Annotated in this window: 60 protein-coding genes (1 of these 60 running past the window's edge); 7 read left to right on the top strand and 53 right to left on the bottom strand. The window is 70.8% G+C overall.

Annotation, left to right across the window (positions count from 1 at the left end):
- Window positions 1-199: 199 nt before the first annotated feature.
- The 15 genes from SYYSPA8_RS37705 to SYYSPA8_RS37635 form a co-directional block, all read right to left on the bottom strand.
- Entirely contained in the window at window positions 200-760 is a 561-nt protein-coding gene (locus SYYSPA8_RS37705; RefSeq protein WP_323451942.1) for a hypothetical protein, read from the bottom strand.
- Complete coding sequence (locus SYYSPA8_RS37700) at window positions 757-1,623, bottom strand: LPD29 domain-containing protein (RefSeq protein WP_323452009.1); 867 nt, start codon at window positions 1,621-1,623, stop codon at window positions 757-759. The genes SYYSPA8_RS37705 and SYYSPA8_RS37700 overlap by 4 nt, the downstream gene beginning before the upstream one ends.
- 81 nt (window positions 1,624-1,704) lie before the next feature.
- On the bottom strand, window positions 1,705-2,067 hold the full coding sequence (locus SYYSPA8_RS37695; protein ID WP_323451941.1) for a hypothetical protein: 363 nt from the start codon (window positions 2,065-2,067) through the stop codon (window positions 1,705-1,707).
- Window positions 2,068-2,101: 34 nt separating this feature from the next.
- Complete coding sequence (locus tag SYYSPA8_RS37690; RefSeq protein ID WP_323451940.1) at window positions 2,102-2,293, bottom strand: hypothetical protein; 192 nt, start codon at window positions 2,291-2,293, stop codon at window positions 2,102-2,104.
- The gene (locus SYYSPA8_RS37685; RefSeq protein WP_323451939.1) at window positions 2,290-2,913 is read right to left on the bottom strand and encodes a hypothetical protein; all 624 of its coding nucleotides are present in this window, start codon (window positions 2,911-2,913) and stop codon (window positions 2,290-2,292) included. Before SYYSPA8_RS37685 ends, SYYSPA8_RS37690 begins: the two co-directional genes overlap by 4 nt.
- Before the next feature lie 92 nt (window positions 2,914-3,005).
- Complete coding sequence (locus SYYSPA8_RS37680; protein ID WP_323451938.1) at window positions 3,006-3,443, bottom strand: hypothetical protein; 438 nt, start codon at window positions 3,441-3,443, stop codon at window positions 3,006-3,008.
- A 143-nt stretch (window positions 3,444-3,586) separates the two neighbouring features.
- A complete protein-coding gene (locus SYYSPA8_RS37675; RefSeq protein WP_323451937.1) occupies window positions 3,587-4,015 on the bottom strand; it encodes a hypothetical protein in 429 nt (142 codons plus the stop codon).
- Window positions 4,016-4,117: 102 nt separating this feature from the next.
- Window positions 4,118-4,528 (bottom strand): hypothetical protein, encoded by a 411-nt coding sequence (locus SYYSPA8_RS37670; RefSeq protein ID WP_323451936.1) that lies wholly within the window; start codon window positions 4,526-4,528, stop codon window positions 4,118-4,120.
- 165 nt (window positions 4,529-4,693) lie between these two features.
- Window positions 4,694-4,939 (bottom strand): hypothetical protein, encoded by a 246-nt coding sequence (locus tag SYYSPA8_RS37665; RefSeq protein WP_323451935.1) that lies wholly within the window; start codon window positions 4,937-4,939, stop codon window positions 4,694-4,696.
- A gap of 82 nt (window positions 4,940-5,021) precedes the next feature.
- Entirely contained in the window at window positions 5,022-6,479 is a 1,458-nt protein-coding gene (locus SYYSPA8_RS37660) for a hypothetical protein (protein WP_323451934.1), read from the bottom strand.
- A 606-nt stretch (window positions 6,480-7,085) separates the two neighbouring features.
- Complete coding sequence (locus SYYSPA8_RS37655) at window positions 7,086-8,126, bottom strand: hypothetical protein (protein ID WP_323451933.1); 1,041 nt, start codon at window positions 8,124-8,126, stop codon at window positions 7,086-7,088.
- Complete coding sequence (locus SYYSPA8_RS37650) at window positions 8,123-9,214, bottom strand: hypothetical protein (RefSeq protein WP_323451932.1); 1,092 nt, start codon at window positions 9,212-9,214, stop codon at window positions 8,123-8,125. The genes SYYSPA8_RS37655 and SYYSPA8_RS37650 overlap by 4 nt, the downstream gene beginning before the upstream one ends.
- 138 nt (window positions 9,215-9,352) lie before the next feature.
- On the bottom strand, window positions 9,353-9,922 hold the full coding sequence (locus SYYSPA8_RS37645) for a hypothetical protein (RefSeq protein WP_323451931.1): 570 nt from the start codon (window positions 9,920-9,922) through the stop codon (window positions 9,353-9,355).
- 93 nt (window positions 9,923-10,015) lie between these two features.
- Window positions 10,016-10,399 carry a hypothetical protein gene (locus SYYSPA8_RS37640; RefSeq protein WP_323451930.1) on the bottom strand — a complete coding sequence of 128 codons (384 nt, stop codon included), beginning with the start codon at window positions 10,397-10,399 and terminating at the stop codon, window positions 10,016-10,018.
- Between the two features lie 88 nt (window positions 10,400-10,487).
- Window positions 10,488-10,724 (bottom strand): hypothetical protein, encoded by a 237-nt coding sequence (locus tag SYYSPA8_RS37635; protein ID WP_323451929.1) that lies wholly within the window; start codon window positions 10,722-10,724, stop codon window positions 10,488-10,490.
- A gap of 302 nt (window positions 10,725-11,026) precedes the next feature.
- On the opposite strand from SYYSPA8_RS37635, the gene SYYSPA8_RS37630 reads away from it, so the two are divergent.
- Window positions 11,027-11,470 (top strand): hypothetical protein, encoded by a 444-nt coding sequence (locus SYYSPA8_RS37630; protein WP_323451928.1) that lies wholly within the window; start codon window positions 11,027-11,029, stop codon window positions 11,468-11,470.
- Window positions 11,471-11,541: 71 nt separating this feature from the next.
- Here the strand turns inward: SYYSPA8_RS37630 and SYYSPA8_RS37625 are convergent, their stop codons facing one another.
- The 15 genes from SYYSPA8_RS37625 to SYYSPA8_RS37555 form a co-directional block, all read right to left on the bottom strand.
- The gene (locus SYYSPA8_RS37625; RefSeq protein ID WP_323451927.1) at window positions 11,542-11,856 is read right to left on the bottom strand and encodes a hypothetical protein; all 315 of its coding nucleotides are present in this window, start codon (window positions 11,854-11,856) and stop codon (window positions 11,542-11,544) included.
- A 23-nt stretch (window positions 11,857-11,879) separates the two neighbouring features.
- Window positions 11,880-12,299 carry a hypothetical protein gene (locus SYYSPA8_RS37620; RefSeq protein ID WP_323451926.1) on the bottom strand — a complete coding sequence of 140 codons (420 nt, stop codon included), beginning with the start codon at window positions 12,297-12,299 and terminating at the stop codon, window positions 11,880-11,882.
- 16 nt (window positions 12,300-12,315) lie between these two features.
- The gene (locus tag SYYSPA8_RS37615; RefSeq protein WP_323451925.1) at window positions 12,316-12,609 is read right to left on the bottom strand and encodes a hypothetical protein; all 294 of its coding nucleotides are present in this window, start codon (window positions 12,607-12,609) and stop codon (window positions 12,316-12,318) included.
- The gene (locus SYYSPA8_RS37610) at window positions 12,606-12,917 is read right to left on the bottom strand and encodes a hypothetical protein (RefSeq protein WP_323451924.1); all 312 of its coding nucleotides are present in this window, start codon (window positions 12,915-12,917) and stop codon (window positions 12,606-12,608) included. Before SYYSPA8_RS37610 ends, SYYSPA8_RS37615 begins: the two co-directional genes overlap by 4 nt.
- A gap of 132 nt (window positions 12,918-13,049) precedes the next feature.
- Entirely contained in the window at window positions 13,050-14,126 is a 1,077-nt protein-coding gene (locus tag SYYSPA8_RS37605; RefSeq protein ID WP_323451923.1) for a hypothetical protein, read from the bottom strand.
- 127 nt (window positions 14,127-14,253) lie between these two features.
- Complete coding sequence (locus tag SYYSPA8_RS37600) at window positions 14,254-14,964, bottom strand: hypothetical protein (RefSeq protein WP_323451922.1); 711 nt, start codon at window positions 14,962-14,964, stop codon at window positions 14,254-14,256.
- A gap of 138 nt (window positions 14,965-15,102) precedes the next feature.
- Window positions 15,103-16,134, bottom strand: coding sequence for an MvdC/MvdD family ATP grasp protein (locus tag SYYSPA8_RS37595; protein WP_323451921.1), 1,032 nt, complete (start codon window positions 16,132-16,134; stop codon window positions 15,103-15,105).
- Window positions 16,128-16,406 carry a hypothetical protein gene (locus SYYSPA8_RS37590; protein ID WP_323451920.1) on the bottom strand — a complete coding sequence of 93 codons (279 nt, stop codon included), beginning with the start codon at window positions 16,404-16,406 and terminating at the stop codon, window positions 16,128-16,130. Before SYYSPA8_RS37590 ends, SYYSPA8_RS37595 begins: the two co-directional genes overlap by 7 nt.
- Window positions 16,406-16,663: a hypothetical protein gene (locus SYYSPA8_RS37585; protein WP_323451919.1), complete on the bottom strand. Its 258-nt coding sequence runs from the start codon at window positions 16,661-16,663 to the stop codon at window positions 16,406-16,408. The genes SYYSPA8_RS37590 and SYYSPA8_RS37585 overlap by 1 nt, the downstream gene beginning before the upstream one ends.
- Window positions 16,660-17,664: a CPBP family intramembrane glutamic endopeptidase gene (locus tag SYYSPA8_RS37580; RefSeq protein ID WP_323451918.1), complete on the bottom strand. Its 1,005-nt coding sequence runs from the start codon at window positions 17,662-17,664 to the stop codon at window positions 16,660-16,662. The genes SYYSPA8_RS37585 and SYYSPA8_RS37580 overlap by 4 nt, the downstream gene beginning before the upstream one ends.
- Window positions 17,665-17,732: 68 nt before the next feature.
- Window positions 17,733-18,608 carry a Scr1 family TA system antitoxin-like transcriptional regulator gene (locus SYYSPA8_RS37575; protein WP_323451917.1) on the bottom strand — a complete coding sequence of 292 codons (876 nt, stop codon included), beginning with the start codon at window positions 18,606-18,608 and terminating at the stop codon, window positions 17,733-17,735.
- On the bottom strand, window positions 18,608-19,267 hold the full coding sequence (locus SYYSPA8_RS37570) for a hypothetical protein (protein ID WP_323451916.1): 660 nt from the start codon (window positions 19,265-19,267) through the stop codon (window positions 18,608-18,610). The genes SYYSPA8_RS37575 and SYYSPA8_RS37570 overlap by 1 nt, the downstream gene beginning before the upstream one ends.
- Window positions 19,268-19,482: 215 nt before the next feature.
- Window positions 19,483-19,722: a hypothetical protein gene (locus SYYSPA8_RS37565; RefSeq protein ID WP_323451915.1), complete on the bottom strand. Its 240-nt coding sequence runs from the start codon at window positions 19,720-19,722 to the stop codon at window positions 19,483-19,485.
- Window positions 19,723-19,730: 8 nt separating this feature from the next.
- Window positions 19,731-20,165 carry a hypothetical protein gene (locus SYYSPA8_RS37560; RefSeq protein ID WP_323451914.1) on the bottom strand — a complete coding sequence of 145 codons (435 nt, stop codon included), beginning with the start codon at window positions 20,163-20,165 and terminating at the stop codon, window positions 19,731-19,733.
- A complete protein-coding gene (locus SYYSPA8_RS37555) occupies window positions 20,162-20,638 on the bottom strand; it encodes an ATP-binding protein (RefSeq protein ID WP_323451913.1) in 477 nt (158 codons plus the stop codon). Before SYYSPA8_RS37555 ends, SYYSPA8_RS37560 begins: the two co-directional genes overlap by 4 nt.
- Before the next feature lie 210 nt (window positions 20,639-20,848).
- Here SYYSPA8_RS37555 and SYYSPA8_RS37550 point away from each other — a divergent pair, with 210 nt between their 5' ends.
- Entirely contained in the window at window positions 20,849-22,042 is a 1,194-nt protein-coding gene (locus SYYSPA8_RS37550; RefSeq protein WP_323451912.1) for a helix-turn-helix domain-containing protein, read from the top strand.
- 521 nt (window positions 22,043-22,563) lie between these two features.
- Window positions 22,564-23,829, top strand: coding sequence for a helix-turn-helix domain-containing protein (locus tag SYYSPA8_RS37545; RefSeq protein ID WP_323451911.1), 1,266 nt, complete (start codon window positions 22,564-22,566; stop codon window positions 23,827-23,829).
- Window positions 23,830-23,891: 62 nt separating this feature from the next.
- Here SYYSPA8_RS37545 and SYYSPA8_RS37540 read toward each other — a convergent pair whose 3' ends face one another.
- Window positions 23,892-24,407: a hypothetical protein gene (locus SYYSPA8_RS37540; protein ID WP_323451910.1), complete on the bottom strand. Its 516-nt coding sequence runs from the start codon at window positions 24,405-24,407 to the stop codon at window positions 23,892-23,894.
- A 6-nt stretch (window positions 24,408-24,413) separates the two neighbouring features.
- Window positions 24,414-24,818, bottom strand: a complete 405-nt coding sequence (locus SYYSPA8_RS37535) for a zinc metalloprotease (RefSeq protein WP_323451909.1) — start codon at window positions 24,816-24,818, stop codon at window positions 24,414-24,416.
- A gap of 478 nt (window positions 24,819-25,296) precedes the next feature.
- Between SYYSPA8_RS37535 and SYYSPA8_RS37530 the strand changes: the two genes are divergently transcribed.
- A complete protein-coding gene (locus tag SYYSPA8_RS37530) occupies window positions 25,297-25,740 on the top strand; it encodes a hypothetical protein (RefSeq protein WP_323451908.1) in 444 nt (147 codons plus the stop codon).
- Between the two features lie 64 nt (window positions 25,741-25,804).
- Here SYYSPA8_RS37530 and SYYSPA8_RS37525 read toward each other — a convergent pair whose 3' ends face one another.
- The 6 genes from SYYSPA8_RS37525 to SYYSPA8_RS37500 all read right to left on the bottom strand — a co-directional run bounded on the left by SYYSPA8_RS37525 (window position 25,805) and on the right by SYYSPA8_RS37500 (window position 28,809).
- A complete protein-coding gene (locus SYYSPA8_RS37525) occupies window positions 25,805-26,050 on the bottom strand; it encodes a hypothetical protein (protein WP_323451907.1) in 246 nt (81 codons plus the stop codon).
- Entirely contained in the window at window positions 26,047-26,292 is a 246-nt protein-coding gene (locus tag SYYSPA8_RS37520; RefSeq protein WP_323451906.1) for a hypothetical protein, read from the bottom strand. Before SYYSPA8_RS37520 ends, SYYSPA8_RS37525 begins: the two co-directional genes overlap by 4 nt.
- A 167-nt stretch (window positions 26,293-26,459) precedes the next feature.
- On the bottom strand, window positions 26,460-26,870 hold the full coding sequence (locus tag SYYSPA8_RS37515; protein ID WP_323451905.1) for a hypothetical protein: 411 nt from the start codon (window positions 26,868-26,870) through the stop codon (window positions 26,460-26,462).
- On the bottom strand, window positions 26,863-27,321 hold the full coding sequence (locus SYYSPA8_RS37510; protein WP_323451904.1) for a hypothetical protein: 459 nt from the start codon (window positions 27,319-27,321) through the stop codon (window positions 26,863-26,865). Before SYYSPA8_RS37510 ends, SYYSPA8_RS37515 begins: the two co-directional genes overlap by 8 nt.
- 397 nt (window positions 27,322-27,718) lie before the next feature.
- The gene (locus tag SYYSPA8_RS37505; protein WP_323452008.1) at window positions 27,719-27,937 is read right to left on the bottom strand and encodes a DUF397 domain-containing protein; all 219 of its coding nucleotides are present in this window, start codon (window positions 27,935-27,937) and stop codon (window positions 27,719-27,721) included.
- A 5-nt stretch (window positions 27,938-27,942) separates the two neighbouring features.
- The gene (locus SYYSPA8_RS37500; RefSeq protein ID WP_323451903.1) at window positions 27,943-28,809 is read right to left on the bottom strand and encodes a helix-turn-helix domain-containing protein; all 867 of its coding nucleotides are present in this window, start codon (window positions 28,807-28,809) and stop codon (window positions 27,943-27,945) included.
- A gap of 455 nt (window positions 28,810-29,264) precedes the next feature.
- Between SYYSPA8_RS37500 and SYYSPA8_RS37495 the strand changes: the two genes are divergently transcribed.
- The 3 genes from SYYSPA8_RS37495 to SYYSPA8_RS37485 all read left to right on the top strand — a co-directional run bounded on the left by SYYSPA8_RS37495 (window position 29,265) and on the right by SYYSPA8_RS37485 (window position 31,439).
- Window positions 29,265-29,693 (top strand): hypothetical protein, encoded by a 429-nt coding sequence (locus SYYSPA8_RS37495; protein ID WP_323451902.1) that lies wholly within the window; start codon window positions 29,265-29,267, stop codon window positions 29,691-29,693.
- A 74-nt stretch (window positions 29,694-29,767) separates the two neighbouring features.
- Complete coding sequence (locus SYYSPA8_RS37490) at window positions 29,768-30,520, top strand: class I SAM-dependent DNA methyltransferase (protein WP_323451901.1); 753 nt, start codon at window positions 29,768-29,770, stop codon at window positions 30,518-30,520.
- A gap of 22 nt (window positions 30,521-30,542) precedes the next feature.
- On the top strand, window positions 30,543-31,439 hold the full coding sequence (locus SYYSPA8_RS37485; RefSeq protein WP_323451900.1) for a protein kinase domain-containing protein: 897 nt from the start codon (window positions 30,543-30,545) through the stop codon (window positions 31,437-31,439).
- A 167-nt stretch (window positions 31,440-31,606) separates the two neighbouring features.
- Here SYYSPA8_RS37485 and SYYSPA8_RS37480 read toward each other — a convergent pair whose 3' ends face one another.
- The 15 genes from SYYSPA8_RS37480 to SYYSPA8_RS37410 form a co-directional block, all read right to left on the bottom strand.
- Window positions 31,607-32,098 (bottom strand): hypothetical protein, encoded by a 492-nt coding sequence (locus tag SYYSPA8_RS37480; protein WP_323451899.1) that lies wholly within the window; start codon window positions 32,096-32,098, stop codon window positions 31,607-31,609.
- A gap of 255 nt (window positions 32,099-32,353) precedes the next feature.
- Window positions 32,354-34,027, bottom strand: a complete 1,674-nt coding sequence (locus SYYSPA8_RS37475; protein ID WP_323451898.1) for a fibronectin type III domain-containing protein — start codon at window positions 34,025-34,027, stop codon at window positions 32,354-32,356.
- A 3-nt stretch (window positions 34,028-34,030) separates the two neighbouring features.
- Entirely contained in the window at window positions 34,031-35,839 is a 1,809-nt protein-coding gene (locus tag SYYSPA8_RS37470) for a hypothetical protein (protein WP_323451897.1), read from the bottom strand.
- A 2-nt stretch (window positions 35,840-35,841) separates the two neighbouring features.
- Window positions 35,842-37,632 carry a PI-PLC domain-containing protein gene (locus SYYSPA8_RS37465; protein ID WP_323451896.1) on the bottom strand — a complete coding sequence of 597 codons (1,791 nt, stop codon included), beginning with the start codon at window positions 37,630-37,632 and terminating at the stop codon, window positions 35,842-35,844.
- A 1-nt stretch (window position 37,633) separates the two neighbouring features.
- On the bottom strand, window positions 37,634-39,472 hold the full coding sequence (locus tag SYYSPA8_RS37460) for a hypothetical protein (RefSeq protein WP_323451895.1): 1,839 nt from the start codon (window positions 39,470-39,472) through the stop codon (window positions 37,634-37,636).
- 1 nt (window position 39,473) lies between these two features.
- Entirely contained in the window at window positions 39,474-40,784 is a 1,311-nt protein-coding gene (locus SYYSPA8_RS37455; protein WP_323451894.1) for a hypothetical protein, read from the bottom strand.
- Window positions 40,784-41,011: a hypothetical protein gene (locus SYYSPA8_RS37450; protein ID WP_323451893.1), complete on the bottom strand. Its 228-nt coding sequence runs from the start codon at window positions 41,009-41,011 to the stop codon at window positions 40,784-40,786. The genes SYYSPA8_RS37455 and SYYSPA8_RS37450 overlap by 1 nt, the downstream gene beginning before the upstream one ends.
- A 1-nt stretch (window position 41,012) precedes the next feature.
- Complete coding sequence (locus SYYSPA8_RS37445) at window positions 41,013-42,431, bottom strand: hypothetical protein (RefSeq protein WP_323451892.1); 1,419 nt, start codon at window positions 42,429-42,431, stop codon at window positions 41,013-41,015.
- Window positions 42,428-45,712: a phage tail protein gene (locus SYYSPA8_RS37440; RefSeq protein ID WP_323451891.1), complete on the bottom strand. Its 3,285-nt coding sequence runs from the start codon at window positions 45,710-45,712 to the stop codon at window positions 42,428-42,430. Before SYYSPA8_RS37440 ends, SYYSPA8_RS37445 begins: the two co-directional genes overlap by 4 nt.
- A 69-nt stretch (window positions 45,713-45,781) precedes the next feature.
- A complete protein-coding gene (locus SYYSPA8_RS37435) occupies window positions 45,782-46,357 on the bottom strand; it encodes a hypothetical protein (RefSeq protein ID WP_323451890.1) in 576 nt (191 codons plus the stop codon).
- Window positions 46,354-46,800 (bottom strand): hypothetical protein, encoded by a 447-nt coding sequence (locus SYYSPA8_RS37430; protein ID WP_323451889.1) that lies wholly within the window; start codon window positions 46,798-46,800, stop codon window positions 46,354-46,356. Before SYYSPA8_RS37430 ends, SYYSPA8_RS37435 begins: the two co-directional genes overlap by 4 nt.
- Before the next feature lie 132 nt (window positions 46,801-46,932).
- A complete protein-coding gene (locus tag SYYSPA8_RS37425) occupies window positions 46,933-47,352 on the bottom strand; it encodes an HK97 gp10 family phage protein (protein WP_323451888.1) in 420 nt (139 codons plus the stop codon).
- A gap of 37 nt (window positions 47,353-47,389) precedes the next feature.
- Window positions 47,390-47,929, bottom strand: coding sequence for a hypothetical protein (locus tag SYYSPA8_RS37420; RefSeq protein ID WP_323451887.1), 540 nt, complete (start codon window positions 47,927-47,929; stop codon window positions 47,390-47,392).
- Between the two features lie 186 nt (window positions 47,930-48,115).
- Window positions 48,116-48,760, bottom strand: a complete 645-nt coding sequence (locus SYYSPA8_RS37415) for a hypothetical protein (RefSeq protein ID WP_323451886.1) — start codon at window positions 48,758-48,760, stop codon at window positions 48,116-48,118.
- Window positions 48,761-48,765: 5 nt separating this feature from the next.
- Window positions 48,766-49,196: the 3' portion of a hypothetical protein gene (locus tag SYYSPA8_RS37410; protein ID WP_323451885.1), read on the bottom strand. 400 nt of this gene lie beyond the right edge of the window; the window shows 431 of its 831 coding nt (coding positions 401-831); its start codon lies beyond the right edge, outside the window; its stop codon occupies window positions 48,766-48,768.

Genomic DNA, 49,196 nt, shown 5'->3' with positions numbered 1-49,196 from the left:
GATGTTCTTTTTCTCCTATTTCCGTTCGCTTCGCGTCCCACTGGCGGTGGGGATGGCTACTTCGGATGCGGGCAATTCTGCCAGGCCCCTTTCGGGGCATATGGGAGCGGGGCCGCCGGATGCGTCCAGCCCACCCGTACGGCGCCCTGCTGGGATGCCCGGCCGACTTACCTTCGGCCGGGCCCGCACTGTTGTCAGGTCAGATGAACGGCGGCCCGTCGACGGGCTGGTCGAGCGCCTGCCGCACGTTCCTCAGCGCCGACCCGAGCAGCACGGCGTGCAGGCCCGTGGGCGCCGCCGAGTCCCCGGCCAGCTTCTCCGCCCTCTCGGCGTGGACGAGGTCGTCCAGGGCGTAGCCGAGGTTCCTGCCGAAGGGATGGCGGGGGTCCCTCAGCCGGTTGACGGCGACCCGTGCGAGGACCCGCAGGGCCCCAGTGTCGGTCAGCCGGCCACCGCAGGACTTGTGCCGCCGATTGCGCCGCATATGGGAGTTGAACATGTTGCCCTCCCAGCCGCAGCGCCGGCACAAAACCTTCCAGTGGGTGTCGCTGCCCGGGTAGCCGCTCAAGGGCTCCCACTCCTGCTGGTGCAGGATCACGAAGTACTTCGCCGCGTTGTCCTGGTTCGTCTTCCCGTCCCGCAGGACGTTAAGGTCGACGTGGGATTCGCCCGGCTTGTCCAGGGCCGGCCACAGGGACAGATCCGCCCGCAGCTCCTCCTGGATGTCGCTGACGCTCATGCGGTCGATGGGCCGGGTCACTTCGGCTCCTTACCGAGCGCCGCGCGCAGGACCGGGGTCTCGGCGCGGGCCAGGCGCCCGATCATCTGGAGGGTCAGCTTCGAGGAGGCGCCTGCGGTCGACGGGTCGGCGTGGGTGTGAGCGACGGCGTTCATCAGGACGGTCAACTCCGCGAGGAGAGCGCCCGTGACGAGGGTGCCCGTGCGGCTGATGATCCGCAGCACGTCCTGATCCTGCTCGGGGAGTTCCCACAGGTCGTCCGGGGTGCTGCGAATGTCGCCGGCGAGCGTGTTGAGGAAGCCGAGGACGGTTTCCTTGCGGCCGGCGCCCTCGCCTGCGACAGGCGGCCGTTCAGGGACGGCGTGCAGGCGAGGCTTCTCGCGCGCGGGATCGATGTCCCCGGCCTGTTCCGGCTCGCCGGGGACGGGTTCCTCGGGGGCTGTCATCGCCGCGCCCTGGCCCAGGGTCGGCAGGATGACGTTGTCGATGAGCCACTTCTTCTGACCCCAGTCGGTGCCCTTGGGGACGGTGACGCCTTCGTGGTCCCACGCCTCGTACCAGCCGTGGGCCTCGTTGGACGGGTAGATCTTCTTCTCCGGGGTGGAGGCGGCCGCGGTGGTCCAGATCGCCTCGGCCGCGTCCTGGACCTCCGGGGAGAACGACCGGGAGGTCTGGATGCCGCCGTAGCGGAGGGTGCGGGTGCCGTACGGGGCGGCGAACCGCCGGACCTCTTCTTCGGTGGGGCCGTCGGTCCAGGTGACCGTCAGATTTCCGTAGTCACTGCCGCGGTTGCAGCTGGTCACGGAGAATGTCACTCCGTGGTACCGGGGTCTGAGTGCTGCGCGCATGCGTGCCGCGCGGGCCTTGGGGCGGTCGTTGTCCATCATGGTTCCGTTCCTTGTCTCGTGGATGGGGGTCCGTACCGCCCCGGCGCGCGGGCGGTACGGACCAGCGAGGTCTTGTGGTCAGCGGGCGCAGGCCGTGCACACGCGCTGGTGCGGGATCCCGAAGCGGACGATGTCCAGCTCGACGGGGGCCTCGGTGTCGCAGATCAGGCACGGCAGCCGGTAGGTGCGCGGCATCTGGACCGGGACGAGCGGGGTCCCCGCGAGCAGCAGCGCCGGGGTGCTGCCAGGGGCGGTGAACTCGATCCGCCGGAACTCGGTGATCTCCTCGCCGGTGACCGGGTGCCGGTGCGCCCGGGTCGACGCGATCTTGTACCGGGCGCCTTCGGCGAAGGGAAGCTCGAAGGTGTCGCCGTCCTGGAACGCCGAGGCCGGCATGAGGGCCGGCAGGCTGTCGGCGAGCAGAGCTGAGGTGGTGTGCACGAGGGTGCTCTCTTTCGTTCAGGGGGTGGGTTGGTCAGACGCCGCACAGGCGGCCAGTGGCGGGGTGGCAGCTGTGGCTCCGGCAGTCGCCGCAGAGGCGGGCTCCGGGCCTGCGGTGCCCGCAGATGTGGTCCACGGGCACCATGCGGCCGGTGTCCTCGTCCAGGACGGCGTCCCGGACGTAGCCGTGGTCGCAGGTGTCGCAGCAGCAGGGGCAGCCGGTCACCGCACGAAGGAGTTCGCGACGGTGTCGTGGAGGCCGTACACCGTCGCCACGCCCCGGAGCGGGTTGGCGAGCGGGCTGTGGGCGACGCCGAGGAAGGCGCCGATCCACCTCGGTTCCCGGGGGAGCGCCAGGTCGAAGCCGGTGGGCTTCCCGCCGCAGCGGACGCTCTTGACGGCTCCGGTGTCGGGGTCGATGCGCAGCTCCAGGAGGTAGCCGCCGAGGGTGAGCCAGTCGAGGAGGTAGGTCACCTGGCTGCCGAGGAGCTGGGGGAAACCCTCTTCCAGGAGGACCCCGACCCTTTCCCGGGTGAGGAGTCGGGTGCTGGCCTGGTTGTTGAGGAAGGTGGTCGCGGTGTCCGCGGTGGGCAGCCCGGAGGGGGTCAGGTCGCCGTTGGTGTCCGGGAGGTCGGCGGCGATGTCCAGGGCCTTGAGGCCGTACTCGCGGGCGATCAGCCGTCCGCGCTCGGCCGCTTCGGGCGACATGGAACCGCCGGTGTAGGGGTGGTGGTCGCGCTGGAAGTCGGCGGTCATCCGGGCTGCCGCGCGGGTGAGCGACTGAAGCGACCCGGGGGTCCATGTGTAGATCCGGGTCCGGAGGGCGTTCATGAACTCGTCGGTCATCAGGGGGCCTTTCGGTCGTGGTGGCCCGGTCGGGCCTCCTGCCCCCTGTAGGCCCGACCCAGGTGGCGGGGCGGGCCGTGCTTGGTGGGGTGCTACGCGGTGGGCTTCTTGGTGTTCTCGCGGATCAGGGCGAACATGTCCGCGCAGACCTCCAGCTCGCGGATCACGCGGCGCTGCATCTCGCGGCGGCGGCGCTCGCTCTCGTTGAAGAGGGCGCTCGTGGAGGGCGGGGCCTCGCCGGCGAGCAGGTCGGTGCTGAAGGCGATCTTCCGGGCGTTGACGGCCCGCTCGTAGATGTCGTCCGCGCCGGGGTCCCTCTTGCTGAGGAGGGTGATGGTGTCCTGGACGGTCTGCCAGGCGCCCGCGCAGGCGACGGCGTCGATGTGGTCCTGGTAGAGCGCGTGGGTCATCAGGCCGGTCTCGTTGAGTGCGTGGGTCATGGCCTTCACGGTTCCGTCGCGCCAGGCGGCGGATTTGGCGATGTAGAGGTCGACAGCCAGTTCGGCGTTCTTAATGTGGTTGGTGGTCATGTGTTGTGTCCTTAGGAGTTGTTGGCGTTTCGTTCTGAATTCAGTCTAGCTTTCAAAGTCCTTAAAATCTATTTTGAACTTTCATTTTGACCGTGGAGCGGATCACACGCCGCCCCACGGCCGGTGCACAGCCGGCGGGAGGGCTACGCTGAACGGGCGGCCCTGATCCCGGCGAACAGTTCCTCGACGCCTTCCAGCTCGCGGATCACGCGGCATCGGATGTCCCGGGCGCGGCGCTCCTTCTCGTTGTGCAGGACGCTCACACACAGGGCGCCCTGGCCGCCCGTGACCAAGTCGCTGATGAAGGCGGCCTTCCGGGCCCTGATGGCGCGCTCGTAGATGTCGTCCGCGCCGGGAAAGTCCTGACCGAGGAGGGTGATGGCCCGCTGGACCTGCTCCCAGGCACTCGCGTAGGCGCGCGAGTCGAGGTGGTCCTCGTAGCGCGCGGTGTCGATCTCGCCGGTCTCGGAGAGTTCAGCGGCCATCGCCCGCTCGTTGTCCAGGCGCCACCGGCGGGCCTGGGTGATGTAGATGTCGACGGCGCGCTCGGCGGTCTTGATGTCGATGGCCATGCGTTCCCCCTGTGGCGGCTGTTGGTGTTTCGTTCTGGGTTCAGTCTAGCTTTTAAATACCTTGAAAACTTACTCAAACGTTCATTTTGGCCGTGGGGCGGATCACTCGAAACCCTCCCGTCGGCGGGCGAGGCCGACACCGATCAGGGGCGCTTCGTACGCGGCGGGGTCGAGGGGGATGTGGTACACCATCACCCGCGACGCCGGCCACCGGCCAACCCTCACCACGTCGCCCGCGAGCGCCGCGAGCACGCGCGCCGCGCCGATGACCGCCTCCTGGTCGGAGCCGCCCCGGCTGCCAATGGGGTGCACCCTGGTGCGGTAGGCGACCTGTTCCCAGGTCAGGTCGGGATCGTCCTGTGCGTACACGACCACCTCTCGCTCCCCGGCGGACCGGTCGATGATCAGGTCCGCCTGGGACCAGGGGCCGCGACTGACGAGCGCCAGCAGTCCCATCAGGTCGTCGTATGCCTGCCGGGGGTGGGTGTGCCTGCGCCTTCGGCGGTTGACCATGACGTCGCCTTTCCAAGGGGATTGTCCGTCTTTGCTCTTTCACTCTACCTTTCGAACCCCTTGAAATCTAGTTTGAACGTTCATTATTCGGGGGGTTGGATGCGCCGGATGGGCGGCCTGCCGGAAGACAGTTTGTCTTCCGGCAGGCCGCCTCGGGGCCGACACTCAGTCCTCGGGGAAAGGGGTCTCCAGGTCGACGGTGCGGCCCGTGGCGGCGAGGAGTCCCCGCACGAACGCGTCGACTTCGCTGCTGGCCAGGACGTGTTCCTTGCCGCGCACGATGACCGTGAACTGACGCCCGCCCTCGGCGGGCGCCGACCGGACGAACGTCAGCAGCCCGGCGTTCTCCAGCGCGTGCAGCGCGTTCATCCGCCGGCGGTTGGCGGCCGGGCCCCGTTCCTTACCTGTCACGGCGAAACCTCCTGTTCATGGCCGCCCAGTCTAGGCAGGCAGGGCCGCCCGGGGCCGGGCGAGCCCACCGGACGGAGGCCGCCTACCGGGCCGGGACCGCTTCTGCGGCGCGGCGCTTCTCGTTGCCGCGCGTGATCCACTCCCGCATCGAGGCCACGGAGGACCGCATGTGCTCGTTGGCACCGCTGGGGTCGCCTTCCAGCAGGGAGGCGTGGAAATCGCTGACGGAGGCGTAGGCCGGGGCCCCCGGGTTGGATGCGCTTTCCTCCTGGTGCCAGCTCTCGCGCGGGAGATCCCAGGGCGCTGCTCCCTCCACGTGTTCGGGTTCACCGTTCCACCCGGTTCCCTCCGGCTCCGGGGCGGAAGCCGGGGCCGGTCCGGCGGGCTGTGTCCCGCCCGCTGAGACGACGGCAGGCCCCTCGGCCTCCAGGACTCCAGCCGCCGTCTGACCGTCCGGCACGGCGGCGTTCAGGCGGCTCTCGCATACCCCCCACATGGACCGGGCCCCGTCCAGGCGGTCCGTGAACAGTGTCCGCAGCCGGTCGGTGGTCCAGCCGGAGTCCAGCAGCGACCACACCTTTGGCGCGAACCAGAACGGCAGCTCCAGCTCTCCCAGCAGCCTCAGGCCCTGTTCCACGGTGCCCTGGTCCCCTTCTCTCGCGACGGCGAGGCAGGTCCGGTTGGACACCCACAGCGGTCCGGCCCCCGCCGGGCGCTGCTTCTCGGGCAGACGCGCCAGGCGCTCCAGCGCCGGCAGCGTTCCCACCACGGAGAGCGGAGTTTTCCTGACCGGTTCGCGAACCGGTTCAACAGGAGCCACCCGCCGCCGCATCGTCTTCGCCGCTGCGACCGGCGGCCCCCCCGGCGCCGAGGCTTCGCCCCGGCGCGGGGAACAGGAACCGGTTACGCGTCGATCCTCGACGTCCCAATTTGCCCCGGGTTCCCGGGCATCGCCGCAGGCCGGGGCACCTGTCGGTTCTCGACGCCCGGACGCGCGGACGTCGATCCTCAACGTCCCGTTCTGACCAGGGACGTACGGGTCGAACCTGCTCACCGGGACGTTGGGAATCGACGTCCCGAACTGGCCGGGGATGTCCGTATCGCCGCTGTAGTCCGAAAATCCGGCACGGGTTCGGCGTGCCATCGCCATCAGTTCACCGGCCGCAGGTAGCGTGCCTGCCATGTCGGTCACCGCGTAGAGGTGCTGCCAGCCTCCATCGACGGGAGCCGACCGGTGAACGAGGTGGCCGCTGCGGACCAGGGCATGGCGCAGTCTCCTGAACCCGTAGTCGGTCAGACCGAGTTCGTCCCGGATCGCCGCCGAGCTGGTCACGGATGTCGGCAGCCTGAGCAGGTCGGCGAACGACGCTCGCAGATCGGCCGGAAGTGCCCGCGTGCTGATGGCGGCGCTGTCGGGGTTCGCGGTCCGGGTGATCACCAGGAGTACGGTGCAGGGCTTGTTCCTGCCCTCGGCGCCCTGCTCTCCGGCCCTGCGGGCGGGGGCGGTGCCTGCGGCTCCTGATGTGTCGTGCTTGTGCACCTTCGCTTCTTTCTCCCGGCGCGGGAGCGGAGCAAGGGGAAAGTCGACAAAGGGACTTACGAGGCAAAGCGGGCAACGCCGGTAGCGCTGCCGGGCCGATCCGCTACGCTATAGCACAGCGAGTGCCGTCACAGCCCCCTGCCCGCCAAGGCGAGGGACCGGACGGAATCGGCATACCTCATAATTTCAGATTGTCGTCAACCCTCCTCCGGCCGCTCTGCCGGATGGTGGCGCGGGCCGGGTTGCCAGCCGGACCCCGCGAATGTTTTCTGATTCGAATGCCTGTACGTGAAACAACGAACAACCGGCGCCAACCGGAATGTTCATCACATGGCGACCACGGAGACGCGAAGAACTGTCGATGTGGTTCACCTACCGCGAAGCCTCCGAGGCACTGCCAATGCCTATGCCGGGGGCTTTTCGCCATTTTCCCCAGGCGTAATCCACAGCTGTGCATGGATTACGCGAGTCATGATCCTAGCGCGACTTAACACCCCACGGGGACAGCTTTCAACTGACTGACGTATGGGCGTGCCGGTATGATCAAACGTCACCCGGGGCCAGGCCCACCCGCACCAACGGCAGACGGCCGGCCCCGGGGAACGCCTACTTCACGGGCCGGACGTACAGCCGGCCCGTTTCTTCGCGGGTCGGAGGCGTCGCCTCGCGTTCCGCGTAGTCCGCCCGGACCCGTTTCTCATCGAGCCGCGACGACGCGCCTGTGAAGTAGAACCGCCATTTGCCGTACGGGCCTGGCTTTCGCCCGCCACCCGTGGCGACTTCCCGCCAGAAGTTCTTGAGCTTCTTGTGGCGGGATTCTTCATCCCGATGGGCGCAGTACATTCCCAGGGCGGTTTCGACCTGCGGATCGGTCATCGCTATGTGGCTCTGCGCGCCGCGCACCCCGGTGCGGGCGTCACGGCCCCAGCAGCGCCGCAGCCACGGGCAGCCGTCGCACACGTAGCTCAGGCCGGGCCCGTGCTCGTCCCTCGGCGCGAAGTCCGGATCCCGGGCGAGCCGCTGGATCTCCCACACCCGCTCCCAGACCTCCGCGCGGAACGCGGGCCCGAACTCCTCGACCACCACGGCGTGACAGCCGGTCGACCGGTCCAGGTACAGCCACACCACCCAGCGGGCGTCCTTCGCCAGCGCGTACCCGCCGACCTGCTTGCGGTGCTCGGGGCTCTCGCCCCGTGTCAGGACCCGGTCCAGTTTGTGTTCGCCGACGGTCTTCAGGTCGATGACCGCACGCGCGGGCTCCCACCACAGGTCCGTTGTCCCTGGGACGCCGCGCGCGCTCCCGTCCTGGAGAACGACCGGGGCCTCGGCGGCCGCGGGGCCCGGCAGGACGTGCGCGAGTGCCGGCAGCAGGATCCGGTGGACCGCGGTGCCCAGGTTCGCCGTGCGGTGCTCCCCGGCGACCAGGTCCGGATCGGTGGGTTCGGTGGCGGCGAGCCGGTAGGCGGCCTGCCTGCGGCACCCGCCGAGTCCGGACATCGTCAGCGCGAACAGGCTGTCGCCGCGAGCGGTCTGGTGCTCGGCGGTGACGTGCGCGAAGGCTTCGCCGACGGCCCGGTCCACGGCGGCCGCCACGTCGTCCGCGCTGCCGAACACGGTCTCCGGCTGTCCGGGCTGCTCCTCGGTCATGATCGGGTTCCGTTCAGGACGCAGGTCTCCCTGTGCCCGGTGCCGGCCATCACGTCCGCGAGGGGGCAGCCGCACGGCAGGTCACCGGCCACAGTGGCAGGGGTACCCTCGGGGCCGGCGGCCTTACCCTGTGCCGCCGCGCGCACCATGTCCGCGACGGCGGCCTCCTCCGGGCCCCACAAGGTACCGTCGGCGCCCTGCGGGACGCCGTGGTCCTGGCGGGCGGTGACGGTGCCCTGGACGACCACGGGCTCCAGCCGCTTGAGCGCCAGGTCCCCGGGATGCTGACGGGGCTCCCCGGGCAGGCCCTTGACCGCCTCCTCGGTGATCATCCGGGTCAGGACCTGCCGCAGGGACTCGCCCTCACCGGCCCAGGCATCGAGCAGGACGAGGTTGCGGTCCCAGATCCCGCGCAGCCCTTCGACGCCCTGGCCCTTCTGGACGGCGAGCCCGGCTTCCTCCAGGACCCGCAGCACCTCGGGGCCGATCTCCTCTCCGGTGTGCCAGCCGGCCGTCTCCTCCCCGGCCGGGTCGGTGGAGAGGTCTTCGGTGTCCATGCCGAGGATGATGTGGGGGGTCCACCGGTTCGCCGTCGTGGTGGTCCAGCGGGCGACGAGCATCGCCTTCGGCTGCTTCTTCCACTCCTCGTTGCGGTCGACCAGGCCCAGACGCTGCGCGTCCAGGATGCTGTAGGTGACCTCGTACTTCCGGTCCTCGCCCGGCCGGCGGATCCAGCCGGTGCACTCGGTGTCGGTGACGTCGAAGTCGTAGGTGATGCCGTGGCGCAGCCACAGCGCCCGGATCAGGACGGCTTTCTTCCCGACGACGCCCTTGACGGTGTACAGCTCGTGGAGGGCGACCCACATGGGGATGTCGAGGGCGCGGGCGGCGAAGGAGACGGCGATGATCGCGTCCGGGTTGTTGAAGTAGACCGGGGGGACCATGCCGCCCCGGGAGCGGGCGAGGATCGAGGCGAGCTGGACCAGTTCGGTGAGGGTGGTGGGTCCGTCGTAGCCGGAGATCACGCGCCGGGTCAGGGCCTGCGCGGTGTCGCCGCCGGGGGCCGCGAAGCCTGGTGGTGTGGACATGGCTGTACGCTCCTGTGATGCCGTGAACCCGCTCTTCTGGGGGTTCGGGTGTGGTTGGGGTCCTGTGGCGCCGGTTACCAGGCCGTGAGTGCGCCGCAGGGCCCTCCGCAGGACCGGTGGGGTCCTGTGTCGGGTGGTCTAGTCGATGAGTCCTTCCTGCCTGCCGAACGCCTCCAGCCGGTGCCGGTCCCAGCCGTGGACGACGCCGTAGGCCAGCTGGTAGGTGGGTACCTCGACGCCGTCGACCAGTTCGGTCGGGGCGGAGCCGATCACCACGTCCGGCGGGAGGAACGTTCCGCGTCGGCGCCGGTCCCGCAGGGCGGTGTCCGTCATGCCGAACAGGTCCATGACCTGCCGGGTGCCCAGGTACCGCTTGGGGACGGAGGTCCAGCGGGCCATGAAAGCGGCCTCCTGCGCCTCGGTGAGACGGTCTTCGTTGCGGGGGCGCCCGAGTTCGCTGGGTACGGGTGTGCCGCTTTCGGTCAGGAGGCCGCGTGCGGTGAAGAACCCGGTCACACGGTCGGGGTCCCAGCCCAGGGAGATCTTCCCGGCCGTGTCCTCGTCGCCCACGATGACGTCCGGGCTCAGCATCCGGCCGGACGCCTCCCTGAGCCGGATCCAGAGCGTCTGCTTCGGGTCCTTGCCGAGGAGTTGGTTCATCTGGCCTCGGTCCCAGTAGTACTGGGTCCTGTGCCGTCGCGGTGCCATGGGCGGGTGGTCCTCTCGTCGTCCGGTCGTTGCAGTTCACCCTAGTCACCACTCCCACTCAAAGCTAGCTTGAACGTTCATTTATGGTGTTGGTCACCCGACGCCGTACTCGACGGTCAGGCAGGCCCCGCAGTACTCCTCGCCGAGCTGCACCAGCCCTTCGCAGCCCGCACCGTACAGGCCGCCGCAGTCGCGGGGGGCCGGGATGGCGCACGCCTCGAAGTCCGGCGAGGCGGCGTCCTGCTGGAGCTGTTCGTCGTCGGCCCAGTGCGCGAACTCCATCCACCCGGGATGGAGTTCCCCGCCGCCGGCGGTGAAGCTCAGGCGGATGGGCTGCGGCAGTTCGACCAGTCCGTAGCCGCAGGTCGCGCACTCGGCGTCGGGGTCGTGGGCGCTGACCGTCTGCCGGAGGATCGCCCAGGTCTGCTCGCCGATCTCCCGTGGGGTGATCGGGTTTCCGTGGTTCACCGTGCTCATGCCGTCCAAGCTCCTTCCGGTGGGAAGACAATTTGTCTTCCCACGCCCTCGGGGCCCGCACCCGGTGGGGTGCGGGCCGGGGCGGGGGTCAGAGTTCCTGGCGGCCCACGCAGGGGCAGAAGGTGAGGTTCAGGAAGGCGTCCTGCTGTGCGGACTCGTGGAGCAGGAGAGCGGTGATTCCGGCCAGGCCGGCCGCCACGCCCCATTCCGCCTCGGGGTCCTTATTGCCGCAGTCCGGATCGCGGTGGAAGAGGACGGCTTCCTGGTCCATCCCGATCTCGTTCTGGTAGGTGAACTTGCGGTAGTAGACGGTGGCGATACTCATGGGCGTGTTCCGTTTCGAGGCGTTTTGCATTTGATCTTGTACTTTAAGCCTAGCTTTTGAAGTACCTGAAAACTAGTTTGAACGTCCATTTTTGACGTGGGGCGGATCACACGGCCCCCGGCGTTCCGGACCGCTGACCAGGGCAAACCCGACAGGAGGGCGCCGCGCGAACCGCACGGTGGTGTGGCCGGGATGAGTTCACCTGTACGGGTGAGTGCGGGCCGTACGGCTGCGGCAGGTGAAGCCCGCCGGGAGGATCGGCGGCGCAGCACGCATCCCCACCGTGGAAAGGACTCACGCGCATGCGGAAAACCGCCGCCCTCCTCACCCTTCCCCTGGCCTTCGTCACGTGCCTCGGTCTCGCATCGGCCACCAGCGCCGCACCCGGGAACACGCCCGCCCGCGCCTGCGTGCAGGTCGTTGACCTTCGCACGGCGCCCGGCGTGAACATGGACGTGATCAATCAGATGGCGAGGGCTCTCGGCCTGGCCGAGGCGCCCACGGTCGTGGGCGGAGCGTGCAACCACGGCATCCGGACCGATGCCAACTCCCCCGCGACCTCGTATCCCGGACGGGGCCCCGTCGTCCTGCGCACCAGTGAGTACGCCCCGCGCCAGCAGTACTGCACCGACTCCGTCAGCATGGAAGGCAGTGCCCAGATCCCCGGAACGGACATGCGCCCCGTCCCCGGCCTGATCGTGTTCGGTTCCGGCTGCACGGACGAGTTCAACCCGCTGCTCGTCTGACCCCGCACCCCCTGGACATCCAGGGAGTGCTACCGCCGGACGGTCTGCTTCACGCGCCCGCACCGCTGGTGTCATCGCCCTGATCTCCTGACGGTGACGCCCAGTTCGCGGAGCAGGACGTCGAACGAGCCGGTGTCCGGGATCCACTCCCAGTCGATGTCCTGCTCCCCGATGCCCCGGGTCCAGCAGAGCATGAACGCCCTGCTGCTGGTTCGCGGGTCGGAGCACAGGTTCCTGGCCGCTTCCTCGGTCGTGATCCACAGGACCCGTGTGCGCGGGGGCCGGGTGTTCCGGCTCGCGATGAACACGGCCACCTCGTCCGGTGTCAGGGTCCCCGGCGGCACTGCTGCCGGGGACCCTGCCGGGAACTCTAGCTGGAGCTGCACGGCGTCGTCTTCCTGTCAGCCGCTCAGATCCCGCGCCGCCGGCGGTGCTCGGCGAGCACCTGGCGCAGAACGTGGTCGTACTCCAGCGCCACCCCGTACGGCGACGCCGCCGGCCGCGTGGCGCGCTCGTGGTCCCAGATGTCCAGGAACACGGCCGAGATGAGGTCCGCCGTCGGCTCGCCGAGTTCGGCGTACCAGGCGGATTCCATGAGGCAGGCGCCGGCCAGGCCCATGCCCTGCTGGAGGCGGGCGGCGTCGGACACTGCCGGAGCGGCGTCGACTGCCGCGACCTGGACGACCATGGGGCCGCTCGGGACGAACACGGCCGCCCAGGTGGTCACGTGGGAGAACTGCTCCCACTGGTAGACGCGCAGGACCCGGCCGGTCGTCGTGTTGCCCTGGTGGGGGAAGGTGATGAGCTGGCCTGTCGTGACCTGATACATAAAGACCTCCTGAATGCTAATTTGAACGTTCATTTTGCGTGGATGTCCGACGCCTGCGGTCCGGCACATATCCGGCTCGGACCCGGCGGGTCGCCTCGCCGATCGCCTCGCGGGCGCGATGCACGCCCTCGACCGGTTCACCGTTGAGCGTCCAGCCCGCCCGGCGGGTCCTGACCAGCCGGAACGGTTTCCCGTCCGGGCCGACGGTCACGTAGCGGCCGGGGGCCTGGTTCCACCAGAAGCACCGCCAGGCGCTCCAGCCGGACAGCCATGGCCTCTGCACTCGCCGGAGGGTGATCTGCTCGCTCACCGGGCGCCCTTGTCCCGGCTCCGGTCGTTCATCCACTCGCGGATCGCGATGAGATCCGTGAGCAGGCTCTCGAAATCCGTCTCGTCCAGCTCGCAGATCAGTTCGCGGCCGTCGTGGACGAGGCGGAGCTGCGCGACCTTGGCGAAGGGGTCGTCGCCGATGCCGGGCCGGCGGAGGAACCGGGGGTTGCGGCGGCCGAGTTCGGTGAGGGTGCTGCCGTCGCGGTGGTACAGCCAGCCGCCCGAGAGGACGACGCCCCCGAGTTGGTGGAGCTGGATGTACCAGCGTTTCTTGCGTGGGTTGATCACGCCGTGTCCTGGGGTGGGCACTGTGCCTCCTGGGGTGGTTGGTGGTGCTGGGTAACGAGATCAGTCTAACTTTCAGAGTCATTGAAAACTAGTTTGAACGTTCTTTTTGTCGTGGTGTGGATCACCTGCACCTCAGTCTGCGGGGAACAACTCCCCCTGGACCTGCTCCGCCCGGCGGGCCTGGGTCTCGCGCCGCGCCTTCTCCACCCGCCCCTGCTGCCGCAGATGGGCCATCCACCGCCGTCGCAGCCGCGTCCGGACCAAGGAGACGTCGTCGCCTTCCCGTGTCAGCTCGAAGATCCACCCATGCAGCATTTCCCGCCACCGCTCCGTCGGCGCTCCCAGCAGGCGGTAGCCCAGGCTCTCCAGTCGCCAGGGGAGCAGGAACTGGGCGAGGTGCCCGAGGCACAGCACCTCGTCCACCCTTTCGTGGCCGTCCAGCCCGACGCGGACCTTGCGTTCCCTGTGCCGCCCCCATGCTGGCCCCGGCTCGCACATGGCGCAGTCGGAGTCCGGGCGGGTGGCGCCCAGCAGCCGCATGGTGCCCGCGGTGAGCGCGCCGTGCAGCCCGTAGCCGCGCTCCAGGTGGTTGTGCTTCTCCCACTCCCGGTTGTGGTGCAGATACCCGCTCGGCGGCCGCGCGGTGCCCATCAGCTCGGCGCCCGCCGGGTAGGGGCCGCCGCCCTTCGGGCGGTCCGGGTTCCATCGCCGCCAGCGGTGCCCGAAGGCGTGCAGCTCCCAGTAGCCGGGCTCCAGCTCGCGGACCTGGATCTCCGTCGCGAACGGGACGGGGACCTCGGTGTACGGGTGGCGCTCCCACGCCTGCCGGGCGAGCGTGCGGCGCGCGGCCTCCTTCGCCACCAGGGCAAGGGCCTTGTCCCTGCTGGGCAGGGACTCGCCGTCGTTGACGTGGTCGCCGTTGTTGGCGGCGTGCCGGATGTAGAAGTGCGATCTCGGAAGCCGGTAGGCGGACCATGCCTCGCACAGCCCGGGGGCGCCGTCGATGGTGCAGCTCCACGACAGGCCCTGGACGTCGTAGAGGAAGCCGCCGAGGTTCACGACCTCACCTCGGGCCGTCCACGCCCGGCGCTTCTCCTCCTCGGTCCAGGCCGCGCGGGTGCCGTCCCGGTTGAATCCCGCCGGGCCGAGGGCGTTGTACACCTCGGGACCCACTTCGGCTTCCGTCAAGATCCGCTTCTCCGATGCCATGGACTACCTCCTTGAGGGCAGGGAAAGTTACTCCTTCCATTCTACCTTTCATAGCTACAAAAACTATTTCAAACGTTCTTTTTTCATGGTGGTCCGGGAACGGGCACACCCACCCCCGGACCCTTCTTCACTCGCCGGTCGGCTCCGGCGCCAGCGGCAGGCCCATCAGCATCCGCAGCCGCGCCGACTCCTCCGCCCGGAACACGGCCGCGTCCCGCATGTCCAGCTCCCGCAGCGCCGCCATGTACTCGAAGAAGCCGTCGCACTGCTTCCCGCTACCTGCCCCGAGGAGATCCCGCAGCGCCGTCTCGGCGATCTCGTCGTAGTTGGCGGCGAGTCCGGACTGCATCCAGTGCGCGGCCATCTCCCGGGCTCCCTCGGTGGACACCGCGCCGGTCATCGACCCGCGCTTGAGCATGACGACCCCGGCCGCCGCCTTCGATGAAGCCGCCGGCATGCAGCCGAGCGTGGTCGCCGCCCCCAGCATCCCGCCCTCCACCAGGCGCCGGCCCTCGGCCGCCTTCGACATCGCGTTCCCGAGAAGCTGCTGGGCGGCACCTCCGTCCATGCCCAGGTCGAGCAGGGCGACCAGCATGTCCGCGTACGCCGCGCAGGCGTGCAGGTCGGTCGCGGTCTGCATCACGTCCGGCGCGGGCGCGTACCACTCCAGCGCTCCCCACGTCAGCAGGCACGTCGTGTGCGGGTCGTCGTCACCGTCCAGCCGGCGCATCGCCCTGATCCAGATGTCCGGGTTGCCCTCGGCGCTGTCGGTGTCCTCGTCCCAGGGCCGCGTGCGGGCGGAGACCACACGCGGCTTCCTCTTCTTGTCACGACCCATAGACAGAGCGTAGCGGCCCATGGTGTGCGGCACCCCCTTGCGCCAGGAGAAGGGGCAACCGCACCCACGGGCCGCCGGGACCTGGCCGGTCCGGTGGTCTGCCAACCCACGAATCCGGCCGGGTCCTTCTCACCGTGGTCAGGTACCTCCCCGCCCCGGGCCCGGGGCCCCGTTGGTGAGGAAGTGGGCGAGCGCGTCGGTCACCGCCAGGCCGGGCGGGTCCTTCTGGAGCCAGTCGTACTGCCCGGCCGGATTCAAGTCGACCAGCCAGTACTGGCCCTCACGGTCCACGACGAGGTCGAGCGCGGCGTAGTGCAGGGCGTAGTGGGCCATCAGCCGCAGGATGCCCGTATGGACGTCGCCGGGGACGGTGGTCCTCTCGTAGGTGAGGCTGGTGATGTCCGCGCGGAAGTCCTCCCGGGCCGCCGGGCTGTGGGCGTCGATCCGGGCCGCGAACAGCTCATCACCGACGACGACCGCTCGGATCTCGTGGTCCTTCTCGATCCGGTGCTGGAGCTGGTGGGCGCCCGCGCTGACCCTGCTGTCCAGAGCGGTGGCCTCAACCCGCTGGGTGAAGAAGATCCCATGCCGGGGGTCCGGCGCTCCGTCGGGGCCGGTGATCGTCGGGGTGGTGAGGGACTTGCAGACGACGCCTTCGGGCGCGGCGGCCGCGAACCGGAACGCGCCGCGCGGGCTGTTGCCGATCCAGGTGTCGGGGACGGCGAGCCCGCAGCCGGCGGCCCGCGCGAGGACGTCGGGCTTGAGCTGCGCTGCCCGGGTGCGGACGGGGTGGTTGACGTGCAGGCAGTCCAGTGCGGCGAGGGTGCCGGCCAGTCCGGTGACCGCCTCTGCTGTGACCCACCGGTGCTGTTCGGGGGTGAGGCGGGGGTCGGTGATCTGTGGGGTGCCGGGGTGCCACCACAGGATGGAGCGGATCGTGTCCAGATCTGCGGTCCGGCCCCGGGCGGTGAGGGTGCTGCTGATCCGGCCGTCCCGGTACACCGCGTCGAGGACGACCCGGCGGGGAAAGTCCGCGAGATCGAAACGGATCACCCGCGTTCCCAGGGCGTCCAGTGCGAGGACGAGCCGGTCCGCGGTGGTGTTGGTTTCGGTGGTGATCACGCAGACCGGGCCCTGCCGGCGGGCCTGCGCGGAGCTGGGTGTCAGCACAGGTAGTCCTCCCAGCTCCCGGAGGGCGGCTTGGGGTTGACGTAGTCCCTGTCGCTCCCGCTCGCGTCCCCGCCCCAGGAGGTGATGGTGACGGCGGTCTCCGGCTGCACCAGGGCGTAGGGGGTGGTGCCGTCCGGGAGGACGGTGAGCTGCCGTCCCTCGTCGTAGCGGCGGTCCGGCACGGCGCCGGCCGGGGCCGGGGCCGGGGCGCGGACGGTGAACAGGGACAGCGCCAGCGCCAGCACGGGTGTGCGTTCTGCGGTCCGCATCATCACAGCGCCCCCGCCCCGCCGGCGGGGAGGACGTCGCAGCCCTCGACCTCGCCGATGGCCATCCCGCTCGTGGTGATCGTGACAGGGCGGCTGGTGTCGTCCGAGAGGACGCAAGGGGTGCCGTCCGCGAGGACGGCGAGCTGCCGCCGCTCGTCGTAGTGACAGCCGGGCGCGTCGGCGTCGGGCGCCGGCGCCAGCGGTGACGGGGGGAGGCCGTGGAACAGGGACAGCGCCAGCGGCAGCGTCGGAGTGGTCATCGCAGGCTCCGGTGGGTCTTCGCGGTCGGATCGGGGGTGGCGGTGGTGCCATCGCCGGGATCGTCCGGTGCGGGGGTGGTGGCGGCCCGGTAGACGGCGTGGATGGCGAGGGCGAGGATCGCGGCGATAGCCGCGACGGGGACGGACGGCTCCAGGTCGTACAGGATGTGGATGGCGATCAGCGGAACCAGGCCCCGGCAGCGGACGTAGAGCAGGACCGCGACCAGGCCGATGACGATCTGGGCGAGGGCCGGGGTGCCGAGGTATCCGTGGCCGAGGACCCGTACGGCCACCACCAGCAGGGTCCACTCCCAGACGGGCCGGCGGGCCTGCCGCAGCAGTGTGATCACCGCCGCCGTCACCACCAGCTCCTCCACGACGCTGGTCCACACGATGCGCGCGGTGAGCAGCAGGGGGTGGGGGGTGTCGCCGAGGCCGAGGAGGACGAGTTGGCTGCCGGGGGTGGTGGGCCCGTAGCCGTCGAGCCCGGTCGCGAGCCGGCCGGTGGCGACGAACGCGGCCAGGGCGAGCGCGGCGGCGAGCCAGGCCGGGGCCCAGCGCGGGCTGTGGCCGAGGGGGGTCTCGAACGCGTCGGCGCTGATGCCTCGGGCGCGGATGATCTCCCAGGTCAGCCAGGCCATGAGGATCGCGGCCGGGAGGCGGGTGCTGACGCCTCCGTGGGCGGGGACGACGCTGTCGACGGTATGGGCGAGCACGAGGGTTAAGACCAGGGTGTGGAGCCGGGCCTGCCGGCGGGTGTCCCGGGCGAGCCGGGCTTCGACCCGCTGGCTGAGCCACCATCCACCGGCGACGCCCGCGAGCAGCGTGATCGCGTGGGAGAGGAATCCCGTCATGACCGGCGGCGGGGTCGCACCGAGGGTGGTGGAGAAGACGAGGGTCGACCGGTAGAGGGTGGGGCCGGCGGCGACCGCGATCAGGCCGAGGGCATCGCGGTAGGCGCGGCGTGGTTCGTGGCGGCCCGGGAGAGGGCGGCCGTTCATCGGTATCACAGAGGGCTTTCTGCGGTGGAAGGCCCCGGGGCGGGCCCCGGGCCGGTCGGTCGGGGCGGTCACGGGGTGTAGGAGGTGACGGCGCCCCGCAGCAGGCTGGCGCTGAGCAGCGGGGTCCTGGCCTCTGCTTCCAGGGTGGTGAGGATGGTGTCGCGCTGCGCGGCCGCGCGTCCGGTGGAGTACGCGGCCGCCGCGCCGGTCTCTTCCGCGCACAGGTATCGGCAGGAGCCGAGGCTGAGGGCGGTGAGGATGCCGGCGGGGAAGGCGCGCAGGCCGAGCGGAACGATGCGGATTTCGACCCAGGGGAGCGAGGAGAGGTGGGTGAACTGGGCCGCGATGGCGGCCCGGGTCGTGGCCGTGTGCCGCCACAGGACGGACTCGTCCAGGTAGAGCGTCATCGGCCGGTCGTCGTCCGGGCGCCGGCGGCGGGCCTCCACGGCCTCCGGCGGCGGGGCGTCCCGCACGACCTGGGCCTGCCACCACAGCCGGGAGTAGGCGGTGGTGTGGACGGGGTGCGGCAGGGTGGTCGCGCTGTAGACGGTCGTGCGCTCCGCTTCCGCCTCGCACCAGGCCAGGCGTTCGTACCAGCCCGGCCCGTCGTCCACCGCGGTTTCTCCGTACGACCTGTCGAGGAGGGACGTCAGCGCGGGCCAGTGCAGGTCCGCGCGTGGCAGTTCGTACAGGTCGAGGAGTCGGGTGAGGTCCCGGGGGGACGGCGGCTTGACGCCGCCCTCGATGCCGGCGAGGCCGGCGGCGGTCGTGCCGAGGGCCCTGGCGGCATCCGCCAGCCCTAGGTCTTGGGCGCGGCGGGCCGCGCGCAGGATCGTGCCGGTGACCACGGCGGCGGTCCCGGCGATCGGGACGTCGTCATCAGGGTCAGCCGGGTGCCGGCGGAAGACCTCCGGCCCCGTCGTGTCGGGTACTGCTGTCGCCATCAGGCCGCTCCCCGCTCACGCTCGTCGCGCAGGTCCACGCGGGTGCAGCCCTGAAGCACCACCGCGATCTGCACGGCCAGGAGCCACGGCATCCGAGCGTGCGTCAGCGGGACCGTCAGATCCTTGCCGGTGTCCACGGGCGGGCCGTCCCCGGCCGGCTCGTAGATACGGCCGGTGAAGCCGAAGATGATCGGGTACCGGACCCGGACGGCGGTGAACCCCCGCTGAAGCTCGGGGCACAGCTCGATCGCGGCCTGCGCGCACCGCCGCTCCGTGCACAGCGGCGGCCGCACGGTGACCTCGTCCTCCGGGACGCTGCCGGTGGAGCTTGTGCTGCCGGGGAGGAGGAACAGAGTCCCGCCCCGCTCCGGGACCACGCTGGCCGGGCCGCCGCAGACCTGGCACAGGTTCCCCGTCATCGCCGCACGCTGGCGGGCCGGATGGATGAGCAGAAACCGGGGTCCGCCCCGCTCCCGTTCCGGCAGGTTTCGCAGGCCCCGGTGGAGCAGCACGCCGGACGGGCTGCGGTCGGCCGGCGTCTCGTCCACGTAGGCGAGCCGCCCCCGGTGGACGCGGAGGGGAAGCGGCAGCAGGTTCTCCTGGCTGCCGGGAGTGATCCAGGGCACCACGCTGTGGCGGGCCCGGACGTTCGAAGACACAACAAACCTCTCTGGTTGGTGAATCTGGGTGTGGCGGGGTGGCCCGGGACGCGGAGCGGGGGACCGTGTGCCGCGTCCCGGGCCGGGCGCTCCCCGGGGGTGGGAGCGCCGCTCCTCCCGGCCGGCCCGGCAAGGGAAGAGGGCCAGTGGGCCGGAGAGGAGTCAGAAGAGGGCGTCCCCGCCGGGGCGTAAGGGCCGCCGGGGATGCCCCCGGTCTAGGAGACGACGCGCCAGAGCATGGTCACGGTCCAGAGCACGGCGCCGAGCGCGCCCGTGCCGACGAGGGAGAGCATCACGAGGCCGAACCCGAGGGTGCGGATCGCCGCGTCATGGCGTTGCTGCACGGCGCGGTGGAAGCTGCCGCCGTCCTGGATCGGGACATTCGGCGTCGGTGGGACGTCGGGCGGGGCGGCAGCGGGTAACCAGGACTCCGTCCGGGGGATGCTGCTGTTCACGGGGGTCCTCACGAGGGGATGGAAGGGGCGGGGCGGGGGGTCCAGGTGTCCGGGGTCGGGCCGGGCCGGTAGTGCGTCAGGACGTGCCGCAGCAGCACTTCGCCGACGCGCAGGAGATCGGTGCGCGGGAGGCGGACCCACCAAGGGCTCGGGGCGGCGGCATCCGGCCGCCAGCGGCCCATCGGCGGCCGCGGGACCGTCTCCCCGGCGACGCAGCGGCCGTAGAAGTGCGGCTTCCAGCGGGCGTGGGCCCCGGGAGGGACCAGCCAGTACAGCCACGCCCCGTCGGTCCAGACCGGGCCCGAGGCCCGCTGGGGATGCAGCCGCTCCAGGAGGTCCAGCGCGGTGTACGCGGCCGCGTCGGCGGACGTGATCACGACGTCGCCGTCGAGCAGGAGGCCGGGCACGGGTCCGGTGCAGACCTCGGCGCACAGGGCCGTCATAACGCGCCCTCCGGTTTCGGCAGGGTCAGTTCGCACCGGACACCCCGGCCGCCGGCCGTGAGCCGGACATCGGCCGCGACCGCCCGCACGATGTCCAGGCCCCGGCCGCTCTCCGCCAGCAGCCCGCCGGGCGGCTGCCTGCCGTCGAGGGTGACCGGCCCGTCGCCGATGACCTCGATCACCAGCCAGCTCCCGACCCGGACCCGGACGACGAAATCCGGGCCCTGGCCATGGGCCAGCGCGTTGGTGACCAGCTCGGTGATCGCGATGTCCGCCGCGCCGACCAGTTCCTCTTCCTCCAGGCCCCACCTCCGGAGCGAGGCGCGCACGATCCGTCGTATCTGCCCCGGACGGCGCGCGTCGTCCGCGCTGAGCGGACTGCCGGGCGGCGTCGTACGCGGGCAGGCGCATTCAAATCCGCGCTCCGGGCCCGGGAGCCGGGACGGGCAGGGCGAAACCGTGCTGAGCGACATGAGGGTGCCTCCATCACGACCGGGGAGGAAGAGGAACGCGGAGCCTGCCGGCAGACGCGTCCCCTGCGCATCAGGACCACCAGGGCCCGATGGCGTGTAATCAGGTAACTACGCAGCGAGCGGGATGGCTATCACATGTCTTTCACAATGGCCTTGCACAGAGCCGGACTTGATAGCCACAGGCGGGCACTCGTGCCTGACACTGGTGACATGCACGCTGCCAACACGAAGGGAGCCGTCGGCGAAAATGTCGGCACGCTCCGCAGAACACTCGGGTGGACTCAGTCCAAGCTCGCCCATCGGGCGAACGTGTCCCTGTCCCTGCTCACCAAGATCGAGATCGGCGATCGTGCCTGCACACCGGCGACGGCCGCCGCGCTCGCGTCCGCGCTCAGCGTCCCCCTGCCCGTGCTGTACGGCACGCCGCAGGTGAACACCGATTCGGCGGAGCAGATCACCGCGCTGCGCTCGGCGATCCGGCGGTACGACCAGCCGGAGGACATGCCGGCCGACGCGCACCAGCTCGACCGCGACATCAGGAATGCGTGCGACCTCCGCGCGCACACCAAGTACCAGGACCTGCTGGCCGTCCTGCCAGACCTGATCAGCCGTACGACCGCGCACGCCCACCACGCCCAGGACCCGGAGGCGTGGATGCGCCTCATCGAGGTCTACGGCTGCGCCTACACCCTGGCCGGACGCCTCGGCCACCCCGACCTCGCCGAAGTCGTCGTCGCCCGCCAGGAATGGGCGGCGTCCCGGACCTGGCTGCCCGTCGGAACCGCTGTCGCCGACTGGGGCAAGGCCGGCGCCTACCAGTCCGCGGGGGACTACGCGGGCGGCATGGCCGTCGTGGAACAGGCCATCAGCAAGATGACAACCGGCCCCCAGGCCGGCGGCGACAGCCCTGCGTCGCTCGTGGCCCTGGGCAGTCTCCACCTCCGGGGGGTGGTCATGGCGTCCCGGGCCCGGGACGCACGCGCCACTGAGGACCATGCCCGGTACGCCCGGCGCCTGGCCAACCGTCTCGGCACGGCGGACAAGCTGATCCACAACCTGACCTTCGGCACGGGGAACACGGCCCTTCATGAGCTGGCCGCCTGGGTCGAGCTGGACAAGCCCCGCAAGGCGGCCAAGATGGCCGCCGAGATCGGCGACGCGGAACTCCCCGGGCTGACACCGACCAGGGTCGGGCACTTCCACATCGACTCCGCGCGCGCCCACCTCGCGGCCGGCGACCGCGAAGCCGCGCTCCAGTCCCTGCAACGCGGAAGGGAGATCGCCCCCGAGATGCTGCGGGTCCACCCGATGTCACGGGAAACCGTACGGGTTCTCCTGTCCCTGCACTTCCGGTCCAACGCCTCACTGACATCCCTGGCGAAGTGGGCAGGGATCGGCCGGTAGAAAGAGAGACGGGCGGCCTTGCACGCTGCCGTGTGCCGGGCCGCCCGGACACCCCACAGTACCCGCCTAACGACACCAACAAGAGGGCTTCGAAGCCGAATTACGCGGACGACAGCCACGGACGCTGGCTGTGCTGCGGGCGGGAGAACGCCTGAAGACAAAATGTCTTCCCGCCCCCACATCCCTCGGCTCCGGCCTACCGACGGCTGGCCGCTCACGACCCCGCGCCCTGTTCGCCGACCACCACGCCCGGCGCGAACCGCGATCCCCACGCCCTGGAGTGTTCGACCGCAACTCGTATGGGCCACGCGGGTCTCGCTACCGGGGGTGTGTCGTTCTCTGGCCGGGTAGAAGTCCACCGTGGCGGTCACCCGGGCACAGGGCAGGATCATGCCGATCACCGGAGCCTCCTTCTTCTCGGCGGGGCAGGAGACCAGTCAAGCGATTTGCGTGAGGATTTGGATCTGCCTGGCGATCTGCCAGAATCTGCCAATAAGGCAGATTGACAAGGGAGTTGATCTATGCATCCCGGGCAGCCATTACGTATCGGCGCGGCGATCAGGGAGGCTCGGCAGGAGCTTGGCTGGACTCAGAAACAGCTGGCCCACAGGGTCAATGAGCTGCGCGGATACGAGAGCGGCGGGTGCAGCACCAACGACGTCTACCGCTGGGAAAGCGGAAGACGCACTCCAATGCATTGGCTCCCTTTTCTGATCAAGGTTCTCAATATCGACGTGGGTGCGCTGGCCGAGCCGTCCTCCCCCACACTGGCGGAAGTGGCCCAGCCTCAGGAACAGGAGTCGCCCGTGGACCGCAGGGAGTTCATAACGGCCAGTACCGGCGCCATCGCCGGAGTCCCCCTCGATACATCCCCCACGCGAGGCCGCAGGGTAGGCGGAGCCGATGTCGCCCGCCTCCGCCGTGGTCTGGTCGACCTCCGCCGCGTGGACGACTACACCGGAGGCGCAGCTACCTACCCGCTCGCTGTTGCCACGATCCAGCGCACGGAAACCCTTCTTCGGAGGGCTAGCTACGCTCCGGCGACAGAACAGCAGTTGCTGGCCGTCCTGGCGGAGACGCACCAGTTCACTGCCTGGACCGCATTTGACGCCGGCAAGATGGATGAGGCCAAGCAGTTCGCGAGGCGGGCGTCGGCAGCCGCTAACCAGGCTGGCAACACCGTCCTGGCGGCGTCCGCCCTGTCAGAGCTGTCGTACCTCACCGCGTCGGGAGACTCCCCACGAGAAGCAGTGCAGATGGCCCGTGCATCCCTCGCCCTGGCCCCCGTGGACGCGCTGCCCGCCGTGCGGGTGGTTCTCGCCGACCGGCTAGCCTGGGCCTGCGCACGCACCGGGGACGCTTCCGGCGTGGACCGGGCCGTCGGCCTTGTCGATGACCTGCACGACCGTCGGGACGCCCGGGAAGACGAAGAGCCCGACTGGGTCTACTGGATCAACCGCGACGAGTCACAGATCATGGCCGGACGCTGCTGGGCCGAGCTGCGCTACGCCCGACGTGCAGTACCTACGCTGGAGTCGACCACCGTGCCGTACGACGACGCACAGGCGCGCGAGGCTGCCCTCTACCAATGCTGGCTGGGCGGCGCCCACTTGGATGCTGGTGACGTCGACCAGGCGGTGGCCGCGGTGACCCAGGCAGTCACCCTGGCCAGAGGCACCGACTCACCACGCACTGATGTGTGGGTCTCCGGCATACTCCAGAGAATGCAGCCGCATAAGAACGCCCCTGGCGTGCGGCAGCTCCTGGAATACGCCGGAGATGCCTGACCCGCTCCCGGCCGTGCGCCCGTCCGACCCGGTGCGCCCAGCGGCCTGAAGACAATTTGTCTTCAGGCCGCTGGGGGAGGGTGACCACTCACCAGTGCCCAGTGTTCACCCACGGTGCTGTCGGCGGGCTCTCCCGGGGCCCGCTTCGTGGCGGGCACATCCAGGTTTTCGGCAGGCCGCGGTTGAGCCTCCGCGAGAACGGCGCGGCCATCCCGGGCCTCCCGCCACGGCACCGTCGGGAACACGTAGCTATGCCCGATGTCCAGCAGCGGATCGCCTGCGGCCTGAGTAACGGTGATCACCCCCGCCACCGTGCCCTTGAAGACGCGGCCGACCCGCACCTCGTACCGCTCGGACGGGATCCCCGCGATCGTGCGCGTGCCCAGCCGGCGCTGCACGGTGCCGTGCCAGACATCGTCGGCGGCGGCCGCGACCTGGCGGTCGTCGTCCGGATCGTGGAGTGTGACGGCGTCGAACACCGTCGCCTGGGGCTGGGTCAGCCGGTCATAGACGGTTACGGCCACAGTCCCTACGACGACGATGGCGGCGGCCGCGCCCGCGATGAGACGAACTCGCATGTCAGCTCAGCCCCACAATGCCTTGTAGTTGCGGCGGTCGCGGGCGGTCGGCCAGCCGTTGGCGGCACCGTCCCGCAGGCGTGGCGCCATCAGCGTCGGGCCGCCCCGGGCTGGGTCCTTGTGGCAGAAACCCAGAGCATGCCCCAGTTCGTGTGCGGCGATCTGCCGCCGGTCCGCCTTGTTGCCGTGCTTCTTCCCCCGGCCCACGTAAGCACTGTTGAGAGCGAGGGTGTCCGTTCCCGGGAGACCGATCCACGCGCCGCCGACGTTGCGCCACTCGCCGTCCGTGCGGTTCACGTCCGCCCACTCCAGATCAGCGATCCGGGCGGCGTCGTCTTCGGGGAACCTGATCTTCCTCAGACCTCGTCCGCTCCACGCGGCTATCGCGTGCCGTCGCGCGTCGTCGTACACGGTCTCGTCTTCCCAGGAGACTTCGCCGTCATCAACTGACGAACGCCCCCGCGAATCCCGCCCCCCGCCGACACATAACGCCGGCGCCGCCGCAAGGGCAACAGCCTCACTCAACCCCAGCACGGTTACAGCCGCCATGAGCAGGGCAGCCCAAGGCACCCACCGCGCAACTCCCGTCCCAGAAGACCCCACAACCTGCGAACGAACAGGCACCCACAAGGACACGGCCCTAACTGCACTGCCATGTAGGCGCCTTGGGTCTCTCCTCCTCCGGAACCCGTGCGCCTACACTGGACCAACCGGTCCGTGTCCAGGAGGAGGTACCTCGGTGGTTCTGCCGACCGGCCCGTCCGCGACGAGGCCCCGCCCGCCGGACTGGCCACCCAAGACACCTCCGCCGCCGAAGAACCCACCATCGCCCCCCAACCCGCCGCCCGTCCCACCGGCGGCCGCCCACGGCGCCCGGGGCCGGCGCCTCATGGCCAACCGCCCCGGGGCGGCATGGACACTGGAGTCCCAGCCCTGGAGCGCCCCGAAGGCGGCCCGCCTGGTCGACCAGCAGCTCGCCCAGTGGGGCGCGCAGGGGCCCGGCACGACAGCCGAGCTGGTGACGCTGCTCGTCGCCACCGCAGTGGCCGACGGGGGCCGGCGGGTCAGCCTCCACCTCGCGGAACAGAACGGTGCGGCCCTCGTCCTCGCCCTCAGCCACCAGCCGACCCCGCCGCCCCTGGATGACACCGCCCTCAGCAGGCTGCGTACCCTCGGGGCACTGAGCTGCGGGACCGAGACCACGATCCACGGCAGAACCGTCTGGGCCGTCGTGGCCCTCACGCCCCAGAACCGGCCGCCGAACGCGGACCGCAGGTTCCCGAAGCCGCCGACGGCTAACCGCCAGACCGGAGCCCCGCGCCGCCGGACCTGACTCGGCGGCCGACGGTGTCGGAAGACAATTTGTCTTCCGACACCGGACCTCCGCAGGGAGGTTGTCAGGGTGAGGGGATGAGCCGGACCGCCGTGATCTTGAGGACGCTCGCGCTCACGTAGTACACGACCAGGACGTCAGCGATAACCGCATGCCGCCGGTCCTTCTCCCCGTTGATCTCCTTGGACCGGTGTCCGTACGGATCCTGGCCCAGCGTCCGGGACATCGCGGCCTTGAACTGATCGGGCGCCCGCATCTGCCGCAGCGTGTCCTCCGCGACGGACCCGTAGTCGATCCGGTACCTGCTCACGCCGCCCCCTGCTCCTCGGCCGCCAGCCGGGCGAAGATCTCCTCGTCCGCCGGCTCCGAGGCGATCTTCACGATCCACTCGCGAAGCACATGCTCGACCGTGTGCACGTTCGCTGCGAAGACCTCGTCCAGGAACTGCTGCCGCTGCTTCTCCGGCAGCGCGTCGCGGACACCCGCAACTGTCGCAGGTACCTCAACCCGCTGCCCGCCGTGGGTTGTCCACAGCGTGTCCCCTTCAGCCACTCCCGTTCCCTCTCTCCACGGTTCCCAGTCCGTCCGGCCTCAGCTATGGCGCCGAGCGGCTTCCGCACGTCACCGTAGTCGCAGCCGGCCGGGCCTGAGCAGCACTTACTGCGGAGACCAGGAGCGCCCGGAAGTGGACAGGGGCACAACAGCCGGGACGCGCGCCCCTACTCGGTGCGCTTGCTCCACGGGCTGAAGGTGCGGCGCACGGCCAGCTCCGGTCTGAACGGGATGTCGCTGCTCTTGCTGCCGATCCGGCCGCCGGTGTACTCCAGTTCGTTGTCCCGCGTGCGGAAGTAGAAGATGCCGTCGCCGCGCTGCACGGCGCTGATCGTCTCTTCCAGCTGCTCCAGTTCGTCCGTGTCGCCGGGCCCCCAGTCGTACTCGTCCCAGTAGATGCCGCTGATCCACAACCGCACATTCCCGGGGGAGATGGCGGCGACGATGTCGGTCGCGGCGTCCCCGCTGGCGAGCAGGACGAGGAAATCTTCGGTTTCGAGCAGGTGCGAGTGGTAGGTGGTGGTGGCCGCCTTGCGGAAGATGTCCCGAACGGTCCGGCTGTCATCACCTTCAGCCACAGGGGTTCTTCTTCGGTTCCCCGGCGCCCCAGTTGCCGTACCTCATCGTTCCGTCCACCTTCCCCGAGACCCTGAAGTACACCCGGAACGTACCCCTCTGACAGTTGATGTCATGGGTGCGCAACACGTATTTCTTGCCCATCTTCACGGGCGAGAACGACTGTGTCCGGTTCCTGGTGGCGTTCTTCCAGCCGCGCTGGGTCTTCTTCTGGAGCTTCGCGTCGATGACCAGCCTGCTCAGCCCTTTCGTGCCCTGGCACATCGCTGACACCTTGGCCAAGATCACCTTTCTGTCCCGCTTCTTGCCTTCCCCTTTGGACTCGTGGGGGGCCATCGGCTTGGCTCCGCACGCGCCCTTTCCCGTCGCCGGTGCGGCTTCCGAGGCGACGGCCGGCGACGGGGCGGCAACGAGGGCGAGCACCACGGAAGCGGTAGCGAGGGAACGGAGCACAGGTCTCTCCCTTGATGTTCGGGGCATTCGGGTGGCACTCATGATCAGACATACCGTCGGCTGACCGGCGGGCCTTTGCTGCCGCTTGACCACCGCCCGGGAGCGCGAACCGTTGGCCCGCGCCCCGGGTGTGCGCCGTCCGATCACGCTCTCGGGGATGGGTCAGAGTGGCCAGGTAACGGGGGCGGGCCCCCTCGGGGGTGAGTTCGGCCACCGAGCCGGCGGCGAGGGGTTTCACCCCTAGCACCGTAACCAGGCCAGATCGGGGCACGGGCCCTCGGAGCGATGCCCGTACGGGCATCTGCCGTAGTGCGCCCTGAGTCTCGCCGGGGCATCGGCCTGGCCAGACCCAGGCCGGGCCGATGCCGGTCAGGGGCGGGCTCCGTGGGCGCCGCTCCTACGTCGAGGGCCGACTCACGATCTGATGGGTGAACGAGGACCAGGCAGCCAGAGCAAAGGTGAGGTGCGGGTCGTTCTCTGTGTTCCGTTTGGAGTCGCGGATGTGGACCGCGCCGGGCTGCGGGCAGGCTTCCACGCAGTCCGTGCCGCCTTCGCTGCTGTAGGAGGATTTGAACCACTGGCCGTACGGGCGGACGTTGCCGGTGTGCGTGTTGATGGTGATCAGACCTCTCGTGCGTACTTTTCCAGGAGAGCCGGGGTCTCGTGGTCGGGGAGAGCCCCGCGGGCGAGGAAGTCGAAGCGGCGGGCGAACTGCTTGACCACCTTCGGCTTCGACACCACCTGCATCGTGTGCGACACCGTGCTGACGGCCACGACCGGCCCGGGAAGGGCCTTGCGGTCGAAGTCCAGCACGGTGAACCCGCCGGATGTCACGCGGTAGGCCGGAGCCGAGAACGGGATGATCCGCACCGTGACGTTGCGCAGTTTCGACAGCTCCGCGATCTCCGCGTACTGCCGGCGCATGATGCCGCCGTCCCCGACGACGTTGCGCAGCGCGGACTCGTCCATGAGGCAGACGAGTTCGACGCCGTGCTCGGTGATGAGCCTCTTCCGGTTCGCCCGCACCTCGACCGAGCTGTCCACGAAGTCCGTCGTGCGTTCGTCGGCGGCCTTCGCCGACTCGATGAGCGCACGGGCGTACTCCTCGGTCTGGAGCAGTCCGTACACGACGCTCGGGCACCACGGGCTCACGATCCGGGCACCGGACTCGAACCCGAGATACGCGGGCATCCCCGAGGGGAGGACGGAGGTGTTCGGTGTCCACCAGTCATCGCCCTTGGCGTTCTTGTACCAGTCGAGCAGCAGCTCCTGGCCCTCGAAGCCGACGCCGTAGGCGGTGAGGAGATCAGTGAGCTGGCCGATGCGGCGGAAGCCCGTGGTGCCCTTCTCGATGTTGGTGATCGTCGACGGCGCGCAGCCCGCTGCTTTCGCGGCCTGCTCGCCGGAGAGCCCGGCTCCGTCTCGCAGCCGGGTGAGTTCGGCTCCCAGCATGATCCGCAGGAATGTCGCCCCGGTGTTCGCCGCCATCCAGCCGCCTTCCTCCGGTTGCCTCGGCCGGGCCGTCGGCGCTGATGACAATGCCGCCGGTTCACCCCGCCCATGCCCCGGTGCAGATTGTCCGGACCCCGGTTCACCTCCAGTCATATACCGATCCGTCCTGGATCACAATTGGGCCCACACTTTCGATTGCAATTCAAGTCGGCCTGGGTGGAACGTAGTTGATACCGGACCCGCCGGGTGGTGAGACGACCGGGGCAGCCGTCACGAGCCCGATGGGAGCCTGCGCCTCCGCCCCACCGGGGAGGCCGATACCGCGCTGCGCGGCCCCGTCCGGCCTCTGGCCGACCCGGCTAACGCCTACGCCTGACCGACAACCGGCGAAGGACATCGCGCCCGCCCGGGGGCTACATGCTCCACCCAGCAGGGCGGAGCAACCGCACAGGCCCTGCACCACAGGGCGACCTCAGGAAAGGGGAAGGCACATGAGCGTACTGCCCTTCGAAACGGGCGGCACCCTGGTCCGCTACCGGGTGCTGACCGGCGAGAACGACGACCCCGGGCGCCGGGGTAACAAGCGCCTCGTGGCCCGTTCCGAGTGCGCCCTCCGCTGCCCGGACGTGGCGAGTATCGAGCGGACCGTCGAAGCGTTGCGGTCGTCGGACCAGCAGCTCAAGGCCCGCCCGGAGGGAGAGAAGTTCTACGACTGGATCAGCACGTATGTCGAGATCGACCCGGCCGTGCCCGACGGCGGCAGTGTCCTGTTCGGTGTCGCCTGGTACGACGAGGCGTACTTCGCGCAGAAGTCGCAGGCGTTCACCAACGGCATGCACCAGCACATGTTCAAAGCCCTGGGCATCGCCCCCGACGCGATCGAAGTGACCCACTGGCGTGAAGCGGCCCCCGCCGCCTGACGCGCCCTTCGGGGGGACCCGGCCGCCGCCGGGTCCCCCCGTTCTTTCACCCCAGCCAATACGAGGGAGCGGACGTGGAGGAGTTCGACCAGCAAGCGGCACGGTGGGACCAATGGGCCCCGCACTACGACCAGCTGGCCACCGGGCGCCTCCCGCAGCGCGATGCCGCCCGGCTGCTGGAACTGGCCCCGGACGGACCCGCCCTCGAACTGGGCTGCGGCACGGGACTGGTCGCCCTGGAGCTGGCCCGCCTGGGAGCGGACGTCACCGGACTGGACGCCTCACCGAAGATGGTCGCGGCGTTCAACACCAAGGCCGAGGCGGCCGGCCTTCCCGCTCGTGCCCTGCTGGGCGACATGACCCGCATCGGCCTCGACCGGCACTTCGCGCTGGTGTTCGTGGTCGCGTCAACCCTGTTCACCCTCACCACCCAACAGGGGCAGGTCGCCTGCTTCCGCGCGGCCGCCGGGCACCTGCGCCAGGGCGGGGTGTTCATCGTGGAGGCGGAAGTGCCCGCCTGGCACCCCGGCGCCCGCCAGGCCGTGTCCGTGCACGAGGTGGGTGACGGACACGCACAGTGGTCGGCGATGCTCCACGACCCCGTCACCCAGGTCGTCCGCGCACAGGAAATCCGCGCCGACCACAACGGCGCGCGCCTGCTCCCGCTGGTCACCCGCTACGCGTGGCCCGGCGAACTCGACCTCATGGCCCAGCTCGCCGGGATGCACCTGGTCCTCCGGCACGGGGACTGGGAGGGCGGTTCCTTCAACGCCGGCAGCCGGCGGCATCTGAGCGTCTACACTCTCGACCCCTCAGACGACCGCTAGCGCACCAACCGGACGGGCTCCTGTGACCGACTCTCTTCACACCACCGCACATCATCTGATCGCCCGCGTGTGGGGCGAGGAGGCCACGGGCCGCCTGATTGCCGACCGGCGCGGCACCTGCCTGTGGCGCGTCGAGGCCCGGTCCGGCCCGTACGCGCTGAAGATCACCGTCCCGTGCACCGATCCGCAGGGGCACGTGGAATCCGAGCGCCTGGCCCTGGTGGAGGCCGAAGTGCTGACGGCCATGGGGCCTGTCGCCCCGCCCGGCCTCTACCAAGGCCACGGCCTCCTGCCCGGTGGCCCGGCAGCGGGGTCGTGGCTGGCCCTGCGGTGGGTACGGGGCGAGGACGCGGAGACCGCGTTCGCCAAGCTCCGCCCCTCCCCCAACCGCGCTGCGGCCGCCTCGTACGCGGCGGCGATGTGCGAGGCCGTGGCCGACCTCCACACGGGTGGCTGGCGCCATGGCGATCTCCAGGAAGTCCACTTCATCCTGGACGGCACCCACGCCCACCTCCTCGACTTCGCTATGGCCCACGCCCCCGACCGCACCCCGGGCAACGGGCCCGTGGTCTACCGGGGCGCCTACGACTGGTTCATGTCCCCCGAGCTGGCACACGCCCGCCTGACCACCACCCCCGCCGACGACCTGCCCCTCACCACCGCCTCCGAGGTGTGGTCACTGTGCGCGGTCCTCTACGCCTGCTGGACCGGCACCTATCCGATCAGCACCCGCGACACCACACAGAGCACCCCCGAACTGCGCGCGGAACTCGCCCGGGGCCAGGTCAAACCCTTGACGAGCACACGGCCCTGGCCTTTCGCCGCATTCGAGGAGATCATCACCAGCGGGCTACAGATCGACCCGGCCCGCCGCCCCACCGCCCGCGCCCTCCAGCACGCCTTCGAGAACCTGATCTAGCGAGCGGTCGTCACGCGTATCCAGCTCCGCGAATTCACGCTGCCGTTACCCAAGGACTGGGGCAGACGGGTACGGCCCGTACATGGCCTCACCACGCGACCTGACAGGGCCCGGGAGACAGTTGTTCTTCGAGGACTCTGCTCGGCGGCCACGTCGACCGCAGGAGGTCAGCCGGCTGGGGGAAGGGCGGTGATGGTGGCGCCGTCCAGACGCTGTTCCGCGTCCGCCGCGTGGGCCTTGCAGGCGAGGAACGAGGTTCCGGACGTGTGGCTCACCGTTGCGGTGACTGGTTCCGCGCACGCGGTGTCCATCCGGTCGTAGTCCCACGAGCGCGTGCAGCCGGCCGCGGTGCACCAGGTGCGGTTCCCGCTGGAGCGGAGGGTGGGGCCGTGGTCGGGGCACACGCCCCACGGCACGGTGCACAGGCGCGGGTCGCGGGCGGTCCGCGCGCGGGCGAGATCACCAGCGACCGTGTCGAGGACGTCATGGGCCCGGCGGAGGGCTTCGGTCGCGTCTTCCAGGCGGTGGGCGATGTGCCGGATGTCCTCGGTGCCGCGCAGCCGCTCGTGCACGTCCTGGATCCGGGCCCGAACGGTATCTGCGTCGGCCATCAACGCCCGCAGTTCGGCGGGGGTCGGTTCCTGAGCTTCGGATGCCACGGGTTCCTCTCGGGGCGGATGGCCGCCGGAAGACAATTTGTCTTCCGCGAGCGACGCACGGGCTGGTGAAACGCCAGAAGGTCCCATCCGCGAGCGGATGGGACCCATGGGCCTTCGAACAGGCAGGAAGGCAGGGTTACCTGACCATCCCCAAGTATTGCGAACCCTCTCGGGTCGATGACGTCCGAAGACACCTTCACCATAGCGGAGCGGCGCACCGTGTGTGCAGCGCCGGGGAAACTTTCCCGCCCGGCGCTACGGCGGGCCTTCGGGGACGACGTGCCCCGTCTTCTCTGTCCACGCCGACTCCCGGTGCTCATCGATCTCGGTCCGCACGCGGATCGTGTACGTCCCCGCAGGCATGTTCCGCAGCGAGATGCCCCCGGAGCCGCTGCACCCGAAGCGGCTCCGGGTCGGCTGCGAGTCCCCGTCCTTGGTCGCGGTCACGAGGTAGGCGGCGTCCGCGACTGGGTCGTTCCACCTGACGCGGATGTCCCAGCCGGTGATCCAGACGTTGGACGCGGTAAGTCCGGTGGGCTGCGGGGTCGCGCCGGCCGTCACCCACTCCACCGTCGCCGGGGCGGATTCCTGCCCGCCGCGCGTCGCGGTTACCTCGGCCCGGTAGGTGCCGTCCGGCTGCATCGGCAGCGTGATGAAGGTGTTCGTCGTCTCCACCGAGTCGATCAGGTTGCCGCCCCGGTACAGGCGGATCGTGTAGCCGGAGGCGCCCGGGTTGCCGTCCCAGTGAAGGTCGGCGACCTGCTGGTTGAAGTTGTCGACCACAAGGTTCTCGGGTGTCATCAGCGACGGGGCCTTGGTCGCGTACTCGCGGACCGCCGACCACGGCCCCAGGGTGTCGTCCTGCTTCTTCGGCGCCACCCGGAACTGGTACGTCAGGTCCGCGACCAGGCCCGTGACGGTGATCTCGCCGGTCTGCGGGTCCGTCTCCCACGGGCCTTCGAGCCGTTCCCACGGCGACTGCTCGTCCTCCCTCATCTCGACCACGAACCCGGCGATCAGCGCCCGGTAGTCGTCCGGGTAGCCCAGGTCCATCGTGATGCTCGTGGTCGTGGACGACGACTTCGCGCCCAGGTCCGGCGCCGGCAGCTCCCCGGCCGGGATCGTCACCGTCGTCGTGACGGGGTCGGACTCGCCGCCGTGGCCGATCGCCCGGATCCGGTACTCGTAGGCGACACCGACCTCCAGCGCGAGGATGTCGGTCCACGTACGGGCCTCCGGGCCGAGGTTGCGGTTCACCGTCCGCCACTGCGTCTCGCCGGACTTGCGGCGCTCCAGCCAGAAGTAGGCCAGGCGTTCCCCGGTGTGCTCCCACGACAGCTCGACGCGCCGTACGCCGTCCTCGGCGGCCGCGCGGAAGTTGGTGACCTGATCCGGCTCGGGGTGCGGCTCCGCCGGAGGGGTCCAGCGGACCTCGTTCGACGGAGCGGTCTCCGCCCCGTCGACCGTGCCGGTCACCGTGTACGCGTAGGTGGTGCCCGCGACGGCGCAGCCGTCCGTCGTCGTCGTCGCCGTCCCGGCGCTGAACGACCGGTACAGCCGGTACTCCGTGGACCCGTCCAGGGCGTCCCACGTGAGCGTCGCGGTGCCCTCGGTGGTGGACTCCAGGTCGAGGTTCAGCGGCCCGTCGGTCAGGTCGCACAGGTGCCCGTCCCGGCACTCCTGCGCGGTGACGGGGAACTTGTCCCGGGACTCGGGGTAGGTGACCGGCCACGCCGCCCGCGACTCCTCGAAGCTGATCGGGTACAGGTCCCGGCACTGTTCCTTCGTCGGGTCGGTCGGCGGGCACAGGCCGCCGTCCACGCACTCCTCCGTGGTGGCGGGGTACAGCCGGCGGCACTCCTGCCGGGTCGGGTCCGGGCACGGCCCGGGATCGTCCCCGCCGCAGCAGCGCCGCTTGTAGCAGGCCATCGGTCAGCTCCTCTCGAAGTTGCGGATGTCGACGTTGAGGGCGAGCGACGGAGTCCCGTTGCGCTGCCACTGGTTCACCCAGATCGACTGGCCGCGCACCGGGCTGAGGTCCGGGCCGGTGGCCGGGACGGTCGTGGACAGCTCGGTGACGTACTGGAACGTGGTGCCGGCCATCTGCCCGAACCGCACGCTGGTGGGGGTGACGATCGCGCGGAACCGCGCCCAGCCGTTCACCGGGGTCGCCGGGCAGTTCACGACCGCCGACGATGGGCCTGGCGGCTGCCCCTGGATGAGGCGGGTGATCTGCACCGTCGGTGTGATCGCCGGCGCCGGGGATGTCTGCCCGATCCGCCACCGCAGCAGGTAGCCGTCGTTGAGCGCCGGGTCGAGGGTCTGCGGCGGCACCATCCGGTCGCTGGTGAACGGCGCATCCGTCGGGGCGGCGATGATGAGCCCGACCTCGCTGTTGCCCCGGTTCACCGTCTCCGTGAGCCGCAGCTCCCACGTGAGCGTGTACTGCTCGGGGTCGGGCAGCGGCGGCACCCACCCCAGCAGGGTCGTCAGCGAGGTGTCGGTGGACTGCGGCCCGATCGTCAGGTTCCAGCCGCAGCCGTCGCGGATCTTCGCCCCCCGCACGCTGCGGAACCCCTGCCCGCGCAGCGACCGAGACGAGACCTGCCCGGCGGGGAGCGCCGGGTAGCACCAGGAGTCCCGGGACCGGCCGCACATCTTCCCGCACGCGTACGACGGGTCATCGGACACGACCCCGCGCATCCCCAGGTCCCGGGCCCGCTGGGCTTCGGACTGGAGCATCGGCCGCCACAGCAGGCACTGCAACCCGGCCTGGCCGACGTAGGGTTCGATCACCGAGTCCGCGAGCGCGGTGTGCAGGTACACCCACTTCACGCCCTCGGCCGCCAGTTCGGCCGGCGGATTCCACTCAGCCTGGGCCGGATCGTTGATCTGGATCCCGGTCTCGTACCCGGCGGTGCGGGCCTGGCCGAGGGCGGCCCGGTCGGCGTCCATCGTGGTCGCGCTGGAGTTCGCCGCGTTCAGGTGCACGATGACCCGGTCCCCGGCGCACTCGCGGTCCAGGAACTCGACCATGTCCGCCATCGCCCCCGCGTCGAAACTCTCCGGCGGGACTTCCACCGACAGGACGGTGTGCCCCCGGGCGGCGGCGACGTGTTCGGACAGGAAGTCCAGGCCGCAGGGCTGCACCGGCCAGCCGTATGCCGGGTCCGGGTCGAAGCGGACGTTCCGCAGCTCGGTCGAGGAGATGTCCCGCAGGGGCCCGGTCCACGACGGCGTTGGCTTCACGTAGTTCCCGTCGCCGATGTCCTCGTCGGGGCCGGTGACGAACACCCGGTCTGCGGTGCGGTACGAGCGGATCACCGACAGGTCCAGATCCATGCCGACGGCCAACTCCGTACTGCGGAGCACCGACAGCGGGGACACGTTGAGGCCCGCTCCGTACGCGCCGCCGCAGATCCACGCCGGGAGGGTGGAAACGCCCCGGTCGCACAGGCCGGTGACCTCGCTGACGCAGTCGCCGTACAGGCCCCCGTCCGTCGCGATCCGCGCCCGGTTGCCGAGGTCCCCGGACAGTTTCAAGCCCAGGCAGCCGTCCCGGTACTCCAGGCCCCGGCACACCCGCTCCGTTGTGCACTCGGTGACCACGCCACAGAAGTGCTCGTCGGCGATCAGCTCGATCCGGCGCGGGTCCTGCGCGGTCGCACGGCCGCTGATCGACAGGCCGCCGCCGGACACCATCCGGTCCGCTTCCTCACGGGCGCAGTTGCACGGGCTCATCCTCAGCTCCTCATCCAGTTCCGGTACGCCGAGGAAAACCGGGTCGTGGCCGTGGTCTGCCGGTACGTCCACACGTAGCCGCCCCGGTGCGGCGACGGATCCGCGACTCCGCCGGTCCCCAACACGACCTGGTACGTCACCGTGTTGCCGGTGTCGCTGACGCGCTGGTAGGTGATCGCCGTCGGGGTGACCAGGGCCCGGAAGCGGACCCACCGGCCAGCCGGGAGCTGGTTGGAAGCGCCGGTGCCGTTGCGGGTCACTGACGGCCCGGCGGCCGCGCCCCGGGTGAACTTCTCGATCCGCATCGCGATGTTCCCGGTCGCGGCGCCCTGCTCGTGGGTGAGGACGTAGCCCGAGTTCCGGCCGCTGCCGGACGTCGGCCCCGACGCCCCGGACGGGTCGTGCGGCCACACATCGTCCGGGGCGCAGATGATGAGCCCGGCCCGGTTCGACGCGGCCGTCGTCCCGAGCGGGTTCCACCACTGCCACCAGTCCAGCGTGTACGTCGTCGCCGTGATGGGGCTCGCCCAACCGAGGAGCATGGCGTCCGCGTTCGTGGCGGTCTCCTGGTCGGGGATCTTCCAGCCGCACGGGTCCGGTCCCGTCGGCAGCTTCGACGCCGACTCGCCCAGCTTCCCGGAGTACTGGTCCCGCGCGACGGTGTCCATGTTGATCTGCCCGGCCGGGACGGTGCCCGCGCACCACGGCGACGCGGTCCGGGCCTTGAGCCGGCCGCACACATAGCCCGGGTCGTCAGCCATCACCGCCCGCAGCCCCAGGCGCTGCGCGCGGGCGGCGTCCGACCGCAGCAGCGCCCGCGTCAGCACCACCTGGAGCCCTGCCGTCTTGTACGTCTCGAACACCGTGTCGGGCAGGCCGCGGTGGACGTACACCCAGGCGATGCCGTCGGCCGCCAGCTTCGCGGGGGTGTGCCGGTCGGCTTCCTCCTGCGTGGTGATGACCATCCCGGTCTCCACGCCGGACAGCCGCGCGTCCTGGAGGCGGGCCCGGTCCGCGTCGGTCGCCGCCCCGGTCAGGTGCAGCATGATGTTCCCGGCGCTGCACGCCCGCGTCACGGTGTCCACCAGGTCGCGCACGGTGCCGCTCTCCGGGTCGGACACCTCCGACGGGGCGAGCAGCGACAGCACCTGGCGGCCGCGGGTGAGGAACAGCACCTCGTCCAGGGTCGTCAGCCCGGACTGGATCGCGCACTCGCCGTACGAGGGGTCGTGCTGGATCGTGATCGACCGGATCTGTCCGAGCGTCACCCGCGACCAGCGGGTGTCGACCCGGGGAATGAGGGCGCCCGCGTTCGGGGTGGCGTAGGGGGCGACGATCCACGTTCCGTCGCACAGCCGGTAGGTGTCCGCCCACGACAGCGGCAGCCCCATCGCCACGCCCTGCGTGAACGATCCGAGGGTGGACACCGGCCCGTTCGCCCACCCGGCGCCCCATGTCCCCGTGCAGAACGTCGCCGGCGGGAGGGTGTCGGCGGTGTACCCGCACTCGGTGTTCGCCGGGCACGTCCCGTAGAGGCCGCCGTCCTCCTCGGCGATCCGGACGGCGTTTCCCGCGTCGCCGGAGATCCCGACCGCGATGCACTCGCCGGTGTGCTGGAGCCCTCGGCACAGCTGCCCCGAGATGCACTGCTCGACCAGTTCGGTGACGTGCGGGTCGGCGACGATCCGGATACGGCGCGGCCTCGTCGGGGTGCCGTCGCCGGTGACCTGGATCCCGGGCCCGGGGACGATGACGCCGCCGCTGCCGCCCTTGAAGCACCCGTAGCGCGCCACCTCAGCCCCCTTCGGGGATCGGGTTGATGGTCAGGTCCCGGAACGCGACGTCGACCGGCGTCCAGGACGCTGTCCCGAACCGGTTGAGCTTGTACAGGTGCAGGTAGCCGCCCCGGTAGGTCGAGTCCCGGATGTTGTCGATCCGGTTCACCCCGGCGATCTCCCCGTCTCTGTCGAGCTGCCAGAAACTGATCTCGCCGGGGGTGATCCGCAGCTTGAACCGGTACCAGTAGCCCGGGAACGGCGGGTACGAGATCGATCGGGTCTCCGCGAGCGGGGCGCCGGTCTCCGAGGGCAGCCGCCGCAGCTGAAGGCCATGGTTGGAGTGCAGGAACAGCGCGCTGTACCCGGTCGCCCCCGCGTCCAGGGCGCCGCCGTCGGACCGGGTCGGGCAGCGGTCGTCCAGCGCACCGAAGATCAGCCCCGTACCGCCTGTGCGCGCCGCCGTGGAGTTGAACCGGACCCGCCACACGATCTCGTAGCCCCGGCGCCACACGTCCAGGCCCGGGATGGGGCACGCCCACCCCAGCGTGATCGCCTGCCGGATCTTGGCGCGGTTCTCCGGCGCCTTGGAAAACTCCCAGCCGCACGGGCCCTTCAGCTCCGGCGGGTCGGTCGCCGGATCGTCGCTGTCGTCGTACCGGCCCCCCTGCCAGCCCGCGAAGCGGCCGTTGGCCTCCTCGTCACTGATCTGCCCCGTCGGCGGGGTGTCGTAGCACCACGGGTCCTTCTCCAGGCGGCACGGCGACGGATTGCACTGGTAGCGCATGTCGTCCGGGGAGAAGCCCCGGCAGCCGAGCCGCCGCGCCCGTTCCAGGTGGAAGCGGCGCGCGCTGTTCCACAGCACCGTCTCCAGCCCGGCCGCGACGAACGTGCTGACCGTGTCGTCGTCGGCCTGCACCGGCAGCCACGCCCACCGGCAGCCCGCACCCTGGACTTCGGCCGCTGTGCCGCCGGTGCCGCCGGCGAGCGCCCCGGTGTCGATCCCCGCTTCCTGGTAGGCGGCCAGCCGGGGCAGGACCGCGGGGGCGGTGCCGATGACGATGACCTGCCGCTCGCAGCAGCGGCGCCGCAGTTGCTCGATGAGGTACTGGTCCTCGGCCGCGTTGAGGACGGTGACGTTGAGGATCGCGACCGCCCGGCCCTGGGTGATGTTCAGGAACTCCTCCAGCGTCAGCGGCCCCGGCCACACCGTCGACGCGGGCTGCTGCAACGACCGCCAGCCCAGGCGGATGTTCCGCACCTGCGCGGCCGTGGTGTGCCGCCACTGGTAGCCGATCGCCGGCTCGAAGGGATACTCGTTGAGGGCCTGATTCGCGGCGACGAACGCGACCCGGTCGCAGGTGACGCCGACGTTCATGTAGATGCCGTCCGCCCCGGCGGCCATCCCGTGCAGGATGCTCGTGCGGTCGCCGTGGTACGGCAGGTTGCGGCCGGGGCCGAACAGCGGCATGCACGCGAAGTCCGGCAGCGAGTCGACGGTGCGCCCGCAACGGGCGTCGACCGGGTTCGGTTCGGCGCCGATCCACAGCCCGCCGTCGGTTCCGAGGCGGATCGTGTTCCCGGCCTTCTGCGACAGCTTCACCCCGAGGCAGCCCGCCTCGTCGTCGTAGACGAGGCCGTTCCCGGCGCACAGCGACGACCCGGCGGCGTCCTGCACGATCTCGCACATCTCCGGGTCGGCGACCACCGTGAGGATCCGCGGATTGGTCTGGGTGCCCGACCCGGCGACCGAGATCCCGGGGCCTCCGGTGAAGAGCCCCTGCCCGCCGCCGCACCCGCACCCGCCGGCCATCACACGCCGCCCGGTGTCGAAGACAATTTGTCTTCCGCCCGCCATGTCATGTCAGGTCGCTCCTCGGGACGAGTTCCATCCGGACCCGGGCGCCGTCGTCGGCGTCCGCCCCGGCGTACACCTCCACGCACATCGACCCGCCGCACTCCAGGGCCGGCCAGGAGAACGCCCCGCCCCGGCGGCCGAACAGGTTCGGCGACGAGGTCGCCGAACCGTTCGGGGAGGGGCAGTCAACCCACGCCCGGCTCACCCTCCCGTCGAGGGTGAGAGTCGCGTTCGGCGGGAGGTAGGCGATCACCAGGTGCCCGCACGCGTTGCAGCTCCCCAGCTCCTGGCAGGGCACGTTGTTGGGGTTCGGGATGAACCGCACGGACAGGCGCCGCAGGGCCTTCGCACCGGTCTCCACGAACAGGACGGGCACCAGCTCCAGCCACTCCGTCACCTCGACCGGCGAGTACGCGAACCGCATCCGCCAGGCGTTGAACCGGCCGCGCGGATAGCACGGGTCGACAGGCACAGGCACCGTCGGCAGCGCGGGCAGCGGCGCGCATGTCGGGTCCCGCAGGCAGTCCGGGATCTTCGGGCAGTCGTCGGCGTCCGGGTCGTAGTTCCGCACCAGCGTGCCCCGGGTGATGTAGTTCCACTCCTGCCCCCCGGCAGGGACCGGGGTGTGGAAGAACCACGGCCGGCCGGCGGCAAGCGTGATCGACACCTCCGACACCATCGGGTCGCCGCACAGGCCCGCGCTGTCCGTGCAGCCGGTCCCCGGGACGGTGTAGCGATCGTTCTCGTCCGGGCCGCCGACCAGGCCCACATCGAGGAGGTGCCGGATCTCCCGCTGCCCGACCTCGTCGTACGGCAGCGGGTCCGCGCACGGACAGCAGGTGAAGAAGCACAGCTCGTCCCCGGTGCACCCCGACCCGGCACAGGCCGTGCCCCGCAGGGTGGCCGCCAGCCAGGCCATGCCCCACGACAGCGCGCACTCGTCCGCGCCGACCAGGAGCAGCGTCAGGTTGATCTCGCGGTGGGTGCGGCGCAGCGCGCCGACGAAGCTGCCGTCGCCGATCCGCGGGATGACGGTCCGCTCGACCGGGTTGTTCGCCAGGCCCTGGAACTGGATGCCGATGATGCCGAGGAACCGGCCGGACTCGGGGACGGCCGGGTCGAACCAGGGGGCGTCGTCGCCAGCGGGGGTGCTGTAGCCCTGCCAGTCCGGGTCCGTGCCCCACAGCGCTTCTTCCAGGCTGGGGCACGGCTCGCAGTCGATCTCGACGCCGTACGCCGCCGCGTAGGCGCGGGCCCGCGCCGTGTTCACGATCTCCGTACACCCGTAGGACAGCCAGTCCGTGGACGCCATCACCCCACCGCCTCGTCCTCGTCGGGCGGCGTCCACGGCTCCTCGTGGGTCTCGTTCTCTTCCGGGTCGAGGACGACTTCGGTGACCGCGCCGTCGTCTTCGACCAGCAGCAGCAGATCGGAGCCCGCGCTGATGTCGGTGCGGGTGGTGGCCAGCCGCGCGAGGAGGGCGGCGAGCTGGTCGCCGGCGCCGCCGGCCACGGAGGTGCCGGGCAGGGGAACGGGCATCTCAGGGTCCCTCCGTGATCGTCTCGGTCAGCGGAGTGAGGCTGATACCGATGGACTCGCCGCCCTGGCCGCCCCACTGCGCGCGGACCTGGGTGAGCTTCATGGCCTGGGTGACCTCGCGGCAGAACCCGATCGCGGCGACATCGACCCGTTCCCCGGGCACGAGGGCGTCCACGGTCAGCGGAGCGTCCGGCGACAGGCGGGCGTTGCTCTGGACGGTGATCACCGTGGGTACCGGCCACCGGCCGCGCAGCGTCTTGGTGGCGAGCTGCCGCAGCGCGAGCGCGGTCAGTACCTTCTCCCACTCCTTGATCCGGTCGTCGGACTCCTTGCGCTCCTTCGCCTCCAGGCGCCGCAGGACGGCGATCTGCTCGTCGCGCTGCCGGCGGCGGGCCTCGGCCTGCTTCCGCTCGGTGGGGGTGTTGGGGCCTTCGAGGATGCGGTTCAGGTCGGCTTGGGCGTCCTGCCGGATCGCTTTCTCGCGCTGGTCGTACTTCTTCTCGATGGCGTCCCGGCGGCGCTGCTGCTGCGCCGGGGACTCGGCCTCGACGCGGGGGTTGTGCCGCACGAGCATGTCCAGGCGGCCGCAGGAGCGGCGCGCGCGCTCCCCCCGGGGCAGCGACACGGACACCGTCACCCCAGGATCGGTGTCGGTCTGCGATGTCGCGAAGACGCTGGTGGCCGCGTCCTCGCCGTCCTTGATGACGCTGATCCCGCCGGGCAGGTGCTCGGGGACGAGCCGCGCCCGCGCCCGGTCCTTCGTCTCCGTCTTCTCCGGCCGGATCAGCATCCGCCGCCCGAGCGCGGTCCACTCGAAGCCCTGGTCCGCGAGTTCCTGCACGATCGTCAGGACGGTGTCCGTCCAGATCGACCCGGCGCGGTTCAGCCGGTAGACCACCCCGGCGTTCACCCGCGACAGGTACGCCAGCATGCGGGGCCAGTCCGTCGTGGGGTGCGCCAGCGTGGTCCAGTTCAGATTCCCGGTGATGACGTCCTGGGAGATCAGCGCGATGTCCCGGCCCTTGGGGTAGTTCGTGGCCCTCGTGTTCACCAGCCGGGCCAGCCAGGCGGTGATGTCGCGGGCGTCCACGGTGATCGCGGCCTCTTCCTCTGTGACCCGCAGCACCGGGCCCTGCCACACCAAGTCCTCGTCCCGGTACACCGACAGCTCATGGCACCACGGCTCGACGGTGCCCAGCACGGCGCAGCACTCGCGCGCCAGGTGCTGCTTCGCCAGGACGATCCGCCCGGTCGACGTTCCGTTCAGGCGGCGCTCCCACTGCACCTCGATGAGGCTGTCCGCGAGGACGGCGGCGGGGATGTACACGCGGTCGCCGCCCCGCAGGTGGATGGCGGCCTGGTACTGGCGGGCGCAGCCGAGCAGGTTCTCGGGGGCCGGGGGCGCGGGCAGATTCGTCACAGGGCCGTCCCCAGGCGCCGCACGATCCCGGAGGCGAAGGCGTCGGCGACCGCGCGGGGGTCGCTGGCGGCGGAGTGCTGGTGGATCGTCATCGGCGCGTTCACGGTGGTGCCCCGGACGCGGTCGATGATGTCGATGAGGCCGGATTCGCGGGCGAGCTGGGCGGCCCGGTAGGGCCGGGTCAGCGGGATGACGACCTCCCGGCCGGCTTCGCCGATCAGGGCGTTGGTGCGCCGGTCGACCAGGCCGCCGTGGGCGAAGGGCAGCACATCGCGCACGGGGCCCGGCAGCCCGGACTTGATCTTGCTGACGATCTGGCCGCCGATGTCGCCCAGGGACGCCACGATCCGCGACCCGAGACCGGAGAACGCGCTGACGATGCCGCTGACCAGCGAGTTCACCGCCCCCACGGCCCGGGAGCGGGCGGACTCGAAGACACCGGCGATCGTGCCGGGGATCGCGGCCAGCGCGGACCCGATGCGGCCGGGCAGGGCGGCGAAGAAGCCGACGGCGGTCCCGGTCCACGAGCTGATCGCCGAGTTCGCGGAGGAGAACGCGCGGGAGAACACGCCGACGATCACGCTGCCGAGGGAGCCGAGCGCGGACCCGATCCGGCCCGGCAGGGCGGCGAAGAACGCCACCGTTCGCGAGAACGCGCCGGACAGCCACGACGTGAGCGCACCCCACGCACTGGTGAACGCGCCGACGATCACGGAGCCGAGGGAGGCGAGCGCCGAGCCGATCCGGCCCGGCAGCTCGGTGAACACGAACACGATCCCGGCGACGGCGGTGATCAGCGCGATCACCGTCGCGGCGACCGCGCTGGTGAACAGGTCGACCAGGGTGGCCGGGAGCTGGGCCAGCGCTTCCATGATCCGGCCGGGCAGGGCGGCGAAGAATCCGATGACGGTCTCCAGCCCGGCGGATACGGCTTCCTGGATCCCGGCCCACAGGTCGGTGAAGAACTGGCCGATCGTGCCCGGCAGGTCGGCGAGCGCCGTGAGGACGGCGGGCCCGAACTCGGTGAAGAAGCCGATGACGCCGCTGATCGCCGACGAGGCGGTGTCGAGGAGGCCGGTCAGGGCGTCGCCGAGGGAGGCGACGATGTCGATGACGGCCTGGAGCACCGGGACGACGACCTCGGCGGACACGAAGCCGACGATCGCGGCGACGAGCTGGAGCACCGGGCCGATCAGCGGCACGATCTGCGCCAGCAGGTTCGCGAACGCGGTCACCAGGACCGTCACGATCGTCACCAGCTGCGGCAGAAGCGGCAGCAGCGGAGCAATCGCGGCCGTTGCCAGCTCGACCAGCTCGGGAATCAGCGGCGCCGCCGCTGCGGCGAGCTGCACGAACGCGGGCACCAGCCCTTCGATCAGCTGCGGCACCAGCTCCAGGATCGGCGGCAGCAGCGTCGAGATCGCCTGGGCGAGGCTTTCCCCCAGCGCCGACAGGACCGGCCGGACCGCCTCGGCGATCTGCCGGAAGGCATCGGCCAGCGGCGGCAGCACCGGCATCAGCGCGCCGGCGATGGCCTCGATGATCGGCCCGAAGAGCGCCGCCAGGTTCTCCAGGACGGGCCCCAGGACCTGGCCGGCGGCGGCCGCCAGCTCTCCGAGCAGCGGCAGGAGCGGCGCCAGCGCCGTGAGGACCGCGCTGATCCCTTCGCCCAGCGCGGTCAGGGCCCCGGACGACGCGAGCACGTCGAACGCGCCGGCCAGCGCCGCCCCGACGGCCTGAAGCCCGGGGGCGATGGCGGCAATCGCGGGGCCGAGGGCGTTGATCAGCCCGGTCAGCGCCGGGCCCAGGGCCTCGAAAACGGGGGCCAACGCCGGGGCGATGGCCCCGATCTGGACGACCAGGGCCTGAAGGATCGGGCCGAGCTGGGCCGCGATCGTGGTCAGGGTCGCGAACAGGTTCCCGATCGCCTCCTGGCCCCCGGCGCTGTTGACGAACTCGCGGAACTGGGCGGTGATCCGCTCCAGGTTCGCCAGCAGCCCGCCGCCGCCCGCGCTCGCCGCGCTCAAGACACCGCGCAGGGCCGCGCCGACGTTCCCGAGGATGTCCCCCAGTTGGCGGAACGTTTCTGCTGCGGCGCGGACCCAGCCGACGGCCCGCCCGGAGGCGGCTGCGGTGGACAGGAACTCCCCGAGTCGGGTTCCTACGTCGCCGATCCACGCCCCGACCTGGGGGCCGAACGCCTGGGCGACGGCGGCCGCGATGTCGAGGAAGCCCCGGGCGAGCGGCGCCACGGCGGCCTGAAGGCCGCTGGCGGCCTGCTCGGTGCCGGTGATGATGCCCCGCAGCGACGTGAACGCCTCGCTGCTGGACAGGAACCGCAGGCCCTCGTTCGCCGCCAGACCGAACTGGCGCGCGACATCCGCGAGGTTCGTCCGCAGCGGCAGCAGGTTCTGCGCGGCCGCCGTGATCTGCCCGGCGAACTGCTCGAAAAAAGCCTGCTGGACCCCCTGCTGCGCCTCCCGCAGCGCGGGGGCGAGCGCGCGGACCTCGCGGGCGGCGTCGGCGGCGGCCGGCGCCAGGTCCTCGATCGCCTTCTCGAACTCGGCGGCGGACCCGAACGCGGCCTGGAACGCCTCGCCAACCCCGAGGAGGGCCAGGCGCAGCGTGCCGGTGACGACCTGGATCCCGGCGATGACCGCGGGGAGCGCGGCGAGAGACCCGACGAGCGGGGCGAGGGCCGCGCCCAGCGCCACCACGCCCGTCGCGGCGCCGGCGGCGGCGATCCCGACCGCGCCGAACGCGAGGAGCCCGCCGAGGAGCCCGGCGACCCGGGAGACAACGTTGCCGAGGCCGCTGAAGCCCTGGGTGAGACGGCGGGTGACGTCGCCGGTGTCGACATCGGCGTTGACCCGGACATCGATCTCGGGCCGGCGGGCAGCCAGCTCAGCGTCGAAGACCGTCCAGTCCGGACGCAGGACCGCGACGACATCAACGGTGAACTCGGCCCCGTCGAGGGCGGCCTTGATCGACGCCAGGAGCGCGTCGCGGTCGACACCGACCGACAGCGTCAGCTCGCCGACCCGGCGGATCGCGGCCCGCAGCTCGTCCCGGAGGCCGGACGCCTCGACGGTGACGGGGACCTGGACGGGGCGCAGCCCGCGTACGGCGTTGCGGAGCTGCGTACGGAACCGGACGAGGTCCGCGTCGACGGGGACCCGGGCGTCCTGGCCCCGCAGTGCGTCGCTGACGCCCTGGCGTGCCGATTCGCGGAACCGTGAGGTGTCCGCGAGGATCAGCAGCTCGGTGGAGGCGATCGTCACCGGGAGGGCTCCTGGCTGTGGGCATGGCGCTGAAGCGCCCCGGCCCACCAGCCAGCAAGCTCATCCCTATTATGACTTTTTGTCCCCCATGAGGCGGTTCAACATCTCCTGCCCCCGCGCAAGCCGGGCCTCATGCCCGATCGGCCCCGCCGGCGGCTCCCACAGCTCCCGGTGCAGGAGCTGCACCTCCTCCGCCGCCAGCCCCGCCGACACGAACGCCCAGCACGCCCCCACGATCCGCGCCGCGCCCGTACCCGGAACCCGGGGATCGAACCCGACCGTCACGGACCACGCCTCAAACTGCCACCACGACGCCGCCGCCCGCAGCGTGAGCCGGTGGGCCGCCCACCACGGCACCCCGTACACCCGCTCGGCCACCCGGTAGGCGATCACTTGCAGCGCCCCGACGGTCAGCGGGTCGGAGGGGTCCCGCATCCGCTCGCGCCAGTAGGCGTACTGGTCAGGCGGCAGAGCGCCGGGGAACAGGGCGAGGAAGTCGTCCCACACGGCCCACTCGCACGCGGCCATGCCGTCGGGCTGGGGCAGGCTGATCCGCAGGGGCTCGCCGTCCAGGTCCACGTCCAGGTCGACCACCACGGGAGGCCCGAACCCCACATCGTCCGGGCCCGGGTCGGCGGCGGTCACCGCCGCGAAGCCGCCGCGCGCTTCCGGGGCACCTGCTTGGCGGCCGTCTTCTTCGCGGTGGTCTTCTTCGCCGCGAGCCGGCGGGCCTGCCGGTTCCCGGTCCCGGCCTGGAGGGCCTCAAAGTGGGCCTGCGCCTCGGGGCCCCACTTCTCCACGAGGTAGCCGATGACGCCGCCGAGCGAGGTGTAGGTGACCTCTCGGTTGTCCGGGTCGTCGAGCATGGCCCGGATCTTCTCGCCGTTGTCCGTGCCGAAGATCGCGGCGGACAGGTACATCAGCATGCTCTCCGAGCCGCTGGTGTCGCCGGCCTCGTGCCGCTTGGCCAGCTCGTTCCAGACGACATCCTTCGGGCAGCGTGCGGTCATGGAGACCGAGCCGATCCGGGCGGGGATGTCCTCGGCGATCTTCTGGGTGTAGTCCGCCGTGCTCACTACGGTAGCCATACGACCACTATGTCCGCGTATCCGTATTTACATACGATCCGATCGGCTATCGGGGGATAGAGGCCGGGCGGGAGAGCTGCGGCTACAGCGGGAGTGCTGCCGCCCCTGCGGATCGGCGGAGCGGGCCCGAGCCTACCGGCCGTCCCGGACGGGGAACGGGCGGGCCCCGACGGTCAGGGCCCGCTTCATGAACGGCTGCGCCCGCATCCCGGCGACACTCGGCGCGTAGAAGACCTGCCCCCGGTCCTCCCAGCGCAGCACCCGGGCCCGCACGGGGAAGATCCGCCGGCCGGTCGGTCCGAAGATCCCTGTGCCCTCCTCAAGCCAGCGGACGACGGGGTCCTCCGACCAGACCCGGCCAGTGACGGTCTGCCCTTCTACCCGCACCTCGGTCCGGAAAGAGCGCGAGGTCTGCCCGGTCCTCTTCGGACACAAGGACTCGCAGGCGTCCCGGGTCCGGCCGGTCAGCCGCTCCACGAAGCGCACCACAGGCCCCTCCGCCCCGTAAAGGACGAACTGGACTTCCTGCTCGTTCCACGTGAAACCAGCCATGGGCTCATCATCCTGTCGGACAGACCCCGCCCTCAGGTCACCAGGCCGGGTCGTACCCGGCGCAGTCCCCGTCGCAATCCAGCGTCCACAAGGCCCTGGCCAGCATCGGCGGAGCGGTGTCCATGTCGGCGTACCGGTTCAGGGCGAACGGACCCTCCGCAGCACCGGGGAACGCCCGGCGGAGGACGGCGTTCAGATGGCCCAGGTCCGGGGTCTCCCCATCGGCCTCTAGGCGCAGCGCGCCTTTGAGAGCATCCGCGCCTCCGAGCGCCATGCCGGGGTGAAGCCACGGACCCCGTCCCCCGTCGGCGCGGGCGGTCACCCACACCTCCACGCCGTGGGAGTGCAGTCCGCCTCCCCAGTAAGGGCCGTCGAAGTCCAGGTCGAAGAGGCGGAACACCGCCGGGGCCGGGCAGCCCTCCCGGTGCAGGAGGAAGGCGTAACGGCAGTCCGGACACCAGGTCTCCCCGGCGGTCGGCGCGGTCGTGGCGGCCCGCAGCAGCTTTGTGTACGGCCCGCCCGTGACAGCCTGGGCTTCGCGGGCGCGCTGGGCGGCGGTCGGCTGGTTCCTTGGCATCATCGGCTCCGAGGCGGGCCCACGCCCCGCCGGATCGATGCACGGCAGGGCACGGGCCCCGCAGGACCTTGGCCACGGCCGACCTCGGCGGCGTGGGCGCGGGTCGGCGGCGAACGGCTGTGCGTGTCCAGCCGGTCGGCACGGTACAGGCCGCAGCACCCTGGGGGCGGAAGCCACGCCGTCGCGTCAGGGCGTCTTGCTCTTGGCGTAGTCCAGCCACAGCGCGACGATCGACCCGGCGCAACCGCCCTGCGGGCCGACGGGGTCGGTCCGGATCCACACCGGGCGCCGGTTGTCGATCGCCGGGCAGCACTCGACGGCCTGCCGGAGCAGCAGGTCGTCCCAGTGCCCGTTGGCGGCCTCGTTGGTGCGCTGCTGGCAGTCCGGCCCGCTCTGCGGGTCCCCGGGGTCGATGCACCGGTAGACCCCCACCTCCACAGTGATCCGCCAGCGGGGAGCCGGGATCGCGCAGTCCGCCCGGAACCCGGAGATCCGGGGGTTCGTGCCCGTCATGGCGGTGTTCTCCATGTTCAGCATCCGCACCCACGCCACGCCTTGGCCGCCGTCGTCGCAGTCGCAGTGGCAGGCGTCCATCGGCGGCCGGGACTGGCCGCGGTACCACATGCAGCAGCACGCGGGCCGTCCCGCCTGTGCGAGGGTCGTGCACACGCAGGTCGCGAGCCCGGCCATGATCTCCTCCATGACCGGGTCCCCGGACCGTGCCGGGGCCCGCGCGCCCATGAACAGACCCTCGGTCGCGTCCTCGCCGGGGCCAAAGACAATTTGTCTTCCGTCCTCCGGCCCGGGTTCCTGCCTCGCTCCGAACGACATCCCTTTCAGCTCCCGCAGTCCCAGAACCGGTGCTGCGGCAGGTCCGGCGTGTAGACGGCGGGCCGCGACAGCCGGCCGGTGGGGTTGACCAGCGACAGCCAGTCGTCCACCTCGTCCAGCCCGGTGCCCTTCCTCGGCCAGCTGTCGACCAGGTCGTAGCTGATGCCGTCCCGCTGGATGCTGCGGACCCGGCCGCCGATCCGGCACTTCTGCCCGCACAGGTTTCGGTACAGCTCGCACGCCAGGACGCTGACCGCGTGGATCGCGTCGTAGTCCTCGGCCGGGTCCCGGCCGAGGAGGTAGCGGACGCTGAACGTGCCCGGCTCGTCGTCGTCCAGCATCATGTCCTGGCACTCCGGCCAGCACGGGCCACCGTCGACGCGCACGAGCCAGTTGTCCGGCGGCGACGTCACCCGGTACGCGGCCGGGTCCAGCT

Source organism: Streptomyces yaizuensis (genome assembly GCF_034961445.1).
Lineage (GTDB): Bacteria > Actinomycetota > Actinomycetes > Streptomycetales > Streptomycetaceae > Streptomyces > Streptomyces yaizuensis.
Note: the sequence above shows the minus strand (reverse complement) of the source record. Positions and strands in the feature narration are given on the sequence as shown.

Bases quoted from the DNA above. Each gene is read 5' to 3' on its own strand.
- SYYSPA8_RS37475 (WP_323451898.1), bottom strand. From the start codon at position 34,027: ATGGCCTGCTACAAGCGGCGCTGCTGCGGCGGGGACGATCCCGGGCCG.
- SYYSPA8_RS37545 (WP_323451911.1), top strand. From the start codon at position 22,564: ATGCATCCCGGGCAGCCATTACGTATCGGCGCGGCGATCAGGGAGGCT.
- SYYSPA8_RS37575 (WP_323451917.1), bottom strand. From the start codon at position 18,608: ATGGCGACAGCAGTACCCGACACGACGGGGCCGGAGGTCTTCCGCCGG.
- SYYSPA8_RS37655 (WP_323451933.1), bottom strand. From the start codon at position 8,126: ATGACCGAGGAGCAGCCCGGACAGCCGGAGACCGTGTTCGGCAGCGCG.
- SYYSPA8_RS37680 (WP_323451938.1), bottom strand. From the start codon at position 3,443: ATGACCACCAACCACATTAAGAACGCCGAACTGGCTGTCGACCTCTAC.
- SYYSPA8_RS37635 (WP_323451929.1), bottom strand. From the start codon at position 10,724: ATGAGTATCGCCACCGTCTACTACCGCAAGTTCACCTACCAGAACGAG.
- SYYSPA8_RS37470 (WP_323451897.1), bottom strand. From the start codon at position 35,839: ATGAGCCCGTGCAACTGCGCCCGTGAGGAAGCGGACCGGATGGTGTCC.
- SYYSPA8_RS37455 (WP_323451894.1), bottom strand. From the start codon at position 40,784: ATGGCGTCCACGGACTGGCTGTCCTACGGGTGTACGGAGATCGTGAAC.
- SYYSPA8_RS37560 (WP_323451914.1), bottom strand. From the start codon at position 20,165: ATGACGGCCCTGTGCGCCGAGGTCTGCACCGGACCCGTGCCCGGCCTC.
- SYYSPA8_RS37640 (WP_323451930.1), bottom strand. From the start codon at position 10,399: ATGAGCACGGTGAACCACGGAAACCCGATCACCCCACGGGAGATCGGC.
- SYYSPA8_RS37580 (WP_323451918.1), bottom strand. From the start codon at position 17,664: ATGAACGGCCGCCCTCTCCCGGGCCGCCACGAACCACGCCGCGCCTAC.
- SYYSPA8_RS37415 (WP_323451886.1), bottom strand. From the start codon at position 48,760: ATGTCGTTCGGAGCGAGGCAGGAACCCGGGCCGGAGGACGGAAGACAA.
- SYYSPA8_RS37605 (WP_323451923.1), bottom strand. From the start codon at position 14,126: ATGGCATCGGAGAAGCGGATCTTGACGGAAGCCGAAGTGGGTCCCGAG.
- SYYSPA8_RS37550 (WP_323451912.1), top strand. From the start codon at position 20,849: ATGCACGCTGCCAACACGAAGGGAGCCGTCGGCGAAAATGTCGGCACG.
- SYYSPA8_RS37495 (WP_323451902.1), top strand. From the start codon at position 29,265: ATGAGCGTACTGCCCTTCGAAACGGGCGGCACCCTGGTCCGCTACCGG.
- SYYSPA8_RS37700 (WP_323452009.1), bottom strand. From the start codon at position 1,623: ATGGACAACGACCGCCCCAAGGCCCGCGCGGCACGCATGCGCGCAGCA.
- SYYSPA8_RS37555 (WP_323451913.1), bottom strand. From the start codon at position 20,638: ATGTCGCTCAGCACGGTTTCGCCCTGCCCGTCCCGGCTCCCGGGCCCG.
- SYYSPA8_RS37420 (WP_323451887.1), bottom strand. From the start codon at position 47,929: ATGCCAAGGAACCAGCCGACCGCCGCCCAGCGCGCCCGCGAAGCCCAG.
- SYYSPA8_RS37620 (WP_323451926.1), bottom strand. From the start codon at position 12,299: ATGTATCAGGTCACGACAGGCCAGCTCATCACCTTCCCCCACCAGGGC.
- SYYSPA8_RS37425 (WP_323451888.1), bottom strand. From the start codon at position 47,352: ATGGCTGGTTTCACGTGGAACGAGCAGGAAGTCCAGTTCGTCCTTTAC.
- SYYSPA8_RS37675 (WP_323451937.1), bottom strand. From the start codon at position 4,015: ATGGCCATCGACATCAAGACCGCCGAGCGCGCCGTCGACATCTACATC.
- SYYSPA8_RS37600 (WP_323451922.1), bottom strand. From the start codon at position 14,964: ATGGGTCGTGACAAGAAGAGGAAGCCGCGTGTGGTCTCCGCCCGCACG.
- SYYSPA8_RS37430 (WP_323451889.1), bottom strand. From the start codon at position 46,800: ATGGCTACCGTAGTGAGCACGGCGGACTACACCCAGAAGATCGCCGAG.
- SYYSPA8_RS37590 (WP_323451920.1), bottom strand. From the start codon at position 16,406: ATGATGCGGACCGCAGAACGCACACCCGTGCTGGCGCTGGCGCTGTCC.
- SYYSPA8_RS37450 (WP_323451893.1), bottom strand. From the start codon at position 41,011: ATGCCCGTTCCCCTGCCCGGCACCTCCGTGGCCGGCGGCGCCGGCGAC.
- SYYSPA8_RS37630 (WP_323451928.1), top strand. From the start codon at position 11,027: ATGCGGAAAACCGCCGCCCTCCTCACCCTTCCCCTGGCCTTCGTCACG.
- SYYSPA8_RS37460 (WP_323451895.1), bottom strand. From the start codon at position 39,472: ATGGCGGGCGGAAGACAAATTGTCTTCGACACCGGGCGGCGTGTGATG.
- SYYSPA8_RS37585 (WP_323451919.1), bottom strand. From the start codon at position 16,663: ATGACCACTCCGACGCTGCCGCTGGCGCTGTCCCTGTTCCACGGCCTC.
- SYYSPA8_RS37670 (WP_323451936.1), bottom strand. From the start codon at position 4,528: ATGGTCAACCGCCGAAGGCGCAGGCACACCCACCCCCGGCAGGCATAC.
- SYYSPA8_RS37540 (WP_323451910.1), bottom strand. From the start codon at position 24,407: ATGCGAGTTCGTCTCATCGCGGGCGCGGCCGCCGCCATCGTCGTCGTA.
- SYYSPA8_RS37500 (WP_323451903.1), bottom strand. From the start codon at position 28,809: ATGGCGGCGAACACCGGGGCGACATTCCTGCGGATCATGCTGGGAGCC.
- SYYSPA8_RS37685 (WP_323451939.1), bottom strand. From the start codon at position 2,913: ATGACCGACGAGTTCATGAACGCCCTCCGGACCCGGATCTACACATGG.
- SYYSPA8_RS37645 (WP_323451931.1), bottom strand. From the start codon at position 9,922: ATGGCACCGCGACGGCACAGGACCCAGTACTACTGGGACCGAGGCCAG.
- SYYSPA8_RS37530 (WP_323451908.1), top strand. From the start codon at position 25,297: ATGGCCAACCGCCCCGGGGCGGCATGGACACTGGAGTCCCAGCCCTGG.
- SYYSPA8_RS37650 (WP_323451932.1), bottom strand. From the start codon at position 9,214: ATGTCCACACCACCAGGCTTCGCGGCCCCCGGCGGCGACACCGCGCAG.